Here is a 55580-nt window from a genome sequence, read left to right as displayed (position 1 = left end):
AAGTTAGTGCCGGTCCGAGCGCCGGCTGTCCGGTGCGGGTCGACAGTGCGATATGTGACAGCGGTCTCAGCGCCTTGACCTGAACTCCGCTTCAGGTTCGAAGCTTGTGGTGTCCCGGTGAACACCACAAGGAGTCACGATGCGAGCAGTGCAGGTCAAGGAATTCGGCGGAGTCGATGTGCTCGAGGTGCGCGAATTGTCCGCGCCGCAGCCCGGTCCGGGTGAGGTGCTCATCGATGTCGACGTGGCCGACGTGATGTTCCTCGATACCCGGCTGCGGGCGGGCTGGGGACAAGACTTCTTCCCGCTGAGCCTGCCGTACATTCCCGGCGGCGCGATCGGCGGTGTGGTGCGTGCGGTCGGCGCGGAGGTCGATACCGCGTGGGTCGGCAAGCGCGTCGTCACTCAGACGGCGGCCAGCGGCATCGGCGGCGGCCTGCCCATCGGCGGGTACGCCGAGCAGGCGCTCGCACGGGCGGCCACGCTGGTGGAGATCGTCGACGGGCTCAGCACCGTGCAGGCGGTCGCGCTGGCCCACGACGGCCGCACCTCGCTGGCGGTCTTCGATCATGCTGGGGTGCAACGGGATTCATGGGTTCTCATCACGGCCGCGGCCGGTGGACTCGGCACGCTGCTCACCCAGTTGTCCGTCGCGGCCGGTGCGAAAGTCGTCGCGGCCGCCCGTGGAACCGAAAAGCTGGCTCTCGCACAGCGACTGGGCGCCACCGCTGTTGTCGACTATTCCTCCGACGGTTGGGCGGAGCGGGTTCGCGAGATCACCGGCGGGGGAGCGGCGGTGATCTTCGACGGTGCGGGTGGCGACATCGGTGGTCGCGCGCTTTCCGCCACCGCCGACGGCGGCTTGTTCCTCGGATACGGCTCGGCCGCAGGCGACTTCGCCAACGGCGACACGGCGGCGGCGAGTGTGCGTCACGTCACGATTCGCGGCCTGTTCGACATCGTCGGCGGCGAAATCGACTGGCAGTCCATCGCCCGCCGCGCACAGTCGGCGGTGGCCGCCGGTGAGCTGGAAGTGGTAGTTGGCCAGGCATTTCCGCTCGAGGAGGTGCGCCGGGCACACGCCGTGATCGAGGACCGTTCCGCCCTCGGACGTACCGTATTGACGATCGGCGCGACAGTGTAACTTACCCTGCGGCACAACGGAATACACGTTAAGTTCAATATGTGCAGGGAATAATTGTCGCCGGGGTGACAGTCGCGGTCTTGTTGTTGGTAATCGGAGTCATCAAACTCGCCAGCAGCCCAGGGGGAAGTGTCAAGCAGCGCGACCGCGTGGACCGCGCACGCACCGAACGGGAGAAGGCGAACCGGTCCTGACCGGACCGGTCCGCCACCCCCGCACGAGTGGTCAATCTCGCAACCCACCGGGTACCATGCGACTCGCCCGCGGAGACCGCGGTCAGGGGCGGTAGCTCAGTCGGTTAGAGCCGCGGACTCATAATCCGCTGGTCGTGGGTTCGAGCCCCACCCGCCCCACTTTAAGCCCCTGAACAGTGGTTATGCTGCCTGGAAAACCTGTTTCGCGCTGACCGTGCCTGCTGGGATCTGCACGGTCAGCCCTCATCGAATATCGTTCGCGCATGTTTCTCCTGCGGCGAGTCGCGTATGTCAGAGCGGCCGTTCAGCAAGCGCCATGGCATTCCGTCGCTCTCGGGCTGGTGAGTTGGATCGTCGTAGTCGGGGCGCCGGCGGTGTTCGTCGGGATCGTGTTGACGATCGAATCCGGTGTCTCCGCAAAGGGATTCGTTATCACCCTATGGGTGGTGCTCGTGGTGGTCGTCTTGCTTGTCGCGGGCGGGCTATGGGCGTGGCGGCTCAGCGGGCTCGTCGACAAGGAAGTCAGGGGGCGCTACCACGGGCTGCGGGAGGTCGGGTCCGAGCGGCTGCTGGTGCGCCGACCGGTACGGCAGGACGCGGTTGCGCTCGCCGCCACGATCGATGCGGAGATGATCGCCGGCAATGGGTGGACCGAACGGGAGGCTCGGACAATGGTGAAGGCCGTCCGGTCGGGGTACCCGGTTCCCGGGCTGCTCGTCTTCGAGGCGCGGTCGGACGGGGCCCTCGTCGGTGGCGCGACGGTGCATCCGGGTGCCACAGACCCGTCGTCGCGAGCACTGGGCTGGTGGATCGGACCACGGCACCGGCGCGCGGGCTACGCGAGCGAAGCGGTGGCCGCGCTGGTCGAGGCGATCCACGACGCCGGTTTCGCAACCGTCGAGATCGGTACCTCCGAGTCGAATCTCGCGGTGCGGCGAATCTGCGACAAGATCGGCGCGACGGAAAAGGACCGGCGAGCACAACGGTTGCCGAACGGATCGCTCGTCCCGTCGATCTGGTACGAGCACCGACAGGTGGCAACGGACGAGCCGTCTGTGTCACCCGCCGGATGACACACCCTCGTTCGTGACGGGATCAACGCCGTCGACAGCACGCGTCAGACGTTGCGCCGCCTCGCCGGGATCATGCACCCCCAACGCCTGGTTGACGATCAGCCAGTCCGCGATGTCCTCACCCGAGACGTACTTGCGGAAGCAGTTGTAGATGGCGTAGTAAGCGAACTCGACCGGATCGGGGAAGGCCAAATCGTCGTCTTGCAGCGCGGCAATGGGCTCGAGGTAGCGGTCGCCGATATTCGCGAGGTCCACACCGGCCCGAGCCGCCTCGAGGGCATCGATCGGAAGCTCGACGTCGACGTGGTGGCACATCCCGACCACCGAGTCGCGATAGCGAAGCGCGGCAGGGTTTCCCCGAACATAATCGGTCCACGTCGTGAGGACATCGGCACACAGCGACAGATGAACCTGTCGCCGGTGAGCGGCCCCTAGCCGGAGGAAGCGTTCATTCGGGGTCATAATTCACCGTCGCCAGCAGCTCTCGCCACCGCGCCATCACCAGTTCGGTGTAGTGATCCGCCGCGATCCGATAGGCGCCGAGGGCATAGCCGTCGTTGACTTCGACAAGTGCGGTGTCCCCGTTCGTGAGCACGCCGAAGTCGACGGCGTAGGCGCATGGTCCGGAACCGGCGTATTGCAGGTATGCGACGGTGAAATCCACCCTGCGCCTCCCGATCTCGAGGTCGAATACTCATCCTACGTACGCTCGCTGACCTCGTCCGCGGTTGACGGGTTTGGCCTAGGGTGTGGGGCATCGGGTGCGAGATGAGGGGCGTGCGATGGCTGCTGTGCTGGTGAAGGGGCAGAACCTGGGGCTGGCGGCGGGGGAGGTGGTGCTGTCGGTGCGTGGCGGTGTGGCGGCGGATCTGTCGGCGCTGCTGGTCACCGAGGTGGGCAAGGTTCGAACGGATGCCGACTTCGTGTTCTTCAATCAACCCCGGGCCCAAGGGGTCCGTTTGGACGGTGCGGCGCTCCACGTCACGCCGGACCAGGTGCCGGGTGAGATCGCGCAGATCCGGGCGGTGATCACCGCCGACGGGCAGACCTTCGGAAGCGGACCGGCGCCGGTCGCGGTCGTCGCCGATGCCGCGGGAAACACCGTGTGCGAGTACCTGATCGAGGGCTTGGATCGAGAGACCGTGGTGATCGCGCTCGAACTGTATCGCCGGGGCGAGCAGTGGAAGGTGCGCGCGGTCGGGCAGGGGTATGCCGGCGGGTTCGCCGATCTGGTCACCGATCACGGGGTGAGTGTCGACGACGAACCGGAAGTCGTCGCGGCACCGAGGACGGTGCCCGGCGAGCACGCGCTGTCGTTCGACAAGCGGCAGCAGCTGGACATGCGCAAGCAGGAAGTCGCCAAGATCCTCATCGACAAGAGCGCGTTCGGAACGCGGGCGCGGGTCGTGCTGGTGATCGACAAGACCGGCAGCATGCAGAAGATGTACCGCGCCGGAACCGTGCACCGGGTGGTCGAGCGCATGATCCCGGTCGCCACCCAGCTCGACGACGACGGCACCCTCGAGGCCTACCTCTACGCCCTGTCCTACGCGAAACTCCCGGACATCACCGTGGCCGACGCCGAGCGTTGGACGCAGACCTATCTGCACCTGAACGGCACCCACGACGGTATCGACTACGGCAGCCTCGGCGGACGCAACGACGAACTGCCGATCATGCGCGCGGTGATCGACACCCTGCACGGCAGTACCCGGCCCACGCTCGTCCTGTTCTTCACCGACGGCGGATTCGCCAAGAAGCGCGAGATCGCCGCGCTCATGCGCGAGGCCGCCCACCTGCCCGCGTTCTGGCAGTTCATCGGGCTCGGCCCCGCCAACTTCGGTGTGCTGCGCACCCTGGACGAACTCGACGGCCGGGTGGTCGACAACGCGGGCTTCTTCGCCGTCCCCGACATCGACCAGCTCGACGACGCCGAACTCTACCGACGCCTGCTCAGCGAGTTCCCCGACTGGCTGCGCGCCGCCCGAGCGGCCGGAATCGTCCGGTAGCGGGGCTATTCCGCGGCGACGGGAATGTCTTCCGAGGCTCGTGCGATGACGTCGTCGAGGACATCCCTGGAGCGGATCAGGTCGGCGATCGTGCGGTCGATCCTGGCTCGTTCGGTGCAGAGTTCATCGATCAGTTCGGGCGTGGCGTTCTCGTTGGCCCGGCCGTCGGCGTCGCGGATGCAGCACAGGATCTGGCCGATCTTCTTGCTGGACAGTCCGGCCGCGTACAGCTCCTGGATGTGGATCACCCGGTCCACGGCGAGATCGGGGTAGTCACGGTGGCCGCCCGGAGTACGGGCAGAGGCAAGCAAACCCTGCTCCTCGTAGTAGCGAAGTGACCGTTCGCTGACGCCGGTCCGCGCCGCGAGTTCCCCGATTCGCATGCGCCACCAGGCCTTTCACGCATCGACTTGAATCTCACACCAATGTCAAGTTTTACCGTACCCGCATGACGAAGAACGCAGTACCCAGCCTTTTCGATGCGGCCGTTGTCGGTGCTCTCCAACTCCCCAACCGGCTCGTGATGGCGCCGATGACGCGCAACCGGGCGGCCGAGGACGGCAGCCCGACCGAACTGATGGCGACCTACTACGCCCAGCGCGCGGAGGCCGGTCTGATCATCGCCGAGGCGGCCGGTCCCAACCAGGTGGGCATCACCTTCGCGGGCATCCCCGGCATCTACACCGATGCCCACATCGCGGGCTGGCGCGGGATCACCGAGGCGATCCACGCGGCGGGCGGGCGGACCTTCCTGCAGGTGCAGCACGGTGGTCGCGTCGGGCATCCGGACAACAGCGGTGCCGTCCCGGTCGCCCCTTCACCGGTGCGGCTGTCGACGCCGATCCGCACCGCGGCAGGCTCGAAGGACGCGGTGATTCCCCGGGAGCTGAGCATCGACGAGATCCACGGCACCGTCCAGGATTTCGCACAGGCGGCCCGCAACGCGATCGCGGCCGGATTCGACGGCGTGGAGGTGCACAGCGCCAACGGCATGCTGCTGCACCAGTTCCTGTCCGACAACACCAACCAGCGCACCGACGAATACGGCGGCACCGTCGACAACCGCATCCGGTTCACCGTCGAGGTGGTCGAGGCCGTGGCCGCGGCGATCGGACCGGAGCGAGTCGGGGTGCGCATCGCGCCCGGCGTCGGCGCCAACGACATCGTCGAATCCGACACCGAGGAGCTGTACTCAGCGCTGGTCGCCGCACTCGGCGGTCGCGGCCTGGCCTATTTGCACGTGGTGTTCGCCGACCCGGGGACCCCGGTGTTCGAGCGGATCCGGGCGGGCTGGGACGGCGTGCTGATCGCCAACCCGGTGCTCGGCTGGGGTTCGCCGTTGCCCGCCGACGGTGGCAGGTCCGCGGCCGAGGAACTGCTCGCCGCGGGCGCCGACCTGGTCTCGCTCGGCCGGTCCTTCCTGGCCAATCCCGACCTCGTCGCCAGGTTGCGCGACGGCGCGCCGATCAACCAGTTCCGTGAGGACTACTTCTACGGTGGCGATGCGACCGGCTACACCGACTACCCGGTCCTCGAATCCGTGGCGTGACCGGGCGGATGCCCCGGCGGCGAATCGCCACCGGGGCATGGGGCCGTGTGAGCTGGAGAAACTCGGTTGTCAGCGGATCGGCAACTCGTTAGCGTGGCTACGTTTTGTGTTCGACTACCGAGAGGAATGCGATGGAACCCATCACCGAACGCGAGATCAGAGCGTCGTTCGTCAACTGTTCGAAAGGCGACGCCAAACGTCTCAATGTTCCCCGTGACCTGGCCGAACGTCCGTGGGAAGATCTCGACTTCCTCGGCTGGACCGACCCCTCCTACGCGGGGCGCTGCTACATCGCCGTGCCGCGCGACGGCAAGCTGGTGAGCATCGCGCTGCGCCACGAGACGGGTGGTTCGGGCAAGACGCAGATGTGTGCGCTGTGCCTCACCAGCCACACCGGCGGCGGGGTCTCGCTGATGACGGCGAACAAGGCCGGGGAATCGGGGCGGCGCGGGAACACGATCGGCAGCTACATGTGCACCGATCTCGCGTGCTCGCTGTACGCCCGTAACAAGAAGAAGCCCTCGATGGGCAGCCGATACCGCGAGGATCTGACCGTGGAGCAGAAGGCCGAGCGCGTGGTGGAGAACCTCTACGCGTTCGTCGACAAGCTCTACACCTAGCGAACCCGCCCGGCTGACAGAAAGGAGGTTGCTGCCATGTGCCGACACAGTAGAGCCCAGCTGAAGCGACCCGGGTCCTGTTGAACCACAACAGAACCCGGGTCGGGAGTCCTTGCCGGTCGAGGCGGCCCGGTTCATCCGGACCGGCCCGAGCGGGCAGGAATCAGATCATGGCGTTCATGATGGTGCCGCCGCTGGTGGCGACCACGCCGCCGATCATCGCGCCCGCGACCATCCGCGGCGACTGCATCGCACCGCCGGTCCACTTCTCCCAGGCGAACTTGCCACCCGCGTAGGTGATGGCGATGATGCCCGACAGCAGCACGAACCACGTGAAGTAACGCACCATCTGCAAGAGCTTCTCCGACAGCGGCGGCGCCTCGGGTGTCGGATTGCCGATCTGGGCCAAGGTATCGGTGAAGACCAAGGTATCGGCGACAGCGGCCAGAATCATGTTTGCTCACTCGGTAACTCGGGGGAACGGCGATGAACTGCTGTGGCCGATGGTATCCCGTCCGGCGCGGCGTCGCAGCCACCCCCTCGACAGAACCGATCGGTTTTGTTGGTGCGCTGGGGGTTCGCGGCCGTATCCTGGAACTCGTCCGAATACGGCAGCGCTGGAACGTAGTTCGCTATACGCGGAAAAGGGGAGCAGGCTATGAGCATCATTCTGACGTCGATGGCCGACACCGTCACGACGTTTGCGCAGGTCGGCAACCCTACGCCGGAGGCGCCGCCGCTCTCGGACAAGATCATGCAGATGGTCCAGTACCTCACCTGGTTCATGATTCTGTCGGGCATTCTGGCCATCACCGTGGCGGGCGGAAAGTTTGCCTGGGAGAAGTGGAACGGCAGCTCCATGGAGTCGCCCAAGATGATCGCGGGCGCCATGATCGGCGGTGTGGTCGCCACCAGCGGTGGCACCATCATGAACGCGGTTCTCGGCAGCTAGATCCGCGCGCCCTTGGCGCGGTTGCAGGCCCGGCACAGGATCTGCAGGTTCGACGCGCTCGTCGCGCCGCCCCGGCTGAGCGGGATGATGTGGTCGAACTCCAGGTAGTGTCGGTCGCCGCATTCCACGCACGCGCCACCGTCGCGCTGCCATACCAGGGCCTTCACGTCCTGGGGAATGCTGCGGCTGTCGCGCTGGCCGGGTGTGAGGACCAGGCGTTTGGCCACGCGCAGCGCGCCTTCGAGCGCCGCCGCCACATAGTCCGGGTCGGCCACACCGAAGGTCGCGCCGCCGCGCGCGGAGGTCGCGGCCACCACGACGGTGCCGTGTTCGGGGTGCACCGAAACCACCCGGGACCAGGGCAGTTCGACGCCGGTGCCGTCGCCGACGAAGCGCAGCTTCTTGGAGCTGCCGATCAGCCTGCCCTCGGAGTGGCGTGGTCCGCGTGCGAGCATCCGGATGTGCACGGCGGGCAGGTCGAGGTGGACGCGTTCGTCCGGGTCCAGGTGCAGGCCGCGGGTGTCGACGGCAGGCAGCTCGCCTGCGCGCAGTCGTGACAGGGTGCGGCCCCGGTGCATTCGCCTGCGCAGATCGTCGACGATGGGGCCGCCCAGCTCGAGCTCGCCGACGACGTGCTCGAACGCGTCGAGTTCATCGGCGAACACCTCACCGTCGGCGAACGCGAACGCGACCATCCGCTCCACCTGGGTGAGGCCGTCCTCGCGCAGAAACGCTCTGCCCTGTTCCTCGTCGATGCGCTGAAACCGCAGCGACGCCCACACCTGCGTCCACTCTGGTGATCGGGTGCCGGGGCCGGTGAGAACTCGCACGGCTCGGTTGCGCCAGTGGGTGAGGAACTCGTCGATCTCGGCCGCACAGGCCTTGCACGGAGCGTGACCGCCGAACAGCTTGCGGCGCAAGGTATTACCGCAGCGTGCGCAGTGGCCTCGGGTCGGCGGGAGGAATGGGCGAACGCTCGATGTCCATTCGTCGCCGTCCCACCAGCGCAGGCGGTCGGGTGCGTCCGGGTCGGGATGCCAGTCGGCCAGGTCGGGGTCTGCCGGTGGTGGCGGCGGGGTATCGATGACACGGCGGGTCAGGGCGGGCGCGCCGGACGGCTCGGCACCGGTCCGGCCCGTGCGCGGTTCGTCGGCCCTGCCCACGGCGGCCGGTTCGTCGACCGTGACACCGAATTCGACGGCCAGCCCCCGCAGCCCGCCTGCCCAGCCCTGGCCGATCGCGCGGAAACGCCAGCCACCGTCGCGCCGGTAGAACTCGCCGAACATCATCGCCTGCACGTCCTCGATGCTGTCGACGGCGAAGCGGGCGACCGGTCCGTCGGCGGCGTGCACGGTGAGGGTGAGGTCGTCGAGACGGTCGAAGGTGGTGTCGTCCACCGATGCCGTGACGACGATGCGGGCGATGTCGGCCTCGGTGCGGGGCAGGGAGATGCTCAGCCGAGCCGTACCCGGTTCGGGTTCCTGGTCGAGGGTGACGGCCTGCGAAGCGTGGCGAGGAGCGTTGAAGAAGACGAAATCGCGGTCGGTGCGGACCAGCCCGGATTCGGTGACCAGGAGTGCGTGGGCGTCGACAGCCTGCGCCCCCCGCCATGAAACAACCACGGCGAGAAGCGATGTCGGTACCGGCGAATTCGCGCCCTTGCGTAGTTCCATGGTCCTCGCATGATGCCACGGAGGTCCGACACGGTTTGCCGGAGCGCCACCCCGCCCACCTCGGTCGGTGTGAGCCATCTCGCAGGACCGGGCCTGGTTTTCGCCATCCTCGGAGGTTTAGCGTTGGGGTCCGCTCGCTACCGAAATCCGTTGTGATATAGGGATATTCGGCGCAAAGCGGACATTTTTCGGGCCGCCGCGTTCGGTGCCGACGGCCGAGCTGACGAGGAGCTGGTCGGTATGTCGAATGGTCATCTACTCACCCGGCGGGCAGCGCTGGCCGCGCTCGCTCTGCTCGCGGTGGCGGGGTGCGGAGGGTCGGGGCAGGCGGCGCACAGCGACGTGCACTGGGATTACGACGCGGAAGGGCCCGACCACTGGGCCGATCTGGACAGCCGGTTCGTGACCTGCCGCAGTGGGCACGCGCAGTCGCCGATCGATCTGCCCGCCCATACGGAACTGCATCCCGACGAGCACATCGAGATCGAGTACCGGCCGATGCCCTCGGTGGAGGTGGTGAACAACGGGCACACGATCCAGGCGAATGTGGCGCCCGGCTCGGGTAACCGCATCGTCGTCGACGGGAGCGCGTTCGAGTTGACCCAGTTCCATTTCCATCTGCCGAGCGAGCACACCGTCGACGGGGCGGAAGCGGCGATGGAGCTGCACTTCGTGCACGCGGACCGGGCAGGCAGGCTCGCGGTACTCGCCGTGCTGTTGCGCGCGCAGCCGGACTCGGCGCCGCTGGGGGCGGTACTCGCGGCGGCACCGGATCGGGTGGGTGCCACCAGGACGGTGACGAGCATCGATCCGCGCGCGTATCTGCCGACCGGGTTCGCCCAGTTCCGCTACGAGGGATCGCTCACCACGCCGCCCTGCACCGAAGGGGTGCGCTGGATCGTGCTGCGCGAACCCGCGCCGGTCGCGATCGCCGACGTGGAGCACTATCGCGCGCTGTTCCCACACACCAACCGCCCGGTGCAACCGCGATTCGGTCGACCGGTCGTGCTGGCCGGACAGAACTGACGGACACGGCGGCTCCTCCCTGCGCACGAGCCCGCCGTGGGGCACAGTGGAGGCATGACGAACCCGAAGAAGCGGGGGCGCACGCCGCAACCACCACCGGTGCCGCCGCAGGCGCGCAGGGTGCCGGGCGCCGATCTGCTGTCGGCCGCGCAGGCGGCGGTCGGCGCGGCACAGTCGGCGGCGGGGCAGGCCATCGACGCGGCGCAGCAGACGGCCGGTTACGCCTTCGACGCGGCGGTCCGGCTGCCACCGGCCTCGGCGCAACTCGCCGCGCAGCTGCCGGATCTGGTGGAGAACCTGTCGATCGCGGTCGACCGGCTCAACAGCACCATCGACCGCCTCGACCGCACGCTCGCCCTCGCCGACCCGGTATTCGCCACCTACGACCGGTTGCTGCCCCGCCTCGAGGCGATGATCTCGCTGGGTGAGGACCTGTTCGGCGCCCTCGCGAAACTGCCGGGCGTGGGTCTGATCGGCCGCTTCACCGGGCGCGGCGGCGAGGAACCACCACCGGAACCGGAGAAGCGCCGACGTCGCTAGCGGGCCCGGAAGGTCGCCGCGGCCTTGAGGACCATCTCGGCGTACTCGTCCTCGGCGTCGGAATCGAGCACGATCGCCCCGCCGGCGCCGATGGTCCACTCGTCGTCGTGGCGCACGGCGGTGCGGATGACGATATTGAGGTCGGCGGTCCCGCCGAGCCCGAGGAAGCCGATGGTGCCCGAATAGATCCCGCGAGCCCGGGTTTCCAGCTCGTCGAGGATTTCCATGGTGCGCAGTTTCGGCGCCCCGGTCATCGACCCACCCGGGAAACAGGCGCGCACGCAGTCGACCACACCCGCCCCCGGACGCAGGGTGCCGCGGACAGTCGACACCAATTGGTGCAGGGTGGAATAGGTTTCGGTGACCATGAGCGCGGGCACGTGCACCGAACCGACCTCGCACACGCGCCCGAGATCGTTGCGCAACAGGTCGACGATCATCAGGTTCTCGGCGCGCGTCTTCGGATCGGCGGCCAGCGCGTCACGCAACCGCGCGTCCTCGGCGGGTGTCCGGCCACGCGGTGCGGTGCCCTTGATCGGCTTGCTCTCCACCACCCGGTCCCGGTCGACCTTGAGGAACCGCTCCGGCGACGAGCACGCCACCTCGAGACCGTCGAACCGCAGGTAGGCGGCGTAGGGCGCGGGGTTGCAGCGGCGCAGGCGGCGGTAGAAGGCCAGGCCGTCGTCCTCGCCCGCCGCGACCACCACCGCGTCGGTCAGGCAGATCTCGTACGACTCGCCCGCGTGCAGCCGCTCCTGGCACACCGCGATATCGGCCAGATAGCGGTCGCGGCCGCGCACGAGATGCGCCTGGACCGCGTCGGGATCGGCACGCACACGCAGGTCGACGGGGTTCTTCCAGGTCGGCAGGTCGGCGAGGGCGGACTCGGTGGTACCGAGCCAATCCGCACCGGCCGCTTCGCTACCCGGATCGGTGAGAGCGAGCAGATGGGTTCGGCCCGCCACGTGGTCGACCACGACCAACCGATCGGCGAAAATCCACTGCGCGTCCGGGGTGGGGGAGCGGTGCACGGCCCGCGCCCCGCAGTCGGCCTTCACCTCGTAGCCGAGATAACCGACATAACCGCCCGCGAAATCGAAAGGCAGCAGCGGTGTTTCGCAGTGCCTGGCACGCAGCTCGCGGTCCAGGTAGTCGAGTACGGTGCCCGCGACGGTTCGGGTGCCGGCGCCATCCGTCACCGTGACGGCGCCGTCGCCGACCCGGTACCCGACGATCTCGGCGTGTGGTCCCGCCGCGTCGCCGAGGAAGGAGAACCGGTCCAGACCCGGTTCGACGTGTTCGCTGTCGAGCCAGAACGCGGTCGCCGAGTCGCGGTAGCAGCGCAGGAAGATCGCCTCGGTATCGATCGCTCGTTCGATCACGTTGTGCCGCAGCACGAACCGTCTCGTCGGCGGATCCGACGGCACCTCGGGGCCGCGCACGACGACCGGCGCGGCCACCGGGGTCCGAGCCTTGGTGAGATCGGCGAAATTGCGCAACAGCGCGGCCCCGAACTCGCTCGACACCGACTCCGGATGGAACTGCACACCCCACTGCGGTCGCTCGCGGTGCCGCACACCCATCACCACACCGTCGCCCGTCGTCGCCGTCACCTCGAGCACGTCGGGCAGCGGTCGCAGCGCGGCCAGTGAGTGGTAGCGCACCACCGTGAAGTCCTGCGGCAACCCGGCGAACAGGTCCCGGTCGTCGTGGGCGACCCGGTCGAGGTACCCGTGCCGTGCCTCGGGTGCGCGACCGACCTGTCCACCCGCCCCGATCACGATGCCCTGATGTCCGAGGCACACCCCGAGCAGGGGCAGCTCGGCCTGCTCGAGCACCGCCGTCGAAATCCCCATGTCCCTGGCCCGATCGGGACGGCCCGGTCCCGGCGAGATCACGACATTGTCGAATCGGTCGAGGCCCAGTTCGCCCACGCTGCCCACCTCGTCGTTGCGCACGACGACGGGCTCGCTCCCGTTGACCTCACTGATGAGCTGGTAGAGGTTGTAGGTGAACGAGTCGTAGTTATCGATCAACAGCGTGCGCATCGTGGCCAAAACCCTACGCCGGGCGCGGTTCGGGGCAGAATGTGCGCCATGGCTGTTTCGCAACCGGATCTCGTGGCGCTCGGACATTGGATGGACGAGCAGGGCTTACCCGGCGACACGATCGGGGAGGTCAGCCCGATCGGCGGCGGCACCCAGAACATCATGATCCGCTTCACCCGGGGCGGCCGCGAATACGTTCTGCGCCGTGGACCCGAACACCTGCGGGCCAAGAGCAACGAGGTGATCGCCCGCGAATCCCGCCTGCTCACCGCGCTGGACGGCACCGAGATCCGCGCCCCACGGGTGATCGCCGCGTGCACCGACCCCTCGGTCCTCGGCGCGGTCTTCTACCTGATGGACCCCATCCGCGGCTTCAATCCGCAGACCGAACTGCCCGACCTGCATGCGAACGACCCGGAGATCCGCAGGCGGATGGGGCTGTCGGCGGTCGAGGCCATCGCGCGCCTCGGCACTGTCGACTACCTGGCGCTCGGCCTCGCCGACTACGGCCGCCCCGAGGGCTTCCTCGAACGTCAGGTGCCGCGCTGGCTGCGCGAACTCGACACCTACGCCGCCAACGAGGGCTACCCGGGCCCACAGATCCCCGACGTGGAGCGGATCGGTGACTGGCTCGACCGCAACCGTCCCGCCGACCCGTCGCCGGGCATTATGCACGGCGACTGCCACCTGGCCAACATGATGTTCGATTACGACGGCCCCGAGGTGGCGGCCATGGTCGACTGGGAGATGTCGACCATCGGCGACCCCCTGCTCGACCTCGGCTGGCAACTGGCCACCCGCCCCGAACCGGGCACCGTCGGCGCCGGGCTGATGGGCACCCTCGGTACCGTCGGCGGCCTGCCGACACCCGAGGAGATGATCCGGCACTACGCCGAATTCTCCGCCCGCGACCTGCGCGCCGTCACCTGGTACGAGGTGCTGGCCTGCTTCAAACTCGGCATCGTGCTCGAAGGCACCCATGCCAGGGCCTTCGCGGGCAAGGCGCCCAAACAGGTGGGCGACTTCCTGCACGCGGTGACCCTCGAACTCTTCGAGAAGGCGCGCAAGCTCATCGATTGATGCCCGGATCTCGACGATCATTGGCTGGATATCAATGGACGTCAAGATTGCGACGCCATAGCCTTGGCGGCATGATCGTGCCTGATACCAAGGACTGGACCTGGGTCCTCGAAAAGCCCTGCGCCGAGTGTGGATACGACGCCGCGTCGATCGCGTTCGAACAGGTGCCCGACCGGACGCGGGCCGCTGCCGCACACATCGCCGCGGCGCTGGACCGCGACGACGCGCGCGTGCGGCCCGACGCGCAGACCTGGTCGGTCCTCGAATACGCCGCCCACGTGCGCGATGTCTGCCGGATCTTCGACACCCGGCTCGCGCTGATGCTGGACGGTGACGGCGCGACGGCGCCGCGATTCGCGAACTGGGATCAGGACGCCACGGCCGTCGCCGACCGCTACAACGAGCAGGACCCGGCGGCGGTCGCGCAAGAGCTGTCCGCCGCTGCCGAACAGGTGGCCGCCGCCTTCGCCGCCGCACCCTCGGATCGGCTCGACTGGCGCGGTGCCCGCAGCGACGGATCGCTGTTCACGGTGGCCTCGCTGGGTCGATACTTCCTGCACGACCTCGAGCACCACGTCCACGACGTGCGCGGATAGAGAAATCTTCACCAGATTTCTAGAACGTGTTCCAGAATCGGCCGAAACTTCGTAGGGTGGGAGCAGTCACAACGAGGCACTGCTTGGCGAGAGGTCGATCGTAATGAAGACGAAGGGCGCGATCCTGTGGGGCGTCGACCAGGAATGGTCGGTCGAGGAGATCGAGGTCGGCGACCCCGTGTCGGGGGAGGTGCAGATCCGCATGGAAACGGCGGGCATGTGCCACTCCGATCACCACATCGTCACCGGTGCCACCCCGATGCCCGGCTACCCGGTGATGGGTGGCCACGAGGGCGCGGGTGTGATCACCAAGCTCGGGCCGAACTGCCCGAGCGATCTTGCCGTGGGCGACCACGTCATCCTTTCGTTCATCCCGGCCTGCGGACGTTGTCCGTCGTGTGTGTCCGGGAATATGGCGCTGTGTGACCTGGGTGCGGGATTGCTGATGGGACAGGCGATTTCGGACGGCACGTACCGCATCCAGGCGCGCGGCGAGAACGTCATCCCGATGTGCCTGCTCGGCACCTTCGCCCCCTACATGACGGTGCACCACACCTCGGTGGTCAAGATCGATCCGACCATCCCGTTCGAGGTGGCCTGCCTGGTCGGGTGCGGCGTGCCGACCGGCTTCGGGTCGTCGACCCATGTGGCGCAGGTCCAGCCGGGCGAGACCGTGGTGATCGCGGGCATCGGCGGCGTCGGGATGAGCGCGCTGCAGGGCGCGGTGCTCAGTGGCGCGTCGAAAGTCGTCGCCATCGACCCGAATCCGTGGAAGCGCGAGCAGGCGCAGAAGTTCGGCGCCACCCACACCTACGAGAGCATGGCCGCCGCGATCATGCCGCTGATGGATGCCACCGAGGGCCGGATGGCCGAGAAGGTCATCCTCACCATGGGTGAGATGCACGGCGACTACATCGAGGAAGGGCTGATCCTCACCGGCAAGGCGGGCACGCTCGTCGTCACCTCCATGGGCCGCATGGACGCGGGCGAGGTGAAGATGAACAGCTTCCTGCTCTCGATGCTGCAGAAGACGGTGAGGGGCTGCATCTTCGGCGGCGGCAACGCCCGCCAGGACGCGCCGCGGCTGCTGTCGCTGTACAAGGCGGGTCAGCTCAATCTCGACGACATGGTCACCCGCAGCTACTCCCTCGAGGAGATCAACCAGGGCTACCGGGACATGCTCGACGGCAAGAACATTCGCGGCATCATCCGCTACACCGAAGCCGACTGGTAACCGACGATTCCCAGCACCTCGCCGGGTGTACCCCCGGCGAGGATCCTGCCGTCGCGCAACTGCAGGCAATGATCGGCGCGTGCCGCCTCGGCCGGGTCGTGGGTTGCCTGCACCACGGTGACCCCACCGGCCGCGATCTCGGTGAGCGCACCCGAGATCTCGGCGCGCGCGGCGTCGTCCAGTCCGGTCGCCGGCTCGTCGAGCAGGACCAGATCGGACTCTTGCGCCAACGCCTGGGCCAGGAGTGTGCGCTGACGCTGACCGCCCGAGAGCGTGTCCAGGCGCCGGGTCGCCAGGGCGGTGAGGTCCATCCGCTCCAGGCAGGCCCGCGCGATCTCGCGGTCGGCCTTCGTGAGCCGCCGCCACAATCCCCGATGCGCCCAGCGTCCCATCGCCACCGCCTCGCGCACCGTCATCGGCAGCGCCGCGGGAATCGCGGTGTGCTGCACCACGAAGGCGGGTCGCCGGGTGGTCTCGCGGTGCACCGTGCCCGACCGGACGGGCACCGTGCCCGCCAAGACGCCGAGCAGCGTCGATTTCCCCGAACCGTTGGGTCCGACAATCGCGGTGACCTGTCCGCGCGGGATCGACGCCGTCACCTGTGACAGCACGGGCATGCGGCCGTAGCCGGCGCTGACGTCCTCGATACGGATGGCCGGGTCTGCTGTGTGTTGCATCTCACCTCGTTTGAAACGATAATCGTTTTCAGTATATCGTCCGTTGCCATGGAGTGGCTGATCGCCCCGTTCGAGGTGGCATTCGTGCAGCGGGCGCTGTGGGGCGGACTGCTGGTGTCCTGCGTGTGCGCCCTCGCCGGAACGTGGGTGGTGGTGCGCGGCATGGCTTTTCTCGGTGACGCGATGGCGCACGGCATGCTGCCCGGTGTCGCGGTGGCGGCGCTGCTCGGCGGCAATCTCATCGTGGGCGCCGCGATCAGTTGCACCGCAATGGCTTTCGGTGTGTCGGTGCTGTCGCGGAGCAAGCGGTTCGCGGCCGATACCGCGATCGGGCTGCTGTTCGTCGGGATGCTCGCGGCCGGTGTGATCATCGTGTCGCGGTCGCAGTCCTTCGCCGTGGACCTCACCGGATTCCTGTTCGGTGATGTGCTCGCGGTGCGCACCGTCGACCTGTGGTATCTCGTTGCCGCCGTCGGGCTCGCGCTGGTCGTGGCAGTGCTCGGGCACCGGGCTTTCGTCGCGCTGACCTTCGATCCGCGCAAGGCGCACACGCTCGGACTACATCCGAAGGCGGCGCACGTCGCGCTCGTCGGTCTGGTGACCCTGGCCATCGTCGCCTCCTTCCACGTGGTCGGCACGCTGCTGGTGTTCGGGCTGCTCATCGCGCCGCCCGCCGCCGCCGTGTACTGGTCGGACCGGATTCCGGTGGTGATGGTGCTCGCCGCGCTGATCGGTGGGTTCTCCACCGCTGCCGGGCTTGTCGTCTCGTGGCACGCGGGTACGGCGGCCGGGGCGACGATCGCCGCCGTCGCGGTCGGATCGTTCTTCGTGTCGGCGGTCGTCTCGGCGCTGCGGGAGCGGTTCGGGAAGGTCGGTGTCGCCGCGTTGGCCGCGGTGTCGGTGGCGGGGTGTGGTGCGACCGAACCGGTGATCGTCGAGGAGCCGCCGCACGGGTATGTCGCCGGGGCAGAAGAGATGAGCGAGACACAGACCCGGCTGGTCGTGAGCGATCCGGCCACCGGTGACATCCGGGTGATCGATCTGCTGACCGAGCAGGTCACCACGCTCGCCGGACGCGAAAATGCCGCTGCGCCAGAGGCCTCGGCCCTGGTCGGCGACGGTCGGTTCGGATTCCTGAGTGCCGGTGGGTCGGTGCGGGTGGTCGACAGCGGAGGATGGACCGTCGACCACGCCGATCACCGCCACTACTACAGCGCCCCGGTGCGTGAAGTCGGCAGCATCGCGGCGCCGGGTGGAGTTGTCGCCGCATACGGTGATCCGGCGGTGTCGACGGTGGTGCTCGATTCCGGCGCCACGCTGGTGTTCGATCGGGTGGCGCTCGGTGACGGGCAGGTCCGTGAACCGCACCGCATCGACGGCATCGCGCTGCCGTACGGCGAGAAGCTGATCGTCGCCGACGGCGCGGGGCGAGTGGATGTGCGCGGGCGCGACGGTGCGGCTGGTGAGCCACTGGCCGGCTCGTGCCCGCAGCCGCGCGGTCAGGCCGTCACCCGGCGTGGAGTCGTATTCGGTTGTGCCGACGGTGCTTTGGTCGTCGCCCAGCGTGACGGTGCGTTCGTCGCCGAGAAGGTCGCCTACCCCGAGCCCGCCGCTGATCGGGCGACCGCGTTCACGCATCGACCCGGCAGCACGACGCTGACCGCGCTCGCCGGACGCACCGGTGTGTGGACCCTCGATGTTCGCAAGAAGACCTGGAAGCACACCCCGATCGCCGACGCGGTCGCGGTGAACACGGCCGGTGAGGGGTCCGCGGTGCTCGTCCTCACCCGCGACGGTGTGCTGCACGGTCTCGACCCCGAAACCGGTTCGGAGACCGCACGTGTCGCACTGACCGGGCCGATCGAAGGCCGGCCGGTGATTCAGATGGACCCGAACCGCGCCTATATCAACGACATTCGTGGCCGAACAGTGCACGAGATCGCCTACAACGACAACCTCCGAATCGCGCGCACCTTCCCTGTGGACATCGCGCCTTCGCTGCTGGTGGAGACAGGTCTGTGAGTTACGAAGGAAAGATTCGCGCCCAAGCCACGCGGGGAGGTGGCGACCACCAGGCCGCTGCACGCGCATCCCGCTCGGTGCTCGGTCGGCACGGCGCGTTTCGACGGTCACGAGTCGCGCCGGGGACTGGATTCCGGGGCGCTCCACGCATCGCAGGCCTGGCGCTCGTCGTCATCGCGCTCCTCGCTTCGATCACCGCCTGCGGTACCGGCGGCGACCGCAGCGGAATCATGGTGACCACCAACATCCTCGGTGACCTGACCAAGGCCGTCGTCGGTGACACCGCCGAGGTGACGGTGCTGATGCAAGCGGGGACCGATCCGCATTCGTTCGGCATCTCCGCACGTCAGGCCGCCGATATCGAACGATCCGCACTGGTCGTGCACAACGGCCTCGGCCTCGAGGAAGGCGTGGCCCGGCATGTGCAGGCGGCCGCCTCGGCAGGTGTGCCGACGCTGGCGGTGGCCGAGCGGACCGACCCGATCACCTACACCTCCGACGAATCCGCCGGGCAGCCCGATCCGCATTTCTGGACCGACCCGGCGCGGGTGCGCAAAGCCGTCGAGGCGATCAGCGCCGAAGTCATCGCGCGGGTCGACGGCATCGACGCCGAGACCGTGCGCGCCAACACCGCCCGCTACGTGAGCGAACTCGAGCAGCTTGACCGGTGGATGACCGACCGGTTCGCGGCGATCCCACCCGAACGCAGGCAGTTGGTCACCGACCACCACGTCTTCGGTTATCTCGCACAGCGATTCGGGTTCACCGTGATCGGCGCCGTGATCCCCAGCGGCACCACCCTCGCGTCCCCGAGCGCCTCGGATCTCGACGACCTCGCCACCGCCATCCGCACCGCCGGGGTGCACACGATCTTCGCCGATTCGGCCGCGCCCGACCGTCTTTCGCGCGTCCTGGCCGAGCACGCGGGCCTGCAGGTGCAGGTCGCCGCCCTGCACACCGAATCGCTCACCGAGCCCGGCGGCGGCGCCGCGACCTATCTCGAGATGGCGCGCGCCAACACCGAGGCCATCGCCCGCGGTTTATCCGGGCCGACAACGTAATTCAACAAGAGATGGAGCACGACATGCACAGTCGGTCACGGGCCACCACGATGGTGGCCATGTCCGGGGCGCTCGCCTCGGTGGTAGCGCTCAGTGGTTGCGGCAGCGACGACGTCGAAACCCACGACCACGCCCCGGGCGCCGAACCGATCGCCCTCACCTACGACGGCGGCATCTACGTCCTCGACGGCCTGACGCTCGCCCAGGAAGGCGAGGTGAAGCTCGAGGGCTTCAACCGGCTCAACCCCGCGGGCGACGACGACCACCTGATGGTGACCGTCAAGGACAGCTTCCGGGTGTTCGATGCCAGCAAGGCGGAATTCACCGGCACCGAGTACGCCGCCAGCAAGCCCGGCCACGTCGTGCGGCACGCCGGCAAGACCGTGCTGTTCGCCGACGGAACCGGTGAGGTGACCGTCGTCGACACCGACAAGATCGACAGCGGCAAGCCCACCGAGGTGTACAAGGCGGCCGCCGCCCACCACGGTGTCGCTGTCGAACTGAGTAACGGGAACCTGCTGGTCACCCTCGGGACCGAGGATGCGCGGGTGGGTCTCGTCGCCCTCGACAAGGACCGCAAGGAGATCGCCCGCAACGAGGACTGCCCCGGCGTCCACGGTGAGGCCACCGCCCAGAACGAGGCCGTGGTGGTCGGCTGCCAGACCGGTGCCGTGGTCTACCGCGACGGCAAGATCACCAAGGTGACCAGCCCGACCCCCTACGGCCGCATCGGCAACATGTCGGGCAGCGAAGCCTCCCCGATCGTGCTCGGCGACTACAAGCAGGACAAGGAGGCCGAACTCGAACGGCCGACCAAGATCTCGCTGGTCAACACCGCCGACGGCAGCTTGCGCCTGGTCGACATCGGCACCAGCTACTCCTTCCGTTCGCTGGGCCGCGGCCCGCAGGGTGAGGCGCTCGTGCTCGGTACCGACGGCAAGCTCCACGTCATCGACCCGGTCGCGGGCGCGGTCACCCGCACGATCCCGGTGACCGGTGCCTGGCAGGAACCGCTCGAATGGCAGGACGCGCGCCCGACGCTCTACGTCCGTGACGGCATCGCCTACGTCACCGAACCGGCGACCAAGCAGGTCCACCGCGTCGACCTCGCCGAGGGCAAGATCACCCAGTCGGTCACCCTGCCCGCCGCGCCCAACGAGATCAACGGGGTCTCCGCCCACTAGCGGATACTCGCGATCAAGATCACCACGCTCTGGTGGCGTTCGGCTCTCGACCGATGCCGCCACCAGAGCGTGGTGATCGTCTGTTCAGGTTCAGCGTGTGGCGCAGTCCAGGACGGCGGTGCGGAGGTTGCGGCTGCGGACGTCGTCGAGGATGGCCATGCCGAGGCGGTTCATGGTGTAGCCGAAGCCGAGACCTGTTGTGGGGTCGGCGAATCCGAAGGAGCCACCGAGGCCGGTCGTGCCGTAGGCGCGTTTGTCGGAGCCGAAGCGGAAACTGCCGCGCGATTTGCGGAAACCCAGGTGGTAGCGGCTCTTGGTGTGCAGAACCAGATCGGCGGCGGGGACGGAGTCGACGGTCGGGGCGGCGAGCAGGTCGAGGACGTCGTCGCTGAGGGGGAGCGCGCCGGTGCGTCCGGCCGCCGCGCCGTAGACGCGGGCCAGCGCGCGGGCGTTGCCGACGCCATTCATGCCGGGCCATTCGATGCCGAGGAACTCGCGACGAGTGGCACGGGCGGGGGCGCCGGGGCGCGGATTGGTCAGCGCCGCATAGGAATGCCCACGTTTGGCGTACACCTCCGCGCCGATGCGCAGCGGGATGTCGGCGAGTTCGTAGCGCAGGATGTCGAGGCCCTTGGTCGCCGACAGCTGGGCGACGCGGTCCAGGGACTCGTCTTCGGGCAGCCCGATGAACAGGTCGGCGCCCACCGGCGCCGCGATCTCCTCGGCGAAGAAACGACCGAGACTGCGCCCCGCCGGATCCACGCGGCGCAGCAATTCGCTCTGGTACAGGCCGAGAGTCAGCGCGTGATAGCCGTGCCGGGTGCCCGGTTCCCACATCGGCTTCTGAGCGGCCAGCAGAGCGGCCAGGCTCTCGCGGTCACCGAGTTCGCTGAGCTTCACGACCCGGTCCAGGCCCGACAGACCGGCCTGGTGATCGATCAGCTGGCGCACGGTGATCCGGTCCTTGCCGTGCGCGGCGAACTCCGGCCAGTACTTCGCGACGGGGGCGTCGTAGTCGAGGAGTCCGCGCGAGACGGCGGTGGCGATGGTGAACGCCGACATGCCCTTCGACGACGAGAACACCGGGACGATCGTGTCGCGCTCCCAGGGAACCGCACGCGCGCGGTCGCGATGGCCCGCCCACAGGTCGACCAGCGGTTCGCCGCCCGCGTAGACCGCGACGGCGGCGCCGATCTCGCCGTGGGAGGTGAAATTGCGGCGGAAAGCATCGGCGACAGGGCCGAAACCGGCCGCCACGTCGCCGTGAACTGATGGTGCGGGACTCATGGTGTCGTCGATCGTAGCTACGCTGCCGGATATGCGTTCGTTGGAGCAGGTTCAGCAGTGGCCGGTGGCGCACGCCGCGGCCGCCGTGGTCACCGTCGACGGGGTCGACACCACCGGTGAACTCGACCGGGTGTTCCGGCTGGCTTCGGTCACCAAGCCCCTCGTCGCCTACGCGGCCCTGGTCGCCGTCGAGGAGGGCGCGATCGAACTGGATCAGCCCGCGGGCCCGCCCGGATCGACCGTGCGGCATCTGCTGGCCCACACATCCGGTGTGGCCTTCGCCACACCGGAGGTGATCGCGAAACCGGGTGCCCGACGCATCTACTCGAGTGCCGGATTCGAACTGCTCGCCGATTTCCTCACCGAAAGCACGGGCATCCACTTTCCGGACTATCTGCACGAGGCGGTATTCGAACCACTCGGCATGCGCGACGCGGTTCTGGAAGGGTCGGCGGGGCATGCGGGACGCGCGAGCCTTCGTGACCTGACGCTATTCGCCACCGAGTTGCTGACACCCGAATTGATATCTCGGCAAACACTCGACGAGGCCACCTCCGTGCAATTCCCCGACCGCGACGGAGTGCTGCCCGGATACGGCTCCCAGCGGCCCAACGACTGGGGTCTCGGCTTCGAAATTCGCGACGGGAAAACCCCGCACTGGACCGGTCATTCCAATTCGCCGCGCACCTACGGGCACTTCGGTCAGTCCGGGACGTTCCTGTGGGTCGACCCCGAAATAGGGGTAGCCACGATCGGTTTGAGCGACGAGAATTTCGGCGACTGGGCAAGAACCGCGTGGCCGAAATTTAGTGATTCCGTGATCGCAGAGACACATAACACGCAGTGAGGTAACACCCGCAACATCGCTCACTTCGCCTACACTCGCACCACACCAGTCCGACGGACCGTTGGGGAAGACGCTCCTTGTCGAGGCTGGAGGTGTTGGTAGTGCGCGCATCGAGTCAGTTCGCTGACGCGACGGCAGGTGTGGTCTACATCCACTCCTCGCCCGCCGCGTTGTGCCCGCACATCGAATGGGCACTGTCCACCGCGCTTTCCACGCCGGCGAAACTGCGCTGGACCGCGCAGCCCGCCGACGGACAGCTGCGCGCCAGCGGCGACTGGATCGGCCCCGTCGGAACCGCCGCCCGGATAGCCCAATCATTGCGTGCCTGGCCGGTCCTGCGGTTCGAAGTCACCGAGGACCCCAGCGAAGGCGTGGACGGCGAACGCTACAGTTTCGTCCCCGCCCTCGGCCTCTGGCACGGCTCCACCGGCGCCAACGGCGACGTGATGCTCGGCGAAATGCGATTACGCGCCCTCCTCCAAGCCGCCACCGAACTGAGCACCTTCGACCTCGGTGCCGAAATCGACCGCGCCCTCGGCACCGCCTGGGACGAAGACCTCGAAGCATTCCGTCAGGGCACCGACTGCACCGGCGCCGAAGTCACCTGGCTGCGCCGCCACGTCGGCTGAGCCCGCATTCCGGCCTCTGTTCCGAGGCCGTCACACACCATGTCCCACAGCATCTTCGATTAGAACTCGCTGGGGCAGTAGATGCGACAGCGCGCGCCGGGACCGTGGGTGAGGCCGGGATAGTTGCTCACTCGGTGCCATGCGGCTGTGTCCGACGTGTTCTCGATGAAGGCCTGATGCGCTTCCGGTGCGGTCCAGTCGGAGCAGTTGAGGACCGAATCGCCGTGTGTCGAGAGGTGCTGGGCGAGGAGGCCTTCGACGGGGTGGGATCGGAGTGCTTCGGCGAGGAGATCGGTCCAGGCCGCGGCATCACGGTCGGTCGGGAAGGTGAAGGTGGTGACGACCGTGCAGGCGGGGGTGCCGTCGGGGTCGAAGATCAGGCTGTGGCGGGGGCGGAACACGGTGGCGGCGGTGGGTGGGATCGTCCAGAGTTCCTGGGTGAGTACGGCGGTGCCGCGCAGGTCGAGGAGAACGGTGAGGGCAGCCAGTCCGGGTGGCAGGTCGCGCTCGGCGAGCCGTGCAGCCACGGATTGCTGGTGTTCGGGGTCGTCGACCTGGTGGCGGGTGAGGACGATACCGGCGAGATCGGGGTGGTTCATCGTTGCTCCATATCGGTGAGGTCGTCGCGCAGGAAGCAGGCGACGACGAAGGCGAGGGCAGCGCACAGACCCGCTGCCAGGAAGGCATCGGTGACGCCCGCGGTGACCGGGGCGCGCAGAGCGTCGCGGACCGGTTCGGGCAGAGTCGCGAGGTCGGTGTGCTCGAGGTCGCCCAGCCCGGTCAGGTGTCGTGCGTAGAGTGCGCCGAGCAGGGAAATGCCGAGGGAATTACCGAGATTGCGGGCCAGCATGGCGGTGGCGCCTGCCGCGCCGATGTCGTCGAGGCCGACGCTGTTCTGCGCGATGACAACGGTGAGCTGCATGAAACACCCCATGCCCGCACCCGTCGCCAGCATTCCGGTGACCACCGGCAACCATCCACTGTCGACGTCCAGTGACGCCAAGACGGCCATACCTAGGGTCATCGCCGCCGCGCCGACGACCAGATACACCCGGAACCGCCCGCTTTTCGATACCGCCGCCCCGACCAGGGGAGCCACGACCAGCATCCCGCCGAGCAGCGGCAGCATCAGCAGCCCGGAGCCGGTGGCCGAACGTCCCTGCGCGATCTGCTGATAGAGCGGCAGGAAGGTCACCGCGCCGAACATCACCAGGCCGCTGAGGAATCCGAGCACCACGGCGATCGTGAAATTTCGGTGGCCGAACAGCGTCGGCGGAACAACCGGATCGCTCGCCCGCCGCTCCCAGCGCAGAAAGAACACCGCACCGGCAGTCGTGACCAGCAACAGCAGCAGCACCGGAAGCGAGGCCCACGCCCATGTGCGGCCGCCTGCCGAGGCGAGCACGGTGATACCGACGATGCACACGCTGAGTGCCGCCATCCCGACCACGTCCACGCGCACGGATTTCCGGGTGCTCGGCGGCAACCGCAGTTGCGTCACCAGCAGGATCAAGGCCACCGCGCCGAGCGGCAGGTTCAGGTAGAACGCCCACCGCCACCCGATGCTGTCGGCGCACCACCCGCCGATCAGCGGCCCGCTCACGATGGCGAGCGGCATGATGACCGCCATCAGCCCCTGCACCTTCGCCCGCTGTCGCGGCGGGAACAGCACGCCGACGATCGCTATCCCGCCGACGAGCAACCCACCCGCACCCAGACCCTGAAGCGCGCGAAACCCGATGAGCTGCGGCATGTTCCGTGCCGCCCCACACAACGCGGACCCGATCAGGAAGATTGTGAACGCGGCGATGAAGACGTACTTGCGGTCGTAGAGGTCGCCGAGTTTGCCCCAGATCGGTGTGGTCACCGCCGTGGTGAGCGCGAACGAGGTGACGACCAGCGACAGATCCGCGAGCCCGCCCAGTTCACCCGCGATGGCGGGCAGCGCGGTGCCGACGATGGTGAAGTCGAGATTGGCGACGAGGAAGGCAATGACAAGCCCGCTCATCGCGGCGAATATCCGGGCGGGAGGGCCTTTCTCCAGGGTGGTTGCGGGTTCGATCGACATGCCCAACTCCTGTGTACGGCGTAGACTGTGTGTACAACGTAGACCCAAGATTGCGGTGTACACAAGACTGTTAGGGTGAGCCGGACAGCGACCCCGAAGGAGTGAGCCTTGGCGAAAGCGGATGGGACCATCTGGGAGCGACTCGGTCGCTCGCCCGCCGAGCAACGCGCTCCGCTGAGCCATGACCGCCTCGCGGCCGCCGCCATCGAAATGGCCGACCTGCACGGTCTCGACGCCCTGTCCATGCGCAAACTCGCCGAGCACCTAGGCGTCACCGCGATGGCGCCCTACCGCTACATCTCCGGCAAGGACGACCTCTTCGAACTGATGGTCGACACCGTCCACGCCGACATCACCCTGCCCGCCACGGCGAACAACTGGCGGGAAACGTTGGGGGCCTACGCCGAACAGGTCCGCGAGATCACCTTGCGTCACCCCTGGCTCGTGCAGATCTTCGCGCGCCTGCCCGGCGTACTCACCCCGCGCATGGCCGATATCGCCGAACAGGTCCTCGCCTCCATGGACACTGTCGATGCCGATGTCGACGCGAAAATGGCGATGCTGGCAGGCGTCACCGCTTTCACCCACGGCGCGGCCGCCGCGGAGGTAGCCCAGCGCCAGTCGATGGCGCGCCGCGGCTGGACCAGCGACGACGACGTCCGCAGCGCCTACCACCCCTACATGGCCGAACTCACCGCCACCGGCCGCCACCCCCACCTGGTCGACTACCTCGTCGGCGGTTCCAACCAGGACACCGCCGACTGGCAGTTCCGTTTCGGGCTGGACTGCTTGCTCGACGGCATCGCCACGAAACTGCCTCGCTGAGACGCCGTCGCCGAGGGGTCATCGCGCCTTGACCCGTATCGCGTGTCGACGCGGTGGGTCCTCGGACACCTCCTCGCCGGCCGCGTCGGGTAGTCGCAGGCGTGGCCAATCCGCCAGGTCGGCGAGCATCTGACGGTCGTGAGTGGCGACCACGACGGTGATGGGAGTGGTCGTGAGTGCGGTGGTCAGGTCGTCGACCAGGGCCGTCGAGAGGTGGTTCGTCGGTTCGTCGCAGAGCAGGACCGTGGGGTCGGCGGCCAATTCGACGGCCAGGTGGAGGCGGCGTTGCTGGCCCTGTGAGAGTCGCCCGAGGGGCGTGCGGTGTGCTTGTTTCTCCAGCAGGCCGAAGCTGGTCAGGGAGCGGGCGCCGTCCGGGGTGTGGCGGGCGTAGATGTCGCCTGCTGTCGCGGTGGGGTCCCATTCGGGTACTTCCTGTCCGAGTAGCGCGATGCGCGTCGTGCTGTGGGGGTGGACAGCACCTGTGGCTGGGGCAAGCGTTCCGGCCAGCGTCGCGAGGAGGGTGGATTTGCCCGCGCCGTTGGGGCCGGTGATCAGGAGGCGGTCGCCTGCTTCGAGAGTCAGGTCGATCGGTGCGTTCAGGCGGCCGGGGACGGTGATGCCTTCGCACCGCAGCGCTGGTGTTCCTCGGCGGACCGGGAATTCTGGAAAGCGCAGGCGCAGTGGAGGTTCGGGAACCGTGATGGTGTGGGCGTCGAGGTCCGACTGACGGCGTTTCAGCATCTGGACCAGGCCGGGGGCTCGTGATTGACGCTGATGCTTGCCGTGGCCCTTGTCCGGGCGCCACCCGGTGCTGAGCCGGTCGCGGGCACCGTCCACCGCCTCCCGCAGTCGTGCGCGCTCGGCGAGTTGTTCTTCGTAGTCGTGTTCCCAGCGGTCTCGGGCACGGCGTCTGCCCTCCTGCCAACCGGCATAGCCACCGGCGAACAGCTGAGGTCGATTGTCGGGGCTCGGGTCGAGGTCGAGGAACTCCTCGGCGACCGCGCGCAACAGGGCGCGGTCGTGGCTGACGACGACCAGGCCGCCGGGGTGGGCGCGCAGACGGTCGGTGAGGAAATCGAGTCCCGCGCGGTCGAGGTGGTTCGTCGGTTCGTCCAGGAGCAGGATGTCGTTGGTCGCGCCGAGCAGGCAGGCCAAACGGACTCGATAGCGTTGTCCCACCGACGATGTCGACAGTGGGCGGGATCGGTCGGTGCAGGCGTTCAAGGCGGCCAGGGCGATGTCGACGCGCCGTTCGGCGTCCCAGGCGTCGAGTCTGGTCGCGGCATCCAGGGCCGTGGCGTAGGCGTCGTCGGCGCCCGGTGCGTCCACGGTGAGCAGCAGGGTGGCGGCGTCCAGATCGCGTAGGGCACGCTGGGCCGGTTCGATGGTTTCGGCGACCAGGTCGCCGACCGTCTCGCCCGCGTGAACGGTGATGTTCTGCTCGGCGACGCCGACGGTGCCGACCCGGCTGACCGAACCGCTGTCAGGGTTCAGCAGACCGGCGAGAACATGCAGCAAGGTGGTCTTGCCACGCCCGTTCTCGCCGACGATCGCCAAGCGCGAACGAGCGGAGACGGTGACGGAGACGTCGGTCAACACCGGACGTGAGCCGAGCGTGACATGGACGGATGCGGCCCGGAGGTGGGCATGCGCACCAGCGGGCAGGGAAGGAGAAGTAGGCACAGAGAACTCCGCGGCTCGAGAAAGGAGCCGGGCAGCGCGAGGAGACCGCCCGGCGGATGACCCGGGACGGCGGCGTCAGAAGGGGGATGGAATGCCGGTCGCCGCCGTCAGCGGAGCGACCAGGGCTTCATCATCGCGGTGCCTGTATACACGTCAGCGACGATACCGACCCGTGCCCGCGCTGCCAACGAGATTTCCGGCACGGCCAGACCCCAGTTGTGGTGGCACCGGTTTCCTTGTGCCGAAAAGTGTTGTGCGGCAGCATCAAACGTGTGATGAACAGACAAATTTCCGCAGCTTTCGTACTGGCCGCCTCGGCCACCGTGGCCTTCGGGTCCATTGCACCCGCCGGTGCGGCGACGCCGTTCGTCGCCCCGCAGGTGACCTTCACCGGCACCGCCGCGGGCACCGTCACCGCCACCCTGCACAACCCGAACGACCGGGGACAGTGCTGGGCCGAGGCCGGGATCGGACCCGAGAACAACCACGCGTTCTTCGGTAACGGTTCGCCGGAGTCGCTGGCCGATGCAGGCGAAACGGTCACCACCTCGCTCGAGGGGCTCGAGCCCGGTTCCACGATCACCGCGCGCGGTGGGTGCGTCAACGGTGCCGAGTTCGCGTTCTCCGAACTGGTCACCGTGAACGTGCCGAGCTCGATGCCGTCGACCGGCAGCTTCTAGCAGGGCCGCCTTCCGGACCCGCCGTTCATGGCGTGCGGCGGGCCGGAAGGGGGATGCGATCGAGGTCGTGGGCGAGGACGGCGCCGGGGAAGTCGGCCTGTTCCAGGAACGTTCGATCGTCGGCCGCGGTGTAGCGCTCCGAGAAGTGGGTGAGCACAAGTGTTCTCACCCCACACGAACGAGCGACCTCGCCCGCCTGACGTGCGGTGAGATGCCCGCGTTCGTGCGCCTGCTCGGTTTCCGAATCCAGGAAGGTGGATTCGATGATGAGCATGTCCACATCCGCTGCCAGCTCGAAGACGTTGTCGCACAGGCGGGTATCCATCACGAAGGCGACCTTCTGGCCCGGTCTCGGCGCCGAACACTCCTCGAGCAACGGGCCCGACAGCTCCCGCACAGCGGCCCCGGAGATGCCGTGTTCGCGCAATTTCTCGGGCAGGAATGTGCGCCCATCCGGTTCGGCCAGGCGGTATCCGTAGGTGGGGATGCTGTGCGACAGCGGCAGGGCGGTCAGGCTGAAACCATTGCCCTGCAAAGTTTCTCCCGCACCGCTCACCGGGTGTTCGACGAGACTGGGCGAACCGTAGTAGCTCGTCGCGAACTTCAGCCGCTCCCAGTACTCGATGCCCTCGGCCGGGAACACGGCGTGCACATCGTGCGGAACGCCGTCGCGCCCCAGCCGCTGCACGATCCCCGGCACGCCGAGCGAATGATCCCCATGGAAATGGGTCACACACAACCAGTGCAGTTCGGTAGCCGAAGCCCCCGCATGCGCCATCTGCCGCTGCGTCCCCTCACCCGGGTCGAACAGCACACCCCGCCCATCCCACCGCAACAGATACCCGTTGTGATTGCGGCGACGAGTCGGCACCGCCCCCGCCGTCCCGAGGACGATCAACTCCCGTGTCGACATCGCCCCATCCTCGCCGCTCCCGCCCTCACTGTCACGTCGATTCCCCGACGACCTCACCGAGCTTCGTCAACACCTGCCGCCAACCTCGTTCGAGATTGTTCCGTTGCATTCGCTGCCGCTTGTCGGTGATATCGAAACCGCTGGTGGTCAACAACAATCGCGTCCCTCGGCCCTGAGCTCGCAACTCCCAAGTGACGATCCAGCGTGCCGGTTCCGGGCCGCGCATGTCCGTCCAGCTCCAGGTCATCGACTTGCCCGGCACAACATCGATGACCTCGCAGGCGACCTGTGCGGGCGGTTGCACCGGGATCATGAGCAGAAAATGCGTCCCCGGATGCGGCTCGAAACCGACGGGCGCCATCAGCCATCGCTCGATGAGCGCCGGTTCGGTGAGCGTTTGCCACACCTGGTCGAGGGCTTGTGGATAGAACCTGCCCAACTCGACCTGGGACGGGTCGAGTTCGTTGTCGGTGCTCATCGGATGCCCCCTGTGCGTTTCGGCCGTGGCCATATGGTGGCCAGCGTACGCACGTGGGCGGTGGTGAGATGGGATGGTCGGCCGGTGAACGCGCGGCTCGGCAGCCAAGGGAGGTCGGGATGGAACTGTTCGATTACGACGCTGAGTTGCGGTTGCACAATGTGCATCTGCGGGCGGCGGCGGGGGTGGGGGTGCGGGATCGGGTGCTCGATATCGGGTGTGGCGCGGGCGGTACGACGCGGGAGGCGGCGCGGGACGCTGTGGAGGGGGAGGTGCTCGGGGTCGACGTGTCGGAGGTGATGGTCGAACAGGCTCGGCGGATCAGTGTGGAGGAGGGGCTGGGCAATGTCGAGTTCGAGGTCGCCGATGCTCAGGTTCATCCATTCGCCGCCGGGGCGTTCGATCTGTGTATCAGCCGGTTCGGGGTGATGTTCTTCGCTGATCCGGTGGTGGCGTTCCGCAATATCGGGCGGGCGTTGCGGCCTGGCGGGCGGCTGGTGGCGATGGTGTGGCAGGGCGGGGAGCGCAACGAGTGGGTGGCGGTGTTCCGCAGCGATCTCGTCGCGTCGATGGCGAAGCCAGGGCCGGGGCCGTTCTCCCTGGCCGACCCCTCGGTCACCGAATCCGTCCTGACCGCAGCGGGTTTCACCGATATCGGCTTCAGTGAGGTGCACGAGCCGGTGTACCTGGGGGCCGACGGTGCGGCCGCCTACAGCAACCTGCATCTGCTCACCGGATTCCGTGCCTATCTCGACAGCCTCGAACCGGCCGACGGCGAGCAGGCCCGCGCACGGCTGCGGGAGGTGCTCACCGCGCACGAAACCGACCAGGGCGTGTTGTTCGATTCGCGAGCATGGATTGTCACCGCGAAACGGCCGTGAATCCTTTTTCGCGTCCCGCACCTCTTATAGGTGTCCGCGCACCGTGCGGGGACGAAACGGAGGTTGTTGTGATCGTCGGAACCGGAATCGTCGTCGGCCTGGTGTTGATGTGCACGTGCGTGTACGTCCTGCGGCGCAAACGGGCCGGGCGTGACTGACTCGCGCTGGGCTGCCGAGGAACTGATCGTCTCCGCCCGCGACGGGGACGTGGATTCGATCGCCGCGCTGGTGTCGGGTTCCTACCCGAACATTCAGCGCTTCGCCCGAACCCTCTGTGCCACACCGGAAGACGCGGAGGACGCGGCTCAGGAAGCCCTCGTCATCCTGTATCGCAAGATCGGGATGCTGCGGGCCTCGGGGGCGCTGGCGTCGTGGATGTTCCGGATCGTGCGCAACGAATGCCTGCGTCGGGCGCGGATCAGGCCGCAGCACCCACCGACGGAAGTCACTGTGACGGCCTCCGCCGAGGACGAAGTGCTGCGTCGCCTGGAAGCGGCGAGGGTGGCGGCCGCCGTCGCCACCCTGCCCGACGACCAGCGCCAGGTCCTGATCATGCGCGATATCCAAGGCCTCAGCGGACGCATCGTCGCGGACGCGCTCGGCCTCAGCACCACCGCGATGAAATCGCGCCTGCACCGTGCCCGCGCGTCGGTGCGCCAAGCACTCGAGTCTGATGCACCTCCCGGAGGGAAGAATGTCTGACCAACCCGACTTCGCCAGCGCGTCACTGCCCCGCCACCTGACGCGTGGGGCCGTGGGCTTCGGCGCACTGATCGGCTCGATCGCCCTGCTGCCCCTCATCGGTGCGATCAGCCTGCTGTTGCTACCCGTCGGCCTCATCGCGCTGCGTGGATGCCCGATGTGCTGGGCCATCGGCCTGGCCCAAACCCTCTCGCGGGGGCGACTCCGCCGCTCGTGCGACAACGGGCAGTGCACACTCACGGTCGCGAAGACGGCTGTGTAGTACCCGCCGACCATGCGAAGGGTCGCGCCGAGATCAGACGAGCATCTCGGCGAGCCGGTCGGTGACCTGCACCACCCAATCCGGCTCACCGTGCTGTCGTCCCCACAGCGCGGCTCTCACCGCTCGCACCTGCGCCCACCGGCGTGCCCGTACACGATCGATCCGGGCTGCCTCGCAATACATGTCGAGGCCGCGACGGAGGCCACGCGCCGGGTCAGCGCTGAACAGCAGGGGAGCGAAACGGTAGCTGCGGATCACGGTGATCGTGTCGTAGGCACGGTCACCGACGTAGCCCTTGGGGTCGATCGCCAGCCAGGGCTCGCGGTCGCCGCGCAGGACATTGGCGTCGTGGAGGTCGCCGTGGACGAGCGTTTCGGGTTGGTCCGGGCCGAGCTCTCGCAGAGTGGCAAGAGCGGCACCCATGACGCGACCAGGCAGCGGATTGCCCATTTCCGCTGCGGTAGCCGCTATTTCGTCCGGCCATTCGGCGACCAGGCGGCTCAGGCGCGGGAGAGCCGGCGGGGCTTCGACGGCCAGCCGCCACGACAGTTCGCCCAGGGCGGTCAAGGCTTCGTCGAAGTCGGTTACCTCGGACAGCGCTCCGCCCGGGGCGCGCTCCAGCAACATCGCATAGTGCGCGGTGTCGCGTTCGAACAGCCGCACCGCGCCCGCGCCGTTCCACGTGTCGAAGGCGTCGGCCTCGAAGTCGTTGCCGGGGTGGGGAAAGGACACCTTGATGACCGCGGGCGGGTGGTGTGTGTGGGCCACAGGCAGCACGACCCCGACATTTCCGTGCATCAGTGGGCCGTCCGGTCTGCAGGACCAGCGTTGCAGCAGGTCATCGAGCAGTTGGGGGAGCGAGGTGATCCAGGCGCGGCCCGGCGCACCTTCGCGTCCGATGGTCTCGTGCGCGAAAGCGTCGGGGATTTCGATCATCTCGGTGCCTCCACGGGTTCACCGTAGGCCGGTACGGTCGGCTGTGGGGCTCGGTTACGCCCCTGTCGCTGATCGCGCTGCTGTGGGGGTTCGAGATGGGTCAGGTCGATGACGTCCGAGCGAGCACCTCGAATGTCGCCGATTCCGAGGTTCGTCGAGCAATGTGGACTGCGGGGGCGGCCGGGTGTGCGCTCGGAGCGGTGCTGCTGGCCTGTTCGTCGCGGGCGATCGTGGCCGGGCTCGACTCGCCGTATCTGCTGATGATCTGCGTGGTGGGTGCCGTTCCCGGGCTGGCGGGCCTTGGCCTGCTGTTCGCCTCCCAGCAGGTTCTGCGTGGGAAGACCGCAGGAATCGGCAGGGCGGCTGTGATGCTGTTCGCTGTCGGCGTCCTCGTGACGCTCGGCTGTGTGGCGGCAATCAGTTATGGGCCTTGGATCGCGAGAATCGTCATGGCCGGACTGGCGGGCGCGACAATCGCGACAGCCTTCCTCCTCCGTGCCGCCCACCGTGCCCTGCCGACCGGTCGATAGCGGATTCGGGCTGGTCGGACGCGCCGAGGATCCGCCGCGTGAGCGGAGCCCGGACCACGCCCGGAATAGGCTGATCATGTGGGGTTCACGGTCCCGGCACCGATGCTGGCCAAACCCGGACGGCCACCGCAGCCGCCAGGCGGCTGGTGCGCGGAAATGAAATGGGACGGCGTGCGCGCGATCGCCCATTGCACCCCGGCGGGGATCAGCTTGTGGAGCCGGAACCTGCGCGACATCACCGCCTCCTACCCCGAGGTCGTCGCCGCGCTCACCGAGATCACCGATGGACGCACCCTGCTGCTCGACGGCGAACTCGTCGCGCCGGACGAGCGCGGCGCACCTTCGTTCTCCCGGTTGCAGCAGCGCATGCACGTCCAGCGGCCGACGCCCGCGCTGATCGAGCAGGTCCGCGTCGACTATCTCGTCTTCGATGTGCTCGGTGTCGACGAGGAGGTGCTGTTCGAGGACGCCTACCGCACCCGCCGCGCCGAACTGGCCGACCTCACCCTCGACGACGGTGCGCGCGTACGGGTTCCGCCGATGTGGTCGCTGACCGACACCAGCGCGGAGGAGCTGTTGCGCGTGGCGACGGACTCCGGGTTGGAAGGGATCGTCTGCAAGCACGGCGATTCGATCTACGAACCGGGCCGCCGCTCCTCGGCCTGGACGAAAGTCGTCCTCCGACTCACGACCGAAGCCGTGATCGTCGGCGCGGTTCCCGGCAACGGCGCCAATGCCGCGACCTTCGGCGGTCTTGTCCTGGCCGGCCACACTCCGGAGGGTCGGCTGCGCTGCATGGGTGGAGTAGGCACGGGCTTCACCGCCGCCTCCCGCCGCAGCATCCGTGCGGCCCTGGACCAAGTACGCCGCGAGACGACACCGCTCGACGATCCACCACCGGCACCGGTCGCCCGGACGGCCTGGTGGGTCGAACCGGTTTTCGTCGCCGATATCGAATACCGCGAGATCAGCGGCGACGGACTGCTCCGGCATCCGAGTTTCCGCGGGATCCGCACCGACAAGACACCCGAGGAGATCGGGTTGCCCACCTGACTGCGGTGGTGTGCGACAAGATGTGGGCGCAGAGGGGATCGAACCCCCGACCGCTGGTGTGTAAAACCAGTGCTCTACCGCTGAGCTATACGCCCCTGCATCGCCGGTGGGACCGGCGGTGTCGGGTTATGAATCTAGCGCGGCCAGCGCTTTCTCCCAAGCCGCCTGGTCACGGGCCTCTCCGGGGCCGTTCATCTCCGCGAAAGTGATGTATCCGGACTTGTCGATCACGAAGGTGCCGCGGTTCGGGTAGCCGGATTTCTCGTTGAAGACGTCGTAGGCCTGGGCGACGGCGCCGTGCGGCCAGAAATCGGACAGCAGGGGGAACAGGTAGCCCTGTTCGGCCGCCCAGATCTTGTGGGTGGGTGGTGGGCCGACGGAGATCGCGAGGATCTCGGCGTCGTCGTTCTGGAATTTGGGCAGCTCGTCACGCACCTTGCACAGCTCACCCTGGCAGATGCCGGTGAAGGCGAGCGGATAGAACACCAGCAGGACATTCTTCTTGCCCCGGTAGTCCGACAGGGTGACGGGCTGGTTGTTCTGGTCCTTGAGCGTGAAATCCGGCGCGAGAGTGCCAACCTCTAGCGGCATAGGGAAGTTCCTGTCGTCGTGTCGGGTCTCAGCCGAGCGTTCTCGTCCGGCTGAGACCTTAGCGAACGGCGGTTTCAGCGCTGTTTGGACGGTGCCTTCGGCTGAACCAGGCGCGAGCCCGTCCAGCTGCCGAGGCTGATGGTTGATGTCTGGGTCAGGCCGGCCGTGGGTGCGGCTTCGGCGATCTCGCTCGGATCGACATGGCCCGGTTGACCGGTTTTGGGGGTGAGGACCCAGATGAACCCTTCGTCGGCCAGCGGGCTGATGGCATCCATCAGCTCGTCGGCCAGATCGCCGTCACCTTCTCGCCACCACAGCAGGACGGCGTCGACGACCTCGTCGGAGTCTTCGTCGACCATCTCGCCGCCCGTGATCTCCTCGATCTCGGCGCGCAATGCGTCGTCGGTGTCCTCGTCCCAGCCCAATTCCTGAACAACCAAGCCGTGAGAAATGCCAAGCTTCTGAGCGTAGTTCTGCGCGTCCGCCGCGGCGACCACGGTGGTGTCCTCCCTAAACTGCCGACAGTAAGATACGTGCAAGCGAACATGGTTATCGGCCGCAGCGCAAGCCGATCGGATGAATCGGTACCGTACGCCGCGTGTCGGCGACGTGAATTCAGCGCTGTGGGCAGGCCTGTTGTACCTCGGTACGCGCCTGATTGATTTTGCGGCTCGCATCGTTGAGACCGCCGACCGCGGAGCTGTATGTCATCTTTCGGGTCTCCGCGGACAGCTCGCGCGCGGCGACGACATAGGCGGTGAACTTGTCGGCCAGCTCGGTCGGCAGGGCGCCCGCGGCGGCGGCGACACCGGACTCGACGGTCGTCGCGGCGGTGTCGAGCGCGACTGCCGCGGCCTCGCGTTTGGCGGCGTAGTCGGGGGCGTTCTCGTCGTGGGCTTTCACGAAGTCGTTGTAGGCGGTGACGCCCGCACCGGTGGTGGTGGGGAACTGGCCGCAGTTGTCCTCGATGGCCTTGGTCCGGGCGGCCGCCGCACGTGAGGACGCGGCCGCCGAGGACGACGCGGCCGCCTCGGTCTTGTAGGCGGCGACTTCGGCGGGGTCGGTGGTCGGGTTACCGGTGACCTGCTGGGCGCACCCGGCGATCACCGAACCGGCGATCACCGCGACCGATGCACAGATCAGCCCGAGTCTGCGCGCGTGCGGCACCCTCATCGTCGAACCCGTTCCCTCTCACTTCACTGACCGGTAGGTCCATCGCGAATCTAGTGGATTTCCTGCTGAGATGATGACCTGGGCGACCCTTTCGGCAAGGATGGGGGTCGCCCGAACCTTTCGAGACGGGTGCTCCGCACACCAAGCGGGCAAGCCCGGGGACCGCGACGCCGACAAGCAGTTCAGCCCCCAGTACGAGGAGCAGATTTGACCGACCTGATCCACTCTGCAGCTTCTTCCGATTCGCCGACCGACCCCGCGGCGCCCGGTGCCAAACCCACCGGGGAACGCGTGCGGGTGATCCGCGAAGGCGTGGCATCGTATCTACCCGATATCGATCCGGAGGAAACCAGCGAATGGCTGGAGTCCTTCGACGAGATGCTCGACCGGGAAGGCCCGGGCCGCGCGCGCTACCTGATGTTGCGGTTGCTCGAACGCGCCGGTGAGCGTCGCGTGTCGATTCCCGCGCTCACCTCCACCGACTACGTCAACACGATCCCCACCGAGAACGAGCCGTGGTTCCCCGGCGACGAGGAGGTGGAGCGCCGCTACCGCGCCTGGATCCGCTGGAACGCCGCGATCATGGTGCATCGCGCGCAGCGTCCCGGAATCGGTGTGGGCGGGCATATTTCGACGTACGCCTCGTCGGCGGCGCTCTACGAGGTGGGTTTCAACCACTTCTTCCGTGGCAAGGACCACCCCGGCGGCGGCGACCACATCTACATCCAGGGCCACGCCTCGCCCGGCATCTACGCGCGCGCGTTCCTCGAGGGTCGCCTGAGCACCGACCGGCTCGACGGGTTCCGCCAGGAATACAGCCACGGCGGCCTCGGCAAGGGCCTGCCGTCCTACCCGCATCCGCGCCTGATGACCGATTTCTGGGAGTTCCCGACGGTCTCGATGGGCCTGGGCCCGATGAACGCGATCTACCAGGCCAGGTTCAACCACTACCTGCACGATCGCGGCATCAAGGACACCTCCGACCAGCACGTGTGGGCGTTCCTCGGCGACGGCGAGATGGACGAACCCGAATCGCGCGGCCTGATCCAGGTGGCCGCCAACGAGGCGCTCGACAACCTGACGTTCGTCATCAACTGCAACCTGCAGCGCCTCGACGGACCGGTGCGCGGTAACGGCAAGATCATCCAGGAACTCGAGTCGTTCTTCCGCGGCGCGGGCTGGAACGTCATCAAGGTGGTCTGGGGCCGGGAGTGGGACGCGCTGCTCGGCGCCGACCGCGACGGTGCCCTGGTGAACCTGATGAACACCACCCCCGACGGCGATTTCCAGACCTACAAGGCCAACGACGGCGCCTACGTGCGCGATCACTTCTTCGGCCGCGACCCGCGCACCAAGGCGCTGGTCCAGAACATGTCCGACAACGAGATCTGGAACCTCAAGCGCGGCGGCCACGACTACCGCAAGGTCTACGCGGCGTACGCGGCGGCGATGACGCACAAGGGCCAGCCCACGGTGATCCTGGCCAAGACCATCAAGGGCTACACCCTCGGCAAGCACTTCGAGGGCCGCAACGCCACCCACCAGATGAAGAAGCTGACGCTGCAGGACCTCAAGGACTTCCGCGATCTGCAGCGCATCCCGATCTCGGACGCGGAACTGGAGAAGGACCCGTACCTGCCCCCGTACTACCACCCCGGCCAGGACGCGCCGGAGATCCAGTACATGCAGGCCAGGCGCAAGGCGCTCGGTGGGTACCTGCCCGAACGGCGAAGTGCGGCAAAGCCGTTGACGCTGCCGGGTGACGAGGCCTACCGCTCGGTGCGCAAGGGCTCGGGCAAGCAGAACGTGGCGACCACGATGGCGCTGGTCCGGTTGATGAAGGAACTGTTGCGCGACAAGGAGATCGGCAAGCGCATCGTGCCGATCATCCCGGATGAGGCACGCACCTTCGGCATGGACTCCTGGTTCCCGTCGCTGAAGATCTACAACCGCAACGGCCAGCTCTACACCTCCGTCGACGCGGAACTGATGCTCGCCTACAAGGAGAGCAACGTCGGCCAGATCCTGCACGAGGGGATCAACGAGGCCGGTTCGACCGCGTCGTTCACGGCGGCGGGCACCGCGTACGCCACGCACGGCGAGCCGATGATCCCGCTCTACATCTTCTATTCGATGTTCGGTTTCCAGCGCACCGGCGACGGCCTGTGGGCCGCGGCCGACCAGCTGGCCCGCGGCTTCGTCCTCGGGGCGACGGCCGGGCGGACCACGCTCACCGGTGAGGGCCTGCAGCACAACGACGGGCATTCGCTGCTGCTCGCCTCGACGAACCCGGCCGTGGTCACCTACGACCCGGCGTTCTCGTTCGAGATCGCCCACATCGTGCGTGACGGTCTGCGCCGCATGTACGGCGGCGGCAACCCGGACCCGGGCACGCTGCCGGGCACCCACCCGCAGGAGACCGGGACCTTCGGCGGGGAGAACATTTTCTACTACATCACGCTCTACAACGAGCCCTACCAGCAACCGGCCGAGCCCGACGACCTCGACGTGGCCGGCTTGCTCAAGGGCCTGTACCTGTACCAGCGCGGTGGCGAGGGCGAGGTGCGCGCCCAGATCCTGGTCTCCGGCGTGACCGTGCCCGCCGGTCTGCGCGCCCAGCAGATCCTGGCGCAGGAGTGGGATGTGGCCGCCGACGTGTGGTCGGTGACCTCGTTCGGCGAGTTGCGCAAGGAAGCCGTCGAGAAGGAGATCCACGCGCTCAAGCACCCCGATGCCGACCCCGGCGTCGCCTACGTCACCGAGGCGCTCGCCTCGGCACGTGGACCGGTGGTGGCCGCCACCGACTGGATGCGCGCGGTTCCCGATCAGATCCGGCAGTGGGTGCCCGGCGACTACATCACCCTCGGCACCGACGGGTTCGGCTTCTCCGACACCCGTCCCGCCGCCCGCCGGGTGTTCAACGTCGACGCGGAGTCCATCGTCGTCGCGGTGCTCGAAGGCCTGGTGAAGGACGGCACCTTCGACAAGGCCAAGGCGGTGGAAGCGGCCGCGAAATACCGCATCGACGATGTGTCCGCCGCGCCGAAGCCGAGTGCGGACGCACCGGAGGAACTGGCGTAGCGGACTATTGGACTGTGGAGCGCAAACCGCCGCGGCCCCGTCGGATCACCGAGGGCACAAGCACGCACGAGGTCTACCTGCCGACCGGGGCGCTGTCCCCGAACCGGCAGACCCGTGACCCGCTGCCCGACACGCTGCTGCGACGGGTCAAGCAGTTCTCGGGTCGGCTGTCGACCGAGGCGGTCGGCGCGATGCAGGACCGGCTGCCGTTCTTCGCCGATCTGGACGCCGCCCAGCGGGCAGGCGTCCAGATGCTGGTGCAGACCGCGGTGGTGAACTTCCTGGAGTGGTTGCAGGATCCCGAGTCCGACATCCGCTTCAGCCTGGATGCCTTCCAGGTGATTCCGCAGGATCTGGCGCGGCGGCTCACGCTGCGCCAGACCGTGGACATGGTCCGGGTGGCCATGGACTTCTTCGAACAGTGGCTGCCCGCCCTGGCCCGCAACGACCGGCAGCTGGTCGCGCTCACCGAGGCGGTGCTGCGATACGGGCGTGAGCTCGGTTTCGCGGCCGCCTCGGTGTACGCGAGCGCCGCCGAATCGCGGGGCGCCTGGGACACCCGCCTCGAGGCGCTGGTGGTCGATGCGGTGGTGCGCGGGGACACGGGCCCGGACATGCTCTCCCGGGCCGCCACGTTGAACTGGGACGCCACCGCACCGGCAACGGTGCTTGTGGGTACCCCGCCGCAGGACCAGGGTGTGTCGACGGTCGGGGCGGTGCACACCATCGCGACCAGGCACGGTCGCGCCGCGCTCGCGGTCGTGCAGGGCGCGCGGCTGGTGATGGTGGTCAGCGGGCACCTGGGCGACGCGGGGATCGGTTCGCCGTTCCTGTCGGATCTGCTCGCCGAGGTGTTCTCCGACGGTCCGGTGGTGATCGGCCCGACCATGCGCACCCTCGGCGCCGCGCACGCCTCCGCCATCGAGGCATTGGCCGGAATGGAGGCCGTTGTCGGGTGGCGAGGCGCGCCAAGGCCCGTTCACGCCTCGGAGTTGTTACCGGAACGGGCCTTGCTGGGCGATAGAGCTGCGATAGAGGCGCTGAACGAGTATGTTGTCCTCCCGTTGGCGTCGGCCGGATCTTCGTTGTCCGACACATTGGACGCCTACCTGGATTGTGGCGGAGCAGTAGAAACGTGCGCGCGTCAGCTGTACGTCCATCCAAATACTGTCCGGTATCGCCTCAAGCGAATCGGCGAGGTGACCGGACGTGATCCGCTCAATCCCCGCGACGCGTATGTGCTCCGGATCGCGGCCACAGTGGGCCGTTTGACACGAACGCATAACGAATCATCCACTTCTGTCACGGAAACCCCGTCAACCCCAATGGCTCACGACCCCCTGTAACGGGATTCGCGAATCGGTCGATCCGGACGCCCCACCTCGGATTTTGTGGGACCCCTACAAAACGCGTTCCAAACCTTCATTCGCGCCGACATCTCGTGCGGCGGGGGTCACAGTGTTTTCTTAGGGGGTGATCGCGTTGTTCACCCCTGGACAGGGGTCCCAGACACCCGGCATGCTCACGCCCTGGCTCGCACTCCCCGGTGCGGCTGATCGCCTCGAGCTGTGGTCGAAGGCCGCCGGCCTCGACCTGGTCCGTCTCGGCACCACCGCGACGGCGGAGGAGATCGTCGACACCTCGGTGACGCAGCCGCTCGTGGTCGCGGCCGCGCTGCTGGCCTTCGCCGAAATCGCCCCCGAAACCCTTCCTGCGGATACGATCGTCGCCGGGCATTCGGTCGGCGAATTCGCCGCGGCCGCTGTCGCGGGCGTCATCACCCCCGACGAGGCTGTCGGCCTGGCCGCCATCCGCGGCCGGGAGATGGCCAAGGCGTGTGCGCAGGAACCGACCGGCATGTCCGCGGTGCTCGGTGGCGACGAAGCCACCGTGCTCGCACGGCTCGCCGAACTCGATCTCGTCCCGGCCAACCGCAACGCGGTAGGCCAGATCGTCGCGGCGGGCCGCCTGGAAGCTCTGGCGGAGCTCGCCGCGAACCCGCCGGAGAAGGCACGGGTCCGCGCATTGCCCGTCGCCGGTGCGTTCCACACCGCTTTCATGGCCCCGGCACAGGCAGCTGTCGCCGATGCCATCGCCCAGATCTCGCCGAGCGACCCGATCCGGACGCTGCTGTCGAACTTCGACGGGCAACCGGTCACCTCGGGCGCCGACGCGATCGACAAGCTCGCCGCGCAGGTCACCCGTCCCGTGCGCTGGGACCTGTGCACCGAGACTGTCCGCGCCGCGGGCGTCTCGGCGGTGGCCGAACTGCCACCGGCGGGCACCCTGGTCGGCATCGCCAAACGGGAACTGAAGGGCACCCCCAACCTCGCCCTCAAGACTCCCGAAGACCTCCCCGCGTTGGCCGGACTCACCTCCGCGGGCTAGCTTTCCCCCGGCGGTCGCGCACGACGAAGTGCGTCGGCTGTTCAAGACCCTACAAATGAGAAACAAGAAGGGAGCCACCAAAGTGGCCGCTCTGACCCAGGAACAGATCGTCGAAGAACTCGGCAAGATCATCGAAGAGGTTACGGGTATCGAACCCTCCGAAGTGACCATCGAGAAGTCCTTCGTCGACGACCTGGACATCGACTCGCTGTCCATGGTCGAGATCGCTGTGCAGACCGAGGACAAGTACGGCGTCAAGATCCCCGACGAGGATCTCGCCAGCCTGAAGACCGTGGGTGACGCTGTCTCCTACATCCAGAAGCTCGAGGCGGAGAACTCCGACGCCGCCGCGGAGCTCAAGGCCAAGTTCGACGCCGAGTAGAGGCTGAACCAGTGACCACTCCTTCCACCTTGAACGGGAATTTCCCCAACGTCGTCGTCACCAGCATGGCGGCGACCACGTCGATCGCGGGTGATGTCGATGCGACGTGGAAGGGACTCCTCAACGGTGAGAGCGGAATCGACGTTCTCGAGGATTCCTTCATCGAGGAATACGACCTGCCGGTGCGTATCGGCGGTCACCTGAAAGTCAGCCCCGACACCCTCCTGAGCCGGGTCGAGATCCGCCGTATGGCGTATGTCGAGCGCCTGGCGACCGTGCTCGGTCGCGAGGTGTGGAAGAACGCGGGCAGCCCGGAGGTCGACCACGACCGCCTGGGTGTCGCGATCGGTACCGGCCTCGGTGGCGGCGACGCGCTGATCGACTCGGTCGACAAGCTGAAGAACGGCGGCTATCGCAAGATCTCGCCGCTGGCTGTTCAGATGGTCATGCCGAACGGTCCGTCGGCGGTCGTCGGTCTAGAGCTGAAGGCCAGGGCGGGAGTGGTCACTCCGGTCTCGGCGTGCTCGTCGGGTTCGGAGGCCATCGCCAACGCGTGGCGGATGATCGTGATGGGTGACGCCGACATGGTCGTCACCGGTGGCGTCGAGGGCTTCATCGACTCGGTGCCGATCGCGGCGTTCTCCATGATGCGGGCGATGAGCACGCGCAACGACGACCCCAAGGGTGCTTCGCGTCCGTTCGACAAGGATCGTGACGGTTTCGTCTTCGGCGAAGCGGGCGCGCTCATGACGATCGAGACCGAGGAGCACGCGAAGGCTCGCGGTGCGACCATCCACGCGCGTCTGCTGGGTGCGGGCATCACCTCCGACGGTTTCCACCTGGTCGCCCCCGATCCCGAGGGCACCGGTGCGGCCAGGGCGATGACCCGCGCGATGCAGACCGCCGGTCTGACCAAGCGCGACATCACCCACATCAACGCCCACGCGACCGCGACTCCCATCGGCGATACCGCCGAGGCGAACGCGATCAACTTGGCGGTGGGTAACCACGCTTCGGTGTACGCGCCGAAGTCGGCACTCGGTCACTCGATCGGTGCCGTCGGCGCCCTCGAGTCGGTGCTCACTGTGCTCGCGATTCGGGACGGCATCGTTCCGCCGACGCTGAACCTGGACAACCAGGATCCGGAGATCGATCTCGATGTGGTGCACGGGGAAGCCCGTCGCCAGGAAATCGAGTACGCGATCAACAACTCCTTCGGCTTCGGTGGGCACAACGTCGCGCTCGCCTTCGGTCGGGCCTGACGCACGGATTTCCCGGTGGGGGGTCGGCCAACTGAATGGTTCGACCCTCCGCCGTGATCCGGCGGAGGCCGAGAGATTTTCGACAACGAAGGTAGGAGTGGACGCGATGACCATCATTGCTCCCGCGTTTCAGGATTCGGTCACCGACCCGCGTGACCCGCTCGGCCGGCTCCAGCGCTTCTTCGACCCCGGCACGATCCTGCCGCTGCATCCCCGCGACCGCTCCGGTGTGCTCGCCGCGATCGGCGAGGTCGACGGTGTCCGCACCGTCGCGTACTGCTCCGACGCCACCGTGATGGGTGGCGCGATGGGCGTCGAGGGTTGCAAGCACATCGTCGACGCGATCGACACCGCCATCGAATCCGGCATCCCCGTGGTCGGCCTGTGGCACTCCGGCGGCGCACGCCTGGCCGAGGGTGTCGAGGCGCTGCACGCGGTCGGGCTGGTCTTCGAGGCCATGGTCCGCGCGTCCGGGCTCGTTCCCCAGATTTCGGTGGTGCTCGGCTTCGCCGCCGGCGGCGCCGCCTACGGCCCCGCGCTGACCGATGTGGTCATCATGGCGCCCGAGGGCCGCGTGTTCGTCACCGGTCCCGACGTGGTCCGCTCGGTGACGGGCGAGAACGTCGACATGGAGACCCTCGGTGGTCCCACCACACACTTCAAGAAGTCCGGCGTCTGCCATATCGCCGCCGACGACGAGGCCGACGCGCTGCACCGCGCCCGCAGGCTGGTGTCGATGTTCGCCGAGCAGGGCGAATTCGACCTGGTCGCGGCCGCGCACGGTGATGTCGACCTCAAGGCGATGATGCCGGAGTCGGCCAAGCGCGCCTACGACGTGAAGCCGATCATCCACGAGCTGCTCGACAATGTGGAGTCGCCCGACGGCGCGACCGAGTCGTCGTTCGAGGAGCTGCAGGGCGGTTACGCGCGCAGCATGGTGACCGGTCTCGGCCGCCTCGGTGGGCGCACCGTCGGTGTGCTCGCCAACAACCCGCTGCGTCTGGGTGGCTGCCTGAACTCCGAAAGTGCCGAGAAGGCAGCGCGTTTCGTGCGGTTGTGCGATGCGTTCGGCATTCCGCTGATCGTGGTCACCGACGTTCCCGGGTACCTGCCGGGTGTCGGTCAGGAACTCGAGGGTGTGGTGCGTCGCGGCGCCAAGCTGCTGCACGCCTTCGCCGAGGCTCGCGTTCCGCGCGTCACCCTGGTGACCCGCAAGATCTACGGCGGCGCCTACATCGCCATGAACGCGCGTGCCCTCGGTGCCACCGCCGTATTCGCCTGGCCCGGTTCGGAAGTCGCCGTGATGGGCGCCAAGGCCGCGGTCGGCATCCTGCACAAGAAGGCGCTGGCCGCCGCACCGGAAGAGGAGCGTGAGGCGCTGCACGAGCGGCTCACCGCCGAGCACGAGCGGATCGCGGGCGGAGTGGAACGCGCCGTCGCCATCGGCGTGGTCGACGAGGTGATCGACCCGGCCAAGACCCGCAGCACCCTCGCCGCGGCGCTGGCCTCGGCGCCTGCCCGCAAGAGTCACCACAAGAACATCCCGCTGTGAGCTGACCGGGAAACGGCCGCCTCGTCGTCGAGGCGGCCGTTTTCCTGTCCGCACAGCACCGCGGCGCATAATGGCAGGGTGCGTTATGAGGAGCTTGCCGATGCCCCGTGTTCCATCACGCGGCCCCTGGTGATCCTCGGTGACCGCTGGACGCTGCTGATCCTGAAGTACTGCTTCGCGGGTGTCCGCCGGTTCAACGCCTTCCAGAGCGCACTCGGCATCTCCCGCAGCCGCCTGCACGACCGACTCGATCGCCTCATCGAGCACGAGATCCTCGTCAAACGTCCCGTCGACGACGGCGCCTACGAGGAATACCGCCTCACCGAAAAAGGCCACGCCATCTACCCGATCCTGATGGCCATCCGCGACTGGGGCGACGCCTATATGGCCCCCGAAGGCCCACCGGTCGAATACCGCCACCACGACTGCACCGGCGAAGCCCACGTCCACCTCACCTGCGACGCGTGCCACGCCGAGGTCACCGCCCGCGATATCGATCCGCAGGCGGGGCCCGGCATCACCGGCGTCGCCTGACTGGTCAACCGATCACCACGCTCTGGTGGCAGCCGCTTCTCGGGCGATGCCGCCACCAGAGCGTGATGATCTCGAATTCAGGAAGTGTGCCAGGTGACCTGGTCGTCGAGGGGGGCTCGGGCGGTGCGGAAGCCGTTGATCGGGTGGTCGAGGTCGGGATAGCCGAAGGAGACGCCGAAGACGACCTTGCGGGTGTCGGGGATGCCGAAGTACTCGTGGATGAAGGGGGAGTAGGAGGCAAGCGCCGCCTGGGGCGCGGCGCCGAGGCCGAGAGCCTGGGCGCCGAGCAGGAAGTTCTCCAGCCACAGCCCGCAGTCGATGGCGCCGTACACGCCGAGGTCGGCCTCGGAGGTGACGATCGCGACGTGCGGTGCGTCGAAGAGTTCGAAATTGCGCACCATCTGACGCATGGTCTTCTCGTGGTCGCCCTTGACGATGCCGACGCTGTCGTAGAGCTGGAAACCGCAGGCGCGCCGCCGTTCGCGGTAGACGCCTTCGTAGGCGGCCGGGAATTCGAAATCCGGTGTGTTGGCGGCGGTTTGGATGTGGGCAAGCAGTTCCTTGCGGAACCGGTCGGTGCCGTCGCCCGTGGTCACGACGATCTGCCATGGCTGGGTGTTGCACCAGGACGGGGTGCGCTGTCCGAGGGCGAGGAGTTGTTCGATCGTGGTGCGGTCGACCTGATCGGGCTTGAACTGGCGGCAGGTCCAGCGTTCGTCGGCCAGGCGCCGTAGGGCGGCGAAATCGGGGTGGTCGGTCGGCGCCATCGCGCGGCTCCCTCGGTCGGTCGTGAGAACTGGTCTCATTTTGAGACCAACTTAGCAGTCGGGGCGGAAACGCGGAACCCGCCCGCGCCACGAAGATTCAGGGGGGGCGGGTTCTGATCGGCGACCGGCACGGCAGGGGCGCGAGAAGGGGTCCGGGAGGGATCAGGCTCGGCGGCGCACGACCACGACCACGGCGACGCCGAAGGGACCATGATGGACGCGGCCAAACAGGCGGTGCGCACCTTCGTGGATTCGGCGCCCGCGCAGGCCTCGGTCGGCCTCACCACCTACGGCACCGGCACCGGCAACACCGAGGCGGAGAAGGCCGCGGGCTGCCAGGACGTGCAGGTGCTGCACCAGCCGAACACCTTGGACAAGGCCGCGCTCACCACCGCCGTCGACGGCATCCAGGCGCGGGGTTGGACGCCGATGGGTACCGCGCTGCGTCAGGCCGCCGACGCGCTGCCTGATTCGGGACCGCGCTCCATCGTGCTGGTCTCCGACGGTGACGACACGTGCGCACCGCCCGACCCGTGCGAAGTCGCCGCCGAACTGAAGCGCGCGGGCCTCGATCTCGTCGTACACGCGATCGGTTTCGCCGTCGACGACAAAGCCCGCGCCCAGCTCACCTGCATGGCTCAGGCGACAGGCGGCACCTACACCGACGCCGCCGACGGCGCCGCCCTCGAGCGCGTCCTGCCCCGCGTGAGTTCCACCGCCCTGCGCAACTACCAGGCCACCGGAACGCCCATCACCGGCGCCGCCGAGTACGGTTCGGCGCCGGTGGCGAAGGCGGGCCAGTACCTCGACACGATCGGCCGGCACGAGAAGCGGTACTACGCCGTCGATGTGCCTGAAGGCGCCACCGCCCATTTCACCGGCATCGTGTCGTTCCCCCGCGCGAAGGATGTCTCGACCACCGAGGACATGAACGCCCTCGAACTACGCGTCCGAGATCGCGAGGGCACCGACTGCGGGAAGCGCGAACGCGAACTCGAAACCCGCTCCAGCGACGGTGTCGCCCTCACCGTCGCCACCACGTTCGACGGCGCCGCCGAGTCGAGCGGCACCTGCAGCGGTGGCGGCCGCTACTACTTCGAGGTGAACTGGGACCTGGCCTCGGCGGGTGCGCCCGCTCGCCTGCCGATGGAGATCCTGATCGGGATCGAACCGGGCGTCACCGATCCCGGGCCCGCGGCGACTCCGACGCCCGTCACCTTCACCGACCCGGGCGGGCCGGTCCAGCCGGTGACCGGCCCCGTTGTTGTTGCCCGTACCGGCGCAGGCGGATCCCGCCGAATACGCGCCGACCATGATCATCCTCGACGCCTCGGGTTCGATGGAACGCCCGGATCGCGGCGCGGTGGCTCCTTCACCGTCGCGGCGACCTTGCCGGGTAGCGGAAAGTTCGGTGACACACTGCAATCCGGCGAGTTCGTCTTCTACCGGGTCCGCCCGGTCCTGACCCGATTCCTACGGGCGCGGCCGGGGCACACCACGCACGGTCCGGGGGCGGGCGACTGTGGCCGGGGGTCGACGGCAGTCCGCGCCTGACGCGCAATCGGGGCGTGGCGGGGCAGAATCGGACCCATGGCGTTGCAGTCCCGCGATGCGCAGGAGCGCAAACGGCACGGCAGGCACTACACCCCGCCGGAGCTGGCGCGGTTTCTGGCGCGCCGGGCTCTGCTGTATGCCCCGTGTGGCGCCGAGTTGCGGGTGCTCGACCCGGCCTGTGGGGACGGGGAGTTGCTGCTCGCGGTGCATCGGGAGATGGTCTCGTGCGCACCGGATGTCGCGGTCCGGCTCACCGGGTACGACCTGGACCGTGCCGCCGTCGGTGAAACGGTGGCACGTGCCGCGGCCGAGGGAGTCGAGATCCACTGTCGGGCAGGGGATTTCCTGGCGAAGGCGCCGCGTCTGGCGAAGGGCTCCTTCGATCTGATCATCAGCAACCCGCCGTATGTGCGCACGCAGCAGCTCGGCGGGGCCACCGCGCAATTGCTCAGCCGAAAATTCGGGCTCCGTGGGCGCATCGACCTCACCCATCCCTTCGTCGCCCTGGCACCGCGTCTCCTCGCGCCGGGTGGCGTGCTCGGATTGCTGTGTGCCAACAGGTTTCTCACCACCCGAGCGGGCGCCAACCTGCGCCGCATCCTCACCGCCGACCTGACCCCGGTCGAGCTCTACGACCTCGGCGATACCAAACTCTTCTCCGCCGCCGTCCTCCCCGCGATCACCATCGCCACCAGATCAGCCGCGAGCGTCGCGCAGGCCGGCGGAATATCGAAGCGGAGCGGTCCGCCGGTTGTCGAGAGCTCGGTCGGTTGCCGGTACGTCTCCGTCTATGAGCAACCCGGTTGCGAAACAGGCTGCGGCACAGATCTGTTCGATGCGCTGGCCGGGGAGGTCGACTGTCTGGTCGGGGCCGGGGGACGCGTGTTCGCGGTTGAAGTGGGGACGTTGGCATCGCAGGGTCGGGAGCTGGTGAACGGGCCGTCGGTCGGTCGGGCGATCAGTGATCACGAACATCCGCACGGCGAGACGGTCTGGCGGATGTCGCGTCCGGCCGTCGACCGTTGGCTCGACAAAATCGCCGACCGAACCTGGCACACCTTCGGCGAGACCGCGCGGATCCGGGTGGGTATCAAGACGACCGCCGATCGAGTGTTCATCTCCGACCGCTGGGACGACCTCGACCCCACGCCCGAGCGGGAACTGCTGCAGCCCTTGATCACTCACCACGACCTCGAGCGGTGGCAGATCAACCAGGATCGTGGCACCAGAGTGCTCTACCCCTATGATCTGCGACAAACTCGTCGCACCCCGGTCGATCTGGCCGAATTTCCCTGCGCAGCAGAGTATTTGCGCACCCATGAGAAGGCTCTGTCCGGTCGACGCTATGTCCTCGACGGCGGCCGCAAGTGGTACGAGATCTGGGTGCCGCAACGACCACACCTGTGGGGTGCGCCGAAACTCGTCTTCCCCGATATCAGCGAACGGCCCCGCTTCGCCCTCGACCGCTCCGGCGCCGTGGTGAACGGCGACTGCTACTGGATCTCGCTCACCGACCTCGACGCAGGAAAGTCCGCGACCGACCTGGCGTATCTCCTGATGGGCGTGGCGAATTCGGCTCTGGGCCTGCGGTTCTACGACGCGGTCTGCGGCAACCGTCTGTATTCGGGCAGGCGCCGCTGGATCACCCAGTACGTCGCCCGGCTGCCCCTGCCCGACCCGTGCAGTCCGGCCGCCGTCGAGATCGTGCGCCGCGTGCGCGAGCTCATGGAGGACGGTGTGCCGGTATCCGATGCCGCCGTCGACGAAGCAGTCGCCGAGGCGTTCGGGGTTCCCACTCAGTAGGCGGGACGGATGCCGACCATGGGCAGCAGGGTGCGGCGCGCGAATTCCCGCCCGGCCTCGGCGTCGTCGAGCGGGATCAGCCCGTCAGGTGTCAGCGCCAGCGACAAGGCGAGGCGAGCCATGATCTCGGCGACCAGATCCGGGTCGAAATCGGGGGAGCCCGCCTGCACCTCACGCAGCTTGTCGGCGAGATATTCACGTCCCACCGCCAGGATGGGGCCGGCGTCGGTGGTGAGTTTGGGCAGGATCATCTCCGGCTCGGTGCCGAGCAACCGCCGCAGCAGTTCGTTGCCCGCGATGGTCGTGACGAAGGCGACGAAGATCTCGACCAGCCGGTCCTCGGGCTCGGTGACCGCGCGCACCCGCTCGTCGATCTCGCCCACATAGCGCTGCGCCTCACGCACGCCAACCGCTTCGACCAGGTCGTTCTTGGATTCGAAGCGTCGGTACAGGGTGGCCGGGCTGATGCCGGCGCGGCGCGCGATCTCGCCCATGCTTGTCCGTTTGATCCCGAAATCGAGAAACGCCGACAGCGCGCTGTCGAGCAGTTTCTCCCCGTCGGTGACGGGTTTTTCCAGGATCCGCGCGAGGATGGTCGAGACAGTGGGCATCAGCCCATTATCCCCGTGGTGGGAGATCCAGCGCGACCATCTCTTGCTCTATCGCGTTTGCCGCGAAATGCACACCCCGGGAACGTAATTCGTGTACACGGCACTGAAGTGCCTCGATACCGCCTGGTTGTGCCGCGATATCGGCCACGCTGAGCCTGCCCCCGGATCGGTGCACACCTACCTGCGCGTATGCCACCGTGATACCTCCTGCCCCGCGTACCGGTGCCGGCCCTGAAGCCTCGGTGGACCGGTCGCGATACGCAGGGCAAATGTTATCAGGTTTCCCTACTGGTCATTTGCTCAGTGTGATGCGTCACAACATTTCGGCGTCCCGATGAGTGGCGAGATTGTGTAGGTACACAGCGGCGTTGAGTTTGATGCCGTCCTGCTGTGCTTCGGTGAGTTCGCGACGCACCTTGCCCGGCACCCCGGCAACCAGCGAGCCGGGCGGAATCTGGGCGCCCTCGGGGATGAGCGCGTTGGCCGCGATCAGGGTGCCCGCGCCGATCGCCGCGCCGTTGAGCACGGTGGCGCCCATGCCGACGAGCACGTCGTCGCCGATGGTGCACCCGTGCAGAATCGCGTTGTGCCCCACCGACACACCGGAACCGACGGTGAGTGGGAAGCCGGGGTCGGCGTGCAGCACGCACCCGTCCTGGATGTTGGTGCGGTCGCCGACGGTGATCTGTTCGAGGTCCCCGCGCAGTACCGCCGAGTACCAGACTCCGACCTCGGCGCCCAGGCGCACCCGTCCGATCACGGTCGCGTTCGGCGCGATCCATGCTGACTCGTCGATCTCGGGCGCGAACCCGCTCACCTTGATGATCATGCGGCGATTATCGCGCTGTGCCCCGGCGTCGGGCGCGGTGGGCCGTCGCCCGGTGGTCGCAGCGCCTGCGAGGGAGGGATCCGGACACGCGACGGATTCGACTGCGGACCGCCGAAACAGGACCTAGTCTGGGTGAATGACGGCAACGGGCGTAACTTCCGGTGTTCCGGCCGAGGTAAAACCGCAAGAATTCCGGGTCGCGCTGACTCCGGCCGGTGCCGCGGAGCTCGCCGCCCACGGGCACGAGGTGCTCGTGCAAGCGGGCGCGGGCGTCGGCTCGGGCTTCGCCGACGACGACTACCGGGCCGCCGGTGCGCGGATCGCGGTCGACGCCGACCAGGTGTGGGCCGAATCCGATCTGGTGTTGAAGGTGAAAGAACCCATCGCGCAGGAGTATTCGCTGATGCGGCGCGAACAGGTGCTGTTCACGTATCTGCATCTGGCCGCGTCGAAGGACTGTACCGACGCGATCCTGTCGTCGGGGATCACCGCCATCGCCTACGAGACGGTCCGGGCGGCCGACGGTTCGTTGCCGTTGCTCGCGCCGATGAGCGAGGTGGCGGGCAAGCTCAGCGCGCAGGTCGGTGCGTATCACCTGATGGCGCCGATGGGTGGGGAAGGCGTGCTGCTCGGCGGCGTGCCCGGGGTTCGGCCCGCCGACGTGGTGGTGCTCGGCGGTGGCGTGGCGGGCACCAACGCGGCGAGCGTCGCGGTGGGGATGGGTGCGCGGGTGAGCGTGCTCGATACGAATCTGGCCCGGTTGCGGGAACTCGACGCCCGGTTCGCCGGGCGGGTCGGCACCCTGGCCTCGCACGCCCTCGAGATCGAGAAGGCCGTGCTCGCCGCCGATCTGGTGATCGGGTCGGTGCTCGTGCCAGGGGCCAAGGCGCCGAAACTGGTGTCCGACGAGCTGGTCGCGCGGATGCGGCCGGGGTCGGTACTCGTCGACATCGCCGTCGACCAGGGCGGTTGCTTCGAGTCGACCCGGCCGACGACGCACGCGAATCCCACCTTCCCCGTGGGTAATTCGCTGTTCTACTGTGTCGCGAACATGCCCGGCGCCGTCCCGCACACCTCCACCGTCGCGCTCACGAACGCCACCCTGCCCTACGCGCTGGCCATCGCCGACAACGGCTGGCGTGGGGCGTGCACCGCCGACCCGGGGTTGTCGGCCGGGCTCACCGCGGTCGACGGGAAGTTGCTTTCCGCGGAAGTGGCTGCCGCGCACGGATATTCGCTCGGGGTCTAGGGCTCCGCGAAGATCCCCTCGGCGATGACCGAGTCCGCCAGGAGCGGGCGGGTGATCGACCAGCGCTCCGTGAAATGACTGCGCGACATCTTCCAGCGGCCGTCCTCGATCACGTAGTCGTCGTCGTAGTCGCCCGTGGAGACGAACTCGGTGTTGTCGATCAGATTGACCTGGCGAAACCGCAGGGTCCACCGGCCTGTCGCGGTGCGTTCACCGGTCAGGGTGATGTCGGGGTGGATGCCGTGATGCATGTCGAGGACGACGTGTTTGCCGTCGACCTTGTGCAACGCGATGCGGGTGAAGATGTCGACCAGGGGCCCTGCGTCGTCGAAGGTGCCGATACGGCCGTAGTCCAGGTCGGCGCCGGAGCGGATGAAGCAGTCCCGCATCGTCTTCGGGTCCTTGCTGTCACAGGCTCGCCAGTACCGGTGCTTGAGTTGTTTGATCGCTTCGATCTGTTCGAGGGTGTCGATGCGTTGTGCGAGATCCATCGGTTGCCTGCCCGGGTGTGGAGGTGATGAGCGAATAGTCGGGTTTGCGAGGTCAGTCGACGACCGCGTCGGAGAACACCGGAGGGTTACCGAGGAATGGCCGGTGCGAAGGCGGGTGCTGGCCCCGGGTGTCTTCGACGCCGAGTCCCCGCGCGATCTCGGCGCCGATGAGCACCTGGCCGGTACGGTCCATCAACTCGGGATCGCGCGCGAGGGCGTCGATGACACGACCGGTGAACTCCGGCGATTCGGCGGTCGCGGCGAGTCCGTCGTAGGCGCCCGGATTCGCGGCGAAGGCGGCGAGCGTGCGCTCGGTCGCGAGCAGACCCATCCAGATCGAGACGACCGCCACGTTCCACGGACGGAAGTCGACGGCCATGTCGTGCGCCATTTTGTCCACCGCAGCCTTGCCCGCACCGTATGCGGGTCCGTGCATATAGCAGGTGCCGCCGAACGACGACGTGTTCACGACCAACCCCGCGCCATTGGCCACCAGCAGCGGTGCGGCGTAGTAGGTGGCGACGTAGCTCGAGCGCATGCCTACATCCAGCAGGTCGAGCAAGGTGAGCGGCTTTTCCCAGAACGGCCCCTTCTCGGTCAGGCCGTCGGGTACCGCGAGAGCGTTGTTGACCAGGATGTCGAGCCGTCCGTGCTCGTCGCGAAGACGTGCGAAGAAGGACTCGACCTGGGCATCGTCGCGATGGTCGAGCACTACGGGCACGCCGTGGCCGCCGCGGCGGGTGATCTCCTCGGCGGTCGCGAACACCGTGCCCGGCAGTGGGGAATCGCCTTCGTTCCGCGTTCGCCCGGTGACGTAGACCGTCGCCCCGGTTTCCCCCAGTGCGAGCGCGATGCCTTTGCCCGCACCGCGACTCGCGCCGGTCACCACCACGATTCGTTCCGAACCCACCATCGACTCCCTACCCTGCCCGACGGGTCACACCGTGCGACACGTTCCACTACTGAACCGGACCGGCCGGAGGGGGCACAGAGACCTTCCCGGTAGCCGGGAAGGTGATGACTCGGCATGTCACATGTACGTCTAGTCCTCGGCGCGGCCCACGTACCAGTCGGGTGCGCCCTCCGTCGGCAGGTCGCGCAGCTTGTCCGGGTTGCGGACCACGTTGATGGCGACGATGCGCCCGTCGTCGACGACGAACGAGAAGACACCGATGTGGGTGCCGTCGAACACCACCAGCCCCGGTGCGCCGTTGACCAGCACCGCACGGCCCCAGGCATCGGTCGCCGACGGTGCGTGGTACCAGCCGAGCAGCATCTTGGCGATGAGTTCGGCGCCGCGCACCGGCTGGCGGATCGCGGGCACCTTGCCGCCACCGTCGGCGGTGAGCACCACCTTCTCGTCCAGCACGCCGAGCAGCGAACTCAGGTCACCCGAGCGCCAGGCAAGGGCGAACGCCGAAACCACCTTCTCCTGTTCGGCGGGCGACGCCGGGAATCGTGGCGTGCCGCTCTCCACGTGCTTGCGGGCACGCGAGGCCAGCTGACGCACCGCGGCCGGGGTGCGCCCGACCACCTCGGCGACCTCCGGACCCGACATGCCGAACACGTCCTGGAGCACGAAGGCCGTGCGTTCGGCGGGTGAGAGCGATTCGAGCACGACCAGCAGTGCGGTGGTGACCCGTTCGTCCTGGGTGATGCGGTCGGCTGGATCGTCCATGGTGCTGACCTCCGGTTCCGGCAACCACTCGCCGACGTACTGTTCACGCCGAGCCCGCGCGGACCCGAGCTGGTCGATGGCGAGCCTGCCCGTCACGGTGGTGAGCCAGGCGCGCAAATTGTCGATCTCGTCCGCCTTGCCCGCCTCGTGCTGCCGCTGCAGCCGCAGCCACGCCTCCTGCACCACGTCCTCGGCGTCGGCCAAGCTGCCGAGGGTGCTGTAGGCGAGCCTGCGCAGGTAGGCGCGGTGCTCCTCGAAGCGTCGCGCCAGTTCCGCGCGGTCGAGGTTCGCGGTGTCGGTCATCGTGCCAGCCGTTCGGTCGAGAATGGGCGGGTCGCCCAGGATGCTGTCATGGAGACGACGAAGCAGACGCACCCGGTGTGACATCGCTGCCCCACCGGTTAACCTCGCCCCGTGCACAAGGGGATTTCGACCGCCGCGGGACTGCTGCTCGGTTTCGCGCTCGACCGGGTATTGGCCGACCCACGCCGCTGGCATCCGGTGGCCGGATTCGGCACGGCGGCAGCGGCATTGGAACAGCGAACCTACGCCGACACCCATCGCGCCGGAATCCTGCACGAAACCGTGGCGGTCGGCTCGGTCCTCGCGTTCGGTGCGGTAGCCGCGCGCGGTGGCCTCCTCGCGACAACCCTCGCCACCTGGACCGTTCTGGGCGGCCGCAGCCTGGCCCGGGCCGGCCACGACATGGCCGACCGGCTCGACGCAGGCGATATCGACGGCGCCCGCGAACTGCTGCCCTCGCTGTGCGGACGCGACCCCTCGGTCCTCGACGCCGACGGATTGGCCCGCGCCGCACTGGAATCCATCGCCGAGAACACCTCCGACGCCACCGTCGCACCGCTGCTGTGGGGTGCTGTGGCCGGAGTGCCCGGGTTGCTGACATATCGAGCCGTGAACACACTCGATGCGATGGTCGGCTACCGCAACGAGCGCTACCTGCGTTTCGGCTGGGCAGCCGCCCGCACCGACGATGTGGCGAATCTGGTCCCCGCGCGGGTGACCGGACTGCTCACGGTGGTGCTGGCGCCGCTCGTCGGCGGAACCCCCGGCCAGTCCTGGCAGGCCTGGCGCCAGGACGCGCGCAAACACCCGAGCCCCAACGCCGGCGTCGTCGAGGCGTCGATGGCAGGCGCCCTCGGAGTCCGGCTCGGCGGCCGC

At 67.8% G+C, this 55580-nt stretch carries 56 protein-coding genes, 2 tRNA genes and 1 pseudogene (1 of these 59 running past the window's edge); 35 read left to right on the top strand and 24 right to left on the bottom strand.

Features of this window, described 5'->3' with window-relative positions; translation table 11 throughout:
* Positions 1-139: 139 nt before the first annotated feature.
* The 3 genes from AB0I19_RS25350 to AB0I19_RS25340 all read left to right on the top strand — a co-directional run bounded on the left by AB0I19_RS25350 (position 140) and on the right by AB0I19_RS25340 (position 2411).
* The gene (locus tag AB0I19_RS25350; protein ID WP_357151726.1) at positions 140-1144 is read left to right on the top strand and encodes a zinc-binding dehydrogenase; all 1005 of its coding nucleotides are present in this window, start codon (positions 140-142) and stop codon (positions 1142-1144) included.
* A 279-nt stretch (positions 1145-1423) separates the two neighbouring features.
* A tRNA-Ile gene (locus tag AB0I19_RS25345) sits at positions 1424-1497 on the top strand.
* Positions 1498-1790: 293 nt separating this feature from the next.
* Complete coding sequence (locus AB0I19_RS25340) at positions 1791-2411, top strand: GNAT family N-acetyltransferase (protein ID WP_357151724.1); 621 nt, start codon at positions 1791-1793, stop codon at positions 2409-2411.
* On the opposite strand, the gene AB0I19_RS25335 is transcribed toward AB0I19_RS25340, so the two are convergent.
* Together AB0I19_RS25335 and AB0I19_RS25330 are read right to left on the bottom strand one after the other, a co-directional pair.
* The gene (locus AB0I19_RS25335; RefSeq protein WP_357151722.1) at positions 2397-2873 is read right to left on the bottom strand and encodes a hypothetical protein; all 477 of its coding nucleotides are present in this window, start codon (positions 2871-2873) and stop codon (positions 2397-2399) included. The two genes, AB0I19_RS25340 and AB0I19_RS25335, sit on opposite strands and share 15 nt — an antisense overlap.
* Positions 2860-3075: an ATP-grasp domain-containing protein gene (locus AB0I19_RS25330; protein ID WP_357151720.1), complete on the bottom strand. Its 216-nt coding sequence runs from the start codon at positions 3073-3075 to the stop codon at positions 2860-2862. The genes AB0I19_RS25335 and AB0I19_RS25330 overlap by 14 nt, the downstream gene beginning before the upstream one ends.
* A gap of 118 nt (positions 3076-3193) precedes the next feature.
* On the opposite strand from AB0I19_RS25330, the gene AB0I19_RS25325 reads away from it, so the two are divergent.
* Positions 3194-4420, top strand: a complete 1227-nt coding sequence (locus AB0I19_RS25325; RefSeq protein ID WP_357151718.1) for a VWA domain-containing protein — start codon at positions 3194-3196, stop codon at positions 4418-4420.
* 5 nt (positions 4421-4425) lie between these two features.
* Here the strand turns inward: AB0I19_RS25325 and AB0I19_RS25320 are convergent, their stop codons facing one another.
* Positions 4426-4803: a MerR family transcriptional regulator gene (locus AB0I19_RS25320; protein WP_357151716.1), complete on the bottom strand. Its 378-nt coding sequence runs from the start codon at positions 4801-4803 to the stop codon at positions 4426-4428.
* Positions 4804-4868: 65 nt separating this feature from the next.
* Here AB0I19_RS25320 and AB0I19_RS25315 point away from each other — a divergent pair, with 65 nt between their 5' ends.
* Both AB0I19_RS25315 and AB0I19_RS25310 read left to right on the top strand, forming a co-directional pair.
* Positions 4869-5969 (top strand): alkene reductase, encoded by a 1101-nt coding sequence (locus AB0I19_RS25315; RefSeq protein ID WP_357151714.1) that lies wholly within the window; start codon positions 4869-4871, stop codon positions 5967-5969.
* Positions 5970-6100: 131 nt separating this feature from the next.
* Positions 6101-6589, top strand: coding sequence for an FBP domain-containing protein (locus tag AB0I19_RS25310; RefSeq protein WP_067487172.1), 489 nt, complete (start codon positions 6101-6103; stop codon positions 6587-6589).
* A gap of 163 nt (positions 6590-6752) precedes the next feature.
* On the opposite strand, the gene AB0I19_RS25305 is transcribed toward AB0I19_RS25310, so the two are convergent.
* The gene (locus tag AB0I19_RS25305; RefSeq protein WP_067487175.1) at positions 6753-7043 is read right to left on the bottom strand and encodes a hypothetical protein; all 291 of its coding nucleotides are present in this window, start codon (positions 7041-7043) and stop codon (positions 6753-6755) included.
* Between the two features lie 204 nt (positions 7044-7247).
* Between AB0I19_RS25305 and AB0I19_RS25300 the strand changes: the two genes are divergently transcribed.
* On the top strand, positions 7248-7541 hold the full coding sequence (locus tag AB0I19_RS25300) for a hypothetical protein (protein WP_067487178.1): 294 nt from the start codon (positions 7248-7250) through the stop codon (positions 7539-7541).
* On the opposite strand, the gene AB0I19_RS25295 is transcribed toward AB0I19_RS25300, so the two are convergent.
* Positions 7538-9214: a TerD family protein gene (locus AB0I19_RS25295; protein ID WP_357151712.1), complete on the bottom strand. Its 1677-nt coding sequence runs from the start codon at positions 9212-9214 to the stop codon at positions 7538-7540. The genes AB0I19_RS25300 and AB0I19_RS25295 overlap by 4 nt on opposite strands.
* Before the next feature lie 240 nt (positions 9215-9454).
* Between AB0I19_RS25295 and AB0I19_RS25290 the strand changes: the two genes are divergently transcribed.
* A complete protein-coding gene (locus tag AB0I19_RS25290) occupies positions 9455-10240 on the top strand; it encodes a carbonic anhydrase family protein (RefSeq protein ID WP_357151710.1) in 786 nt (261 codons plus the stop codon).
* A gap of 54 nt (positions 10241-10294) precedes the next feature.
* Complete coding sequence (locus tag AB0I19_RS25285; RefSeq protein ID WP_181698009.1) at positions 10295-10780, top strand: hypothetical protein; 486 nt, start codon at positions 10295-10297, stop codon at positions 10778-10780.
* Here AB0I19_RS25285 and pabB read toward each other — a convergent pair.
* Positions 10777-12828 (bottom strand): aminodeoxychorismate synthase component I, encoded by a 2052-nt coding sequence (gene pabB, locus AB0I19_RS25280; RefSeq protein ID WP_357151708.1) that lies wholly within the window; start codon positions 12826-12828, stop codon positions 10777-10779. The genes AB0I19_RS25285 and pabB overlap by 4 nt on opposite strands.
* Before the next feature lie 39 nt (positions 12829-12867).
* On the opposite strand from pabB, the gene AB0I19_RS25275 reads away from it, so the two are divergent.
* From AB0I19_RS25275 to AB0I19_RS25265, 3 genes are all read left to right on the top strand, one after another.
* On the top strand, positions 12868-13908 hold the full coding sequence (locus tag AB0I19_RS25275; RefSeq protein ID WP_357151706.1) for a phosphotransferase family protein: 1041 nt from the start codon (positions 12868-12870) through the stop codon (positions 13906-13908).
* Between the two features lie 71 nt (positions 13909-13979).
* Positions 13980-14504 carry a DinB family protein gene (locus tag AB0I19_RS25270; RefSeq protein WP_357151704.1) on the top strand — a complete coding sequence of 175 codons (525 nt, stop codon included), beginning with the start codon at positions 13980-13982 and terminating at the stop codon, positions 14502-14504.
* 103 nt (positions 14505-14607) lie between these two features.
* Positions 14608-15738, top strand: coding sequence for an NDMA-dependent alcohol dehydrogenase (locus AB0I19_RS25265; protein ID WP_357151702.1), 1131 nt, complete (start codon positions 14608-14610; stop codon positions 15736-15738).
* Here the strand turns inward: AB0I19_RS25265 and aztA are convergent.
* Positions 15717-16415: a zinc ABC transporter ATP-binding protein AztA gene (aztA, locus tag AB0I19_RS25260; RefSeq protein ID WP_357151700.1), complete on the bottom strand. Its 699-nt coding sequence runs from the start codon at positions 16413-16415 to the stop codon at positions 15717-15719. The genes AB0I19_RS25265 and aztA overlap by 22 nt on opposite strands.
* 48 nt (positions 16416-16463) lie before the next feature.
* On the opposite strand from aztA, the gene aztB reads away from it, so the two are divergent.
* The 3 genes from aztB to aztD all read left to right on the top strand — a co-directional run bounded on the left by aztB (position 16464) and on the right by aztD (position 20682).
* Complete coding sequence (aztB, locus tag AB0I19_RS25255; protein WP_357151698.1) at positions 16464-18437, top strand: zinc ABC transporter permease AztB; 1974 nt, start codon at positions 16464-16466, stop codon at positions 18435-18437.
* A gap of 230 nt (positions 18438-18667) precedes the next feature.
* Positions 18668-19498, top strand: coding sequence for a zinc ABC transporter substrate-binding protein AztC (gene aztC, locus AB0I19_RS25250; protein ID WP_357151696.1), 831 nt, complete (start codon positions 18668-18670; stop codon positions 19496-19498).
* 23 nt (positions 19499-19521) lie between these two features.
* Positions 19522-20682, top strand: a complete 1161-nt coding sequence (aztD, locus tag AB0I19_RS25245; RefSeq protein ID WP_357151694.1) for a zinc metallochaperone AztD — start codon at positions 19522-19524, stop codon at positions 20680-20682.
* A 90-nt stretch (positions 20683-20772) separates the two neighbouring features.
* Here aztD and AB0I19_RS25240 read toward each other — a convergent pair whose 3' ends face one another.
* The gene (locus AB0I19_RS25240; protein WP_357151692.1) at positions 20773-21969 is read right to left on the bottom strand and encodes a serine hydrolase domain-containing protein; all 1197 of its coding nucleotides are present in this window, start codon (positions 21967-21969) and stop codon (positions 20773-20775) included.
* 31 nt (positions 21970-22000) lie between these two features.
* On the opposite strand from AB0I19_RS25240, the gene AB0I19_RS25235 reads away from it, so the two are divergent.
* The gene (locus AB0I19_RS25235; protein WP_357151690.1) at positions 22001-22816 is read left to right on the top strand and encodes a serine hydrolase domain-containing protein; all 816 of its coding nucleotides are present in this window, start codon (positions 22001-22003) and stop codon (positions 22814-22816) included.
* A 101-nt stretch (positions 22817-22917) separates the two neighbouring features.
* The gene (locus AB0I19_RS25230) at positions 22918-23445 is read left to right on the top strand and encodes a DUF3145 domain-containing protein (protein ID WP_067487208.1); all 528 of its coding nucleotides are present in this window, start codon (positions 22918-22920) and stop codon (positions 23443-23445) included.
* 59 nt (positions 23446-23504) lie between these two features.
* On the opposite strand, the gene AB0I19_RS25225 is transcribed toward AB0I19_RS25230, so the two are convergent.
* Complete coding sequence (locus AB0I19_RS25225) at positions 23505-24044, bottom strand: hypothetical protein (protein WP_357151688.1); 540 nt, start codon at positions 24042-24044, stop codon at positions 23505-23507.
* Positions 24041-25513, bottom strand: a complete 1473-nt coding sequence (locus AB0I19_RS25220) for a DHA2 family efflux MFS transporter permease subunit (RefSeq protein ID WP_357151686.1) — start codon at positions 25511-25513, stop codon at positions 24041-24043. The genes AB0I19_RS25225 and AB0I19_RS25220 overlap by 4 nt, the downstream gene beginning before the upstream one ends.
* A 108-nt stretch (positions 25514-25621) precedes the next feature.
* Here AB0I19_RS25220 and AB0I19_RS25215 point away from each other — a divergent pair, with 108 nt between their 5' ends.
* Complete coding sequence (locus AB0I19_RS25215; RefSeq protein ID WP_357151684.1) at positions 25622-26338, top strand: TetR/AcrR family transcriptional regulator; 717 nt, start codon at positions 25622-25624, stop codon at positions 26336-26338.
* A gap of 18 nt (positions 26339-26356) precedes the next feature.
* On the opposite strand, the gene AB0I19_RS25210 is transcribed toward AB0I19_RS25215, so the two are convergent.
* The gene (locus tag AB0I19_RS25210; RefSeq protein WP_357151682.1) at positions 26357-28021 is read right to left on the bottom strand and encodes an ABC-F family ATP-binding cassette domain-containing protein; all 1665 of its coding nucleotides are present in this window, start codon (positions 28019-28021) and stop codon (positions 26357-26359) included.
* 275 nt (positions 28022-28296) lie between these two features.
* Here AB0I19_RS25210 and AB0I19_RS25205 point away from each other — a divergent pair, with 275 nt between their 5' ends.
* Complete coding sequence (locus AB0I19_RS25205; RefSeq protein ID WP_357151680.1) at positions 28297-28701, top strand: hypothetical protein; 405 nt, start codon at positions 28297-28299, stop codon at positions 28699-28701.
* A 25-nt stretch (positions 28702-28726) separates the two neighbouring features.
* Here the strand turns inward: AB0I19_RS25205 and AB0I19_RS25200 are convergent, their stop codons facing one another.
* Both AB0I19_RS25200 and AB0I19_RS25195 read right to left on the bottom strand, forming a co-directional pair.
* Positions 28727-29614, bottom strand: a complete 888-nt coding sequence (locus AB0I19_RS25200; RefSeq protein ID WP_357151679.1) for a ribonuclease Z — start codon at positions 29612-29614, stop codon at positions 28727-28729.
* A gap of 31 nt (positions 29615-29645) precedes the next feature.
* Positions 29646-30092: an SRPBCC domain-containing protein gene (locus AB0I19_RS25195; RefSeq protein ID WP_357151677.1), complete on the bottom strand. Its 447-nt coding sequence runs from the start codon at positions 30090-30092 to the stop codon at positions 29646-29648.
* A 119-nt stretch (positions 30093-30211) separates the two neighbouring features.
* On the opposite strand from AB0I19_RS25195, the gene AB0I19_RS25190 reads away from it, so the two are divergent.
* The 3 genes from AB0I19_RS25190 (at position 30212) to AB0I19_RS25180 (ending at position 31937) form a co-directional block, all read left to right on the top strand.
* Positions 30212-30973 (top strand): methyltransferase domain-containing protein, encoded by a 762-nt coding sequence (locus tag AB0I19_RS25190; protein ID WP_357151675.1) that lies wholly within the window; start codon positions 30212-30214, stop codon positions 30971-30973.
* A gap of 150 nt (positions 30974-31123) precedes the next feature.
* Positions 31124-31675, top strand: a complete 552-nt coding sequence (locus tag AB0I19_RS25185; protein ID WP_357151673.1) for an RNA polymerase sigma factor — start codon at positions 31124-31126, stop codon at positions 31673-31675.
* Positions 31668-31937 carry a hypothetical protein gene (locus AB0I19_RS25180; RefSeq protein WP_357151671.1) on the top strand — a complete coding sequence of 90 codons (270 nt, stop codon included), beginning with the start codon at positions 31668-31670 and terminating at the stop codon, positions 31935-31937. The genes AB0I19_RS25185 and AB0I19_RS25180 overlap by 8 nt, the downstream gene beginning before the upstream one ends.
* A 33-nt stretch (positions 31938-31970) precedes the next feature.
* Here AB0I19_RS25180 and AB0I19_RS25175 read toward each other — a convergent pair whose 3' ends face one another.
* Positions 31971-32873: an aminoglycoside phosphotransferase family protein gene (locus tag AB0I19_RS25175; protein WP_357151669.1), complete on the bottom strand. Its 903-nt coding sequence runs from the start codon at positions 32871-32873 to the stop codon at positions 31971-31973.
* Positions 32874-33034: 161 nt separating this feature from the next.
* On the opposite strand from AB0I19_RS25175, the gene AB0I19_RS25170 reads away from it, so the two are divergent.
* Positions 33035-33403, top strand: a complete 369-nt coding sequence (locus AB0I19_RS25170) for a hypothetical protein (RefSeq protein WP_357151667.1) — start codon at positions 33035-33037, stop codon at positions 33401-33403.
* Between the two features lie 78 nt (positions 33404-33481).
* On the top strand, positions 33482-34456 hold the full coding sequence (gene ligD, locus AB0I19_RS25165) for a non-homologous end-joining DNA ligase (protein WP_357151665.1): 975 nt from the start codon (positions 33482-33484) through the stop codon (positions 34454-34456).
* Positions 34457-34479: 23 nt separating this feature from the next.
* On the opposite strand, the gene AB0I19_RS25160 is transcribed toward ligD, so the two are convergent.
* The 4 genes from AB0I19_RS25160 to AB0I19_RS25145 all read right to left on the bottom strand — a co-directional run bounded on the left by AB0I19_RS25160 (position 34480) and on the right by AB0I19_RS25145 (position 36220).
* Positions 34480-34551 (bottom strand) — tRNA-Val (locus tag AB0I19_RS25160).
* Between the two features lie 31 nt (positions 34552-34582).
* Complete coding sequence (locus AB0I19_RS25155) at positions 34583-35047, bottom strand: peroxiredoxin (RefSeq protein ID WP_067487241.1); 465 nt, start codon at positions 35045-35047, stop codon at positions 34583-34585.
* A gap of 74 nt (positions 35048-35121) precedes the next feature.
* Positions 35122-35544: a DUF3052 domain-containing protein gene (locus AB0I19_RS25150; RefSeq protein WP_067487242.1), complete on the bottom strand. Its 423-nt coding sequence runs from the start codon at positions 35542-35544 to the stop codon at positions 35122-35124.
* 118 nt (positions 35545-35662) lie between these two features.
* Positions 35663-36220, bottom strand: a complete 558-nt coding sequence (locus AB0I19_RS25145) for a hypothetical protein (RefSeq protein ID WP_357151663.1) — start codon at positions 36218-36220, stop codon at positions 35663-35665.
* 297 nt (positions 36221-36517) lie between these two features.
* Here AB0I19_RS25145 and aceE point away from each other — a divergent pair, with 297 nt between their 5' ends.
* From aceE to AB0I19_RS25110, 7 genes are all read left to right on the top strand, one after another.
* Positions 36518-39301, top strand: a complete 2784-nt coding sequence (gene aceE, locus AB0I19_RS25140) for a pyruvate dehydrogenase (acetyl-transferring), homodimeric type (protein ID WP_133734062.1) — start codon at positions 36518-36520, stop codon at positions 39299-39301.
* Between the two features lie 44 nt (positions 39302-39345).
* A complete protein-coding gene (locus AB0I19_RS25135; RefSeq protein ID WP_174552191.1) occupies positions 39346-40647 on the top strand; it encodes a helix-turn-helix domain-containing protein in 1302 nt (433 codons plus the stop codon).
* A gap of 127 nt (positions 40648-40774) precedes the next feature.
* A complete protein-coding gene (locus tag AB0I19_RS25130; RefSeq protein ID WP_067487246.1) occupies positions 40775-41689 on the top strand; it encodes an ACP S-malonyltransferase in 915 nt (304 codons plus the stop codon).
* Between the two features lie 82 nt (positions 41690-41771).
* Positions 41772-42071: a meromycolate extension acyl carrier protein AcpM gene (acpM, locus tag AB0I19_RS25125; RefSeq protein ID WP_019046010.1), complete on the top strand. Its 300-nt coding sequence runs from the start codon at positions 41772-41774 to the stop codon at positions 42069-42071.
* Between the two features lie 11 nt (positions 42072-42082).
* The gene (locus AB0I19_RS25120; RefSeq protein WP_067487248.1) at positions 42083-43333 is read left to right on the top strand and encodes a KasA/KasB family beta-ketoacyl-ACP synthase; all 1251 of its coding nucleotides are present in this window, start codon (positions 42083-42085) and stop codon (positions 43331-43333) included.
* A gap of 106 nt (positions 43334-43439) precedes the next feature.
* Positions 43440-44885: a carboxyl transferase domain-containing protein gene (locus tag AB0I19_RS25115; protein ID WP_067487425.1), complete on the top strand. Its 1446-nt coding sequence runs from the start codon at positions 43440-43442 to the stop codon at positions 44883-44885.
* A 78-nt stretch (positions 44886-44963) separates the two neighbouring features.
* On the top strand, positions 44964-45419 hold the full coding sequence (locus AB0I19_RS25110; RefSeq protein WP_357151661.1) for a helix-turn-helix domain-containing protein: 456 nt from the start codon (positions 44964-44966) through the stop codon (positions 45417-45419).
* Positions 45420-45496: 77 nt separating this feature from the next.
* On the opposite strand, the gene AB0I19_RS25105 is transcribed toward AB0I19_RS25110, so the two are convergent.
* On the bottom strand, positions 45497-46186 hold the full coding sequence (locus AB0I19_RS25105) for a nitroreductase (RefSeq protein ID WP_357151659.1): 690 nt from the start codon (positions 46184-46186) through the stop codon (positions 45497-45499).
* 204 nt (positions 46187-46390) lie between these two features.
* Between AB0I19_RS25105 and AB0I19_RS25100 the strand changes: the two are divergent.
* Positions 46391-47740, top strand: a pseudogene (locus tag AB0I19_RS25100) (VWA domain-containing protein); the annotation flags it as partial.
* A gap of 36 nt (positions 47741-47776) precedes the next feature.
* Positions 47777-49543, top strand: a complete 1767-nt coding sequence (locus tag AB0I19_RS25095) for an N-6 DNA methylase (RefSeq protein WP_357151657.1) — start codon at positions 47777-47779, stop codon at positions 49541-49543.
* Here AB0I19_RS25095 and AB0I19_RS25090 read toward each other — a convergent pair.
* Together AB0I19_RS25090 and AB0I19_RS25085 are read right to left on the bottom strand one after the other, a co-directional pair.
* On the bottom strand, positions 49537-50154 hold the full coding sequence (locus AB0I19_RS25090) for a TetR family transcriptional regulator (RefSeq protein WP_357151655.1): 618 nt from the start codon (positions 50152-50154) through the stop codon (positions 49537-49539). The genes AB0I19_RS25095 and AB0I19_RS25090 overlap by 7 nt on opposite strands.
* A 313-nt stretch (positions 50155-50467) precedes the next feature.
* Positions 50468-50983 carry a gamma carbonic anhydrase family protein gene (locus AB0I19_RS25085; RefSeq protein WP_357151653.1) on the bottom strand — a complete coding sequence of 172 codons (516 nt, stop codon included), beginning with the start codon at positions 50981-50983 and terminating at the stop codon, positions 50468-50470.
* Positions 50984-51119: 136 nt separating this feature from the next.
* Between AB0I19_RS25085 and ald the strand changes: the two genes are divergently transcribed.
* Positions 51120-52232: an alanine dehydrogenase gene (gene ald / locus AB0I19_RS25080; protein WP_067642215.1), complete on the top strand. Its 1113-nt coding sequence runs from the start codon at positions 51120-51122 to the stop codon at positions 52230-52232.
* On the opposite strand, the gene AB0I19_RS25075 is transcribed toward ald, so the two are convergent.
* The 3 genes from AB0I19_RS25075 to sigJ form a co-directional block, all read right to left on the bottom strand.
* Positions 52229-52723, bottom strand: coding sequence for a nuclear transport factor 2 family protein (locus tag AB0I19_RS25075; RefSeq protein ID WP_357151651.1), 495 nt, complete (start codon positions 52721-52723; stop codon positions 52229-52231). The genes ald and AB0I19_RS25075 overlap by 4 nt on opposite strands.
* A gap of 52 nt (positions 52724-52775) precedes the next feature.
* Positions 52776-53636 (bottom strand): SDR family NAD(P)-dependent oxidoreductase, encoded by an 861-nt coding sequence (locus tag AB0I19_RS25070; RefSeq protein ID WP_357151649.1) that lies wholly within the window; start codon positions 53634-53636, stop codon positions 52776-52778.
* Between the two features lie 129 nt (positions 53637-53765).
* Entirely contained in the window at positions 53766-54704 is a 939-nt protein-coding gene (gene sigJ / locus AB0I19_RS25065) for an RNA polymerase sigma factor SigJ (protein ID WP_357151647.1), read from the bottom strand.
* A gap of 111 nt (positions 54705-54815) precedes the next feature.
* Between sigJ and AB0I19_RS25060 the strand changes: the two genes are divergently transcribed.
* Positions 54816-55580 carry the 5' portion of a cobalamin biosynthesis protein gene (locus AB0I19_RS25060; RefSeq protein ID WP_357151645.1) on the top strand. It continues 153 nt past the right edge of the window, so only the first 765 of its 918 coding nucleotides appear in the window; the start codon lies at positions 54816-54818; the stop codon falls past the right edge of the window.

Origin of the sequence: Nocardia sp. NPDC050413 (genome assembly GCF_040655475.1) — a bacterium.
Lineage (GTDB): Bacteria > Actinomycetota > Actinomycetes > Mycobacteriales > Mycobacteriaceae > Nocardia > Nocardia coubleae.
The sequence above is the reverse complement of the archived record's forward strand: the minus strand, read 5'-3'. Positions and strand labels throughout refer to the sequence as shown.

Coding starts and splice junctions, on each gene's coding strand:
- AB0I19_RS25270 (WP_357151704.1), top strand. CDS start 13,980: ATGATCGTGCCTGATACCAAGGACTGGACCTGGGTCCTCGAAAAGCCC.
- AB0I19_RS25205 (WP_357151680.1), top strand. CDS start 28,297: ATGAACAGACAAATTTCCGCAGCTTTCGTACTGGCCGCCTCGGCCACC.
- AB0I19_RS25240 (WP_357151692.1), bottom strand. CDS start 21,969: ATGAGTCCCGCACCATCAGTTCACGGCGACGTGGCGGCCGGTTTCGGC.
- AB0I19_RS25115 (WP_067487425.1), top strand. CDS start 43,440: ATGACCATCATTGCTCCCGCGTTTCAGGATTCGGTCACCGACCCGCGT.
- sigJ (WP_357151647.1), bottom strand. CDS start 54,704: ATGACCGACACCGCGAACCTCGACCGCGCGGAACTGGCGCGACGCTTC.
- aztD (WP_357151694.1), top strand. CDS start 19,522: ATGCACAGTCGGTCACGGGCCACCACGATGGTGGCCATGTCCGGGGCG.
- AB0I19_RS25180 (WP_357151671.1), top strand. CDS start 31,668: ATGTCTGACCAACCCGACTTCGCCAGCGCGTCACTGCCCCGCCACCTG.
- AB0I19_RS25195 (WP_357151677.1), bottom strand. CDS start 30,092: ATGAGCACCGACAACGAACTCGACCCGTCCCAGGTCGAGTTGGGCAGG.
- aztB (WP_357151698.1), top strand. CDS start 16,464: ATGGAGTGGCTGATCGCCCCGTTCGAGGTGGCATTCGTGCAGCGGGCG.
- AB0I19_RS25220 (WP_357151686.1), bottom strand. CDS start 25,513: ATGTCGATCGAACCCGCAACCACCCTGGAGAAAGGCCCTCCCGCCCGG.
- AB0I19_RS25190 (WP_357151675.1), top strand. CDS start 30,212: ATGGAACTGTTCGATTACGACGCTGAGTTGCGGTTGCACAATGTGCAT.
- AB0I19_RS25275 (WP_357151706.1), top strand. CDS start 12,868: ATGTGCGCCATGGCTGTTTCGCAACCGGATCTCGTGGCGCTCGGACAT.
- AB0I19_RS25310 (WP_067487172.1), top strand. CDS start 6,101: ATGGAACCCATCACCGAACGCGAGATCAGAGCGTCGTTCGTCAACTGT.
- AB0I19_RS25285 (WP_181698009.1), top strand. CDS start 10,295: ATGACGAACCCGAAGAAGCGGGGGCGCACGCCGCAACCACCACCGGTG.
- AB0I19_RS25320 (WP_357151716.1), bottom strand. CDS start 4,803: ATGCGAATCGGGGAACTCGCGGCGCGGACCGGCGTCAGCGAACGGTCA.
- AB0I19_RS25350 (WP_357151726.1), top strand. CDS start 140: ATGCGAGCAGTGCAGGTCAAGGAATTCGGCGGAGTCGATGTGCTCGAG.
- AB0I19_RS25170 (WP_357151667.1), top strand. CDS start 33,035: ATGTGGACTGCGGGGGCGGCCGGGTGTGCGCTCGGAGCGGTGCTGCTG.
- AB0I19_RS25090 (WP_357151655.1), bottom strand. CDS start 50,154: ATGCCCACTGTCTCGACCATCCTCGCGCGGATCCTGGAAAAACCCGTC.
- AB0I19_RS25225 (WP_357151688.1), bottom strand. CDS start 24,044: ATGAACCACCCCGATCTCGCCGGTATCGTCCTCACCCGCCACCAGGTC.
- AB0I19_RS25075 (WP_357151651.1), bottom strand. CDS start 52,723: ATGGATCTCGCACAACGCATCGACACCCTCGAACAGATCGAAGCGATC.
- AB0I19_RS25145 (WP_357151663.1), bottom strand. CDS start 36,220: ATGAGGGTGCCGCACGCGCGCAGACTCGGGCTGATCTGTGCATCGGTC.
- AB0I19_RS25305 (WP_067487175.1), bottom strand. CDS start 7,043: ATGATTCTGGCCGCTGTCGCCGATACCTTGGTCTTCACCGATACCTTG.
- AB0I19_RS25295 (WP_357151712.1), bottom strand. CDS start 9,214: ATGGAACTACGCAAGGGCGCGAATTCGCCGGTACCGACATCGCTTCTC.
- ald (WP_067642215.1), top strand. CDS start 51,120: ATGACGGCAACGGGCGTAACTTCCGGTGTTCCGGCCGAGGTAAAACCG.
- AB0I19_RS25155 (WP_067487241.1), bottom strand. CDS start 35,047: ATGCCGCTAGAGGTTGGCACTCTCGCGCCGGATTTCACGCTCAAGGAC.
- AB0I19_RS25235 (WP_357151690.1), top strand. CDS start 22,001: ATGCGTTCGTTGGAGCAGGTTCAGCAGTGGCCGGTGGCGCACGCCGCG.
- AB0I19_RS25300 (WP_067487178.1), top strand. CDS start 7,248: ATGAGCATCATTCTGACGTCGATGGCCGACACCGTCACGACGTTTGCG.
- AB0I19_RS25095 (WP_357151657.1), top strand. CDS start 47,777: ATGGCGTTGCAGTCCCGCGATGCGCAGGAGCGCAAACGGCACGGCAGG.
- AB0I19_RS25315 (WP_357151714.1), top strand. CDS start 4,869: ATGACGAAGAACGCAGTACCCAGCCTTTTCGATGCGGCCGTTGTCGGT.
- AB0I19_RS25335 (WP_357151722.1), bottom strand. CDS start 2,873: ATGACCCCGAATGAACGCTTCCTCCGGCTAGGGGCCGCTCACCGGCGA.
- AB0I19_RS25085 (WP_357151653.1), bottom strand. CDS start 50,983: ATGATCATCAAGGTGAGCGGGTTCGCGCCCGAGATCGACGAGTCAGCA.
- aztA (WP_357151700.1), bottom strand. CDS start 16,415: ATGCAACACACAGCAGACCCGGCCATCCGTATCGAGGACGTCAGCGCC.
- AB0I19_RS25325 (WP_357151718.1), top strand. CDS start 3,194: ATGGCTGCTGTGCTGGTGAAGGGGCAGAACCTGGGGCTGGCGGCGGGG.
- AB0I19_RS25265 (WP_357151702.1), top strand. CDS start 14,608: ATGAAGACGAAGGGCGCGATCCTGTGGGGCGTCGACCAGGAATGGTCG.
- AB0I19_RS25200 (WP_357151679.1), bottom strand. CDS start 29,614: ATGTCGACACGGGAGTTGATCGTCCTCGGGACGGCGGGGGCGGTGCCG.
- AB0I19_RS25070 (WP_357151649.1), bottom strand. CDS start 53,636: ATGGTGGGTTCGGAACGAATCGTGGTGGTGACCGGCGCGAGTCGCGGT.
- pabB (WP_357151708.1), bottom strand. CDS start 12,828: ATGCGCACGCTGTTGATCGATAACTACGACTCGTTCACCTACAACCTC.
- AB0I19_RS25175 (WP_357151669.1), bottom strand. CDS start 32,873: ATGATCGAAATCCCCGACGCTTTCGCGCACGAGACCATCGGACGCGAA.
- AB0I19_RS25105 (WP_357151659.1), bottom strand. CDS start 46,186: ATGGCGCCGACCGACCACCCCGATTTCGCCGCCCTACGGCGCCTGGCC.
- AB0I19_RS25290 (WP_357151710.1), top strand. CDS start 9,455: ATGTCGAATGGTCATCTACTCACCCGGCGGGCAGCGCTGGCCGCGCTC.
- aztC (WP_357151696.1), top strand. CDS start 18,668: ATGGTGACCACCAACATCCTCGGTGACCTGACCAAGGCCGTCGTCGGT.